The organism is Gramella sp. MAR_2010_147 (genome assembly GCF_900105135.1).
GTDB lineage: Bacteria > Bacteroidota > Bacteroidia > Flavobacteriales > Flavobacteriaceae > Christiangramia.
This window is the reverse complement of record NZ_LT629741.1, coordinates 2652885-2702500: the sequence shown is the minus strand read 5'-3', so window position 1 is coordinate 2702500 and position 49616 is coordinate 2652885. Positions and strand designations below refer to the sequence as shown.

At 38.0% G+C, this 49616-nt stretch carries 34 protein-coding genes, 2 tRNA genes and 2 rRNA genes (2 of these 38 cut by a window edge); 13 read left to right on the top strand and 25 right to left on the bottom strand.

Annotated elements, in window-relative coordinates:
• The 9 genes from BLT95_RS12180 to BLT95_RS12140 form a co-directional block, all read right to left on the bottom strand.
• Positions 1-1393, bottom strand: a 23S ribosomal RNA gene (locus BLT95_RS12180); it reaches 1441 nt to the left of the window's first position.
• 229 nt (positions 1394-1622) lie between these two features.
• Positions 1623-1696 (bottom strand) — tRNA-Ala (locus BLT95_RS12175).
• 129 nt (positions 1697-1825) lie between these two features.
• Positions 1826-1899: transfer RNA gene (locus BLT95_RS12170), tRNA-Ile, on the bottom strand.
• Between the two features lie 178 nt (positions 1900-2077).
• Positions 2078-3607: ribosomal RNA gene (locus BLT95_RS12165) — 16S ribosomal RNA — on the bottom strand.
• Together the 16S and 23S rRNA genes with 2 tRNA genes alongside form the textbook arrangement of a ribosomal RNA operon.
• 769 nt (positions 3608-4376) lie before the next feature.
• The gene (locus BLT95_RS12160; protein WP_089666440.1) at positions 4377-6275 is read right to left on the bottom strand and encodes a putative porin; all 1899 of its coding nucleotides are present in this window, start codon (positions 6273-6275) and stop codon (positions 4377-4379) included.
• 116 nt (positions 6276-6391) lie between these two features.
• Positions 6392-7822 carry a SusD/RagB family nutrient-binding outer membrane lipoprotein gene (locus BLT95_RS12155; protein ID WP_089666439.1) on the bottom strand — a complete coding sequence of 477 codons (1431 nt, stop codon included), beginning with the start codon at positions 7820-7822 and terminating at the stop codon, positions 6392-6394.
• Between the two features lie 9 nt (positions 7823-7831).
• Positions 7832-10999, bottom strand: coding sequence for a SusC/RagA family TonB-linked outer membrane protein (locus BLT95_RS12150; RefSeq protein WP_089666438.1), 3168 nt, complete (start codon positions 10997-10999; stop codon positions 7832-7834).
• Between the two features lie 298 nt (positions 11000-11297).
• Positions 11298-12713 (bottom strand): hypothetical protein, encoded by a 1416-nt coding sequence (locus BLT95_RS12145; RefSeq protein ID WP_089666437.1) that lies wholly within the window; start codon positions 12711-12713, stop codon positions 11298-11300.
• Between the two features lie 12 nt (positions 12714-12725).
• Entirely contained in the window at positions 12726-15536 is a 2811-nt protein-coding gene (locus BLT95_RS12140; protein WP_089666436.1) for a TonB-dependent receptor, read from the bottom strand.
• Positions 15537-15705: 169 nt separating this feature from the next.
• Here BLT95_RS12140 and BLT95_RS12135 point away from each other — a divergent pair, with 169 nt between their 5' ends.
• Together BLT95_RS12135 and BLT95_RS12130 are read left to right on the top strand one after the other, a co-directional pair.
• Positions 15706-16302, top strand: a complete 597-nt coding sequence (locus BLT95_RS12135) for a ribonuclease HII (RefSeq protein WP_089666435.1) — start codon at positions 15706-15708, stop codon at positions 16300-16302.
• 33 nt (positions 16303-16335) lie between these two features.
• Positions 16336-18768 (top strand): DUF3352 domain-containing protein, encoded by a 2433-nt coding sequence (locus tag BLT95_RS12130; RefSeq protein WP_089666434.1) that lies wholly within the window; start codon positions 16336-16338, stop codon positions 18766-18768.
• An 8-nt stretch (positions 18769-18776) separates the two neighbouring features.
• Here BLT95_RS12130 and lipB read toward each other — a convergent pair whose 3' ends face one another.
• Both lipB and BLT95_RS12120 read right to left on the bottom strand, forming a co-directional pair.
• The gene (gene lipB, locus BLT95_RS12125; protein ID WP_089666433.1) at positions 18777-19475 is read right to left on the bottom strand and encodes a lipoyl(octanoyl) transferase LipB; all 699 of its coding nucleotides are present in this window, start codon (positions 19473-19475) and stop codon (positions 18777-18779) included.
• 3 nt (positions 19476-19478) lie between these two features.
• The gene (locus tag BLT95_RS12120) at positions 19479-19637 is read right to left on the bottom strand and encodes a YqaE/Pmp3 family membrane protein (protein WP_089666432.1); all 159 of its coding nucleotides are present in this window, start codon (positions 19635-19637) and stop codon (positions 19479-19481) included.
• Positions 19638-19847: 210 nt separating this feature from the next.
• Here BLT95_RS12120 and lysS point away from each other — a divergent pair, with 210 nt between their 5' ends.
• The 3 genes from lysS (at position 19848) to BLT95_RS12105 (ending at position 24801) form a co-directional block, all read left to right on the top strand.
• Positions 19848-21539 carry a lysine--tRNA ligase gene (lysS, locus tag BLT95_RS12115; RefSeq protein WP_089666431.1) on the top strand — a complete coding sequence of 564 codons (1692 nt, stop codon included), beginning with the start codon at positions 19848-19850 and terminating at the stop codon, positions 21537-21539.
• Positions 21540-21743: 204 nt separating this feature from the next.
• On the top strand, positions 21744-24239 hold the full coding sequence (locus BLT95_RS12110; RefSeq protein WP_089666430.1) for a zinc-dependent metalloprotease: 2496 nt from the start codon (positions 21744-21746) through the stop codon (positions 24237-24239).
• A 157-nt stretch (positions 24240-24396) separates the two neighbouring features.
• Positions 24397-24801: a hypothetical protein gene (locus BLT95_RS12105; RefSeq protein WP_089666429.1), complete on the top strand. Its 405-nt coding sequence runs from the start codon at positions 24397-24399 to the stop codon at positions 24799-24801.
• A gap of 124 nt (positions 24802-24925) precedes the next feature.
• Here the strand turns inward: BLT95_RS12105 and BLT95_RS12100 are convergent, their stop codons facing one another.
• The 10 genes from BLT95_RS12100 to BLT95_RS12055 form a co-directional block, all read right to left on the bottom strand.
• Positions 24926-27424 carry a heavy metal translocating P-type ATPase gene (locus BLT95_RS12100; RefSeq protein ID WP_089666428.1) on the bottom strand — a complete coding sequence of 833 codons (2499 nt, stop codon included), beginning with the start codon at positions 27422-27424 and terminating at the stop codon, positions 24926-24928.
• 225 nt (positions 27425-27649) lie between these two features.
• On the bottom strand, positions 27650-27970 hold the full coding sequence (locus tag BLT95_RS12095) for a four-helix bundle copper-binding protein (RefSeq protein ID WP_089666427.1): 321 nt from the start codon (positions 27968-27970) through the stop codon (positions 27650-27652).
• 96 nt (positions 27971-28066) lie between these two features.
• Positions 28067-28633, bottom strand: a complete 567-nt coding sequence (locus tag BLT95_RS12090; protein WP_089666426.1) for an AraC family transcriptional regulator — start codon at positions 28631-28633, stop codon at positions 28067-28069.
• Positions 28634-28681: 48 nt separating this feature from the next.
• Complete coding sequence (locus BLT95_RS12085; protein WP_089666425.1) at positions 28682-29251, bottom strand: DUF3347 domain-containing protein; 570 nt, start codon at positions 29249-29251, stop codon at positions 28682-28684.
• A gap of 54 nt (positions 29252-29305) precedes the next feature.
• Complete coding sequence (locus BLT95_RS12080) at positions 29306-30025, bottom strand: PepSY domain-containing protein (protein ID WP_089666424.1); 720 nt, start codon at positions 30023-30025, stop codon at positions 29306-29308.
• Positions 30026-30027: 2 nt separating this feature from the next.
• On the bottom strand, positions 30028-30516 hold the full coding sequence (locus BLT95_RS12075; RefSeq protein ID WP_089666423.1) for a DUF305 domain-containing protein: 489 nt from the start codon (positions 30514-30516) through the stop codon (positions 30028-30030).
• 26 nt (positions 30517-30542) lie between these two features.
• Positions 30543-32240, bottom strand: coding sequence for an efflux RND transporter periplasmic adaptor subunit (locus BLT95_RS12070; RefSeq protein ID WP_089666422.1), 1698 nt, complete (start codon positions 32238-32240; stop codon positions 30543-30545).
• 4 nt (positions 32241-32244) lie between these two features.
• Complete coding sequence (locus tag BLT95_RS12065; RefSeq protein WP_089666421.1) at positions 32245-33459, bottom strand: TolC family protein; 1215 nt, start codon at positions 33457-33459, stop codon at positions 32245-32247.
• Positions 33460-33555: 96 nt separating this feature from the next.
• The gene (locus BLT95_RS12060) at positions 33556-37308 is read right to left on the bottom strand and encodes an efflux RND transporter permease subunit (RefSeq protein ID WP_089666420.1); all 3753 of its coding nucleotides are present in this window, start codon (positions 37306-37308) and stop codon (positions 33556-33558) included.
• Between the two features lie 85 nt (positions 37309-37393).
• Complete coding sequence (locus tag BLT95_RS12055) at positions 37394-37786, bottom strand: hypothetical protein (protein WP_089666419.1); 393 nt, start codon at positions 37784-37786, stop codon at positions 37394-37396.
• A 250-nt stretch (positions 37787-38036) separates the two neighbouring features.
• On the opposite strand from BLT95_RS12055, the gene BLT95_RS12050 reads away from it, so the two are divergent.
• The gene (locus tag BLT95_RS12050; RefSeq protein ID WP_089666418.1) at positions 38037-38984 is read left to right on the top strand and encodes an NmrA/HSCARG family protein; all 948 of its coding nucleotides are present in this window, start codon (positions 38037-38039) and stop codon (positions 38982-38984) included.
• 12 nt (positions 38985-38996) lie between these two features.
• On the opposite strand, the gene BLT95_RS12045 is transcribed toward BLT95_RS12050, so the two are convergent.
• Both BLT95_RS12045 and xrtF read right to left on the bottom strand, forming a co-directional pair.
• Entirely contained in the window at positions 38997-39449 is a 453-nt protein-coding gene (locus tag BLT95_RS12045; RefSeq protein WP_089666417.1) for an exosortase F system-associated protein, read from the bottom strand.
• Entirely contained in the window at positions 39434-40057 is a 624-nt protein-coding gene (gene xrtF / locus BLT95_RS12040; RefSeq protein ID WP_231896367.1) for an exosortase family protein XrtF, read from the bottom strand. Before xrtF ends, BLT95_RS12045 begins: the two co-directional genes overlap by 16 nt.
• A 14-nt stretch (positions 40058-40071) precedes the next feature.
• On the opposite strand from xrtF, the gene BLT95_RS12035 reads away from it, so the two are divergent.
• Positions 40072-40527, top strand: a complete 456-nt coding sequence (locus BLT95_RS12035; protein WP_089666416.1) for a GAF domain-containing protein — start codon at positions 40072-40074, stop codon at positions 40525-40527.
• Between the two features lie 318 nt (positions 40528-40845).
• Here the strand turns inward: BLT95_RS12035 and BLT95_RS12030 are convergent, their stop codons facing one another.
• Entirely contained in the window at positions 40846-42102 is a 1257-nt protein-coding gene (locus BLT95_RS12030) for an ABC transporter permease (protein WP_089666415.1), read from the bottom strand.
• 147 nt (positions 42103-42249) lie between these two features.
• Between BLT95_RS12030 and purH the strand changes: the two genes are divergently transcribed.
• Genes purH through rodA form a run of 6 tightly spaced genes read left to right on the top strand, consistent with a single transcriptional unit; the run spans position 42250 to position 49306 of the window.
• Positions 42250-43782, top strand: a complete 1533-nt coding sequence (gene purH, locus BLT95_RS12025; RefSeq protein WP_089666414.1) for a bifunctional phosphoribosylaminoimidazolecarboxamide formyltransferase/IMP cyclohydrolase — start codon at positions 42250-42252, stop codon at positions 43780-43782.
• Between the two features lie 41 nt (positions 43783-43823).
• The gene (locus tag BLT95_RS12020; protein ID WP_072553762.1) at positions 43824-44852 is read left to right on the top strand and encodes a rod shape-determining protein; all 1029 of its coding nucleotides are present in this window, start codon (positions 43824-43826) and stop codon (positions 44850-44852) included.
• A gap of 14 nt (positions 44853-44866) precedes the next feature.
• Positions 44867-45694, top strand: a complete 828-nt coding sequence (gene mreC / locus BLT95_RS12015; protein WP_089666413.1) for a rod shape-determining protein MreC — start codon at positions 44867-44869, stop codon at positions 45692-45694.
• Positions 45684-46190: a rod shape-determining protein MreD gene (locus tag BLT95_RS12010; protein ID WP_089666412.1), complete on the top strand. Its 507-nt coding sequence runs from the start codon at positions 45684-45686 to the stop codon at positions 46188-46190. Before mreC ends, BLT95_RS12010 begins: the two co-directional genes overlap by 11 nt.
• Complete coding sequence (gene mrdA / locus BLT95_RS12005) at positions 46187-48055, top strand: penicillin-binding protein 2 (RefSeq protein WP_089666411.1); 1869 nt, start codon at positions 46187-46189, stop codon at positions 48053-48055. Before BLT95_RS12010 ends, mrdA begins: the two co-directional genes overlap by 4 nt.
• Positions 48056-49306, top strand: coding sequence for a rod shape-determining protein RodA (gene rodA / locus BLT95_RS12000; protein ID WP_089666410.1), 1251 nt, complete (start codon positions 48056-48058; stop codon positions 49304-49306).
• 139 nt (positions 49307-49445) lie between these two features.
• Here rodA and BLT95_RS11995 read toward each other — a convergent pair whose 3' ends face one another.
• Positions 49446-49616: the 3' portion of a carboxy terminal-processing peptidase gene (locus tag BLT95_RS11995; RefSeq protein ID WP_172822592.1), read on the bottom strand. The gene runs 1983 nt beyond the window's last position; 171 of the gene's 2154 nt are visible here — the last part of the coding sequence; its start codon lies beyond the right edge, outside the window — the gene reads right to left on this strand; the stop codon is at positions 49446-49448.

Genomic DNA, 49616 nt, shown 5'->3' with positions numbered 1-49616 from the left:
CTTTCGGGTTCGCCTTAGGTCCCGACTAACCCTCAGCTGATTAGCATAGCTGAGGAAACCTTAGTCTTTCGGTGTGCGGGTTTCTCGCCCGCATTATCGTTACTTATGCCTACATTTTCTTTTGTAACCAATCCAGCAAGCCTCGCGACTCACCTTCATCTCTGTTACAATGCTCCCCTACCACTATAGTAAACTATAGTCCATAGCTTCGGTAATATGTTTATGCCCGATTATTATCCATGCCGAACCGCTCGACTAGTGAGCTGTTACGCACTCTTTAAATGAATGGCTGCTTCCAAGCCAACATCCTAGCTGTCTGGGCAGTTCAACCGCGTTTCTTCAACTTAACATATATTTTGGGACCTTAGCTGATGGTCTGGGTTCTTTCCCTCTCGGACATGGACCTTAGCACCCATGCCCTCACTGATATGAATCATTTTATAGCATTCGGAGTTTGTCAGGAATTGGTAGGCGGTGAAGCCCCCGCATCCAATCAGTAGCTCTACCTCTATAAAACTATCTATATCGCTGCACCTAAATGCATTTCGGGGAGTACGAGCTATTTCCGAGTTTGATTGGCCTTTCACCCCTACCCTCAGGTCATCCCAAGACTTTTCAACGTCAACGGGTTCGGTCCTCCACTATGTGTTACCACAGCTTCAACCTGCCCAAGGGTAGATCACACGGTTTCGCGTCTACCACTACCAACTAAAGCGCCCTATTCAGACTCGCTTTCGCTACGGCTCCACAGCTGAACTGCTTAACCTTGCTGGCAACGGTAACTCGTAGGCTCATTATGCAAAAGGCACGCCGTCACCCCACGAAGGGGCTCCGACCGCTTGTAAGCGTATGGTTTCAGGATCTATTTCACTCCCTTGTTCAGGGTTCTTTTCACCTTTCCCTCACGGTACTGGTTCACTATCGGTCTCTCAGGAGTATTTAGCCTTGGCGGATGGTCCCGCCGGATTCATACAGGGTTTCACGTGCCCCGCACTACTCAGGATACCACTATGTTTTATACGAAGTTTCCTATACCGGGCTGTCACCGTCTATGGCCAAGCTTTCCAACTTGTTCTAATTCCTTGTACAAACAATATTGTGGTCCTACAACCCCAATAAGTCCGTAAACTCATTGGTTTGGGCTACTGCGCGTTCGCTCGCCGCTACTAGCGCAATCACTATTGTTTTCTCTTCCTCCGGGTACTTAGATGTTTCAGTTCTCCGGGTTTGCCTCCTTGCGGATACTATACCTTCAGTATAGTGGGTTGCCCCATTCGGATATTCGCGGATCAATTTGTATGTGCCAATCCCCACGACTTTTCGCAGCTTATCACGTCCTTCTTCGCCTCTGAGAGCCTAGGCATTCCCCATACGCCCTTATCTAGCTTGTATGCGCTTTGCTTAATGCTCTAATCCATTCTGATTGCTCAGAACAGAAGTATTATAATGTATTACTTATATTAAATATTTCTATCTAATAGTGTTCTCGTATTCTTTGTTTCTCAATATGTCAATGAACTTTTTTCCTGTCTAACAATAAAACTTCGATGATCCTACAAACTAAAAAACTTATGTTTCCTGGTTGTTTGTAAAAACTATTCCCGTTTTATCTCTAGGAATCGTGGAGAATATCGGAGTCGAACCGATGACCTCCTGCGTGCAAGGCAGGCGCTCTAGCCAGCTGAGCTAATCCCCCATTATTTCAGTGATCAGTTAACAGTTATTAGTTAACAGTACTTATAACGGCTACTCAACCTCTAAAATTTCCTTTAGTTATTTCAAATGAACGTCTTTATAAACCTGATGGCTTACTTTAATTAAAAAGTAGTCTCAGGCAGACTCGAACTGCCGACCTCTACATTATCAGTGTAGCGCTCTAACCAGCTGAGCTATGAGACTGTCCATAAATAGACACTAGTCTTTAGACTCTAAACATTAGAAGTGTATCTTCTAATATCTCACATCTTAGATCTCATATCTATTTTTAATCGAATTGACGATAAGAATCAAGACCAAATTGGCCTTAGCTGAACTTCCCTTACTAATTGTCGCTTGTCACTAGGTGACAAAGCTCTAGAAAGGAGGTGTTCCAGCCGCACCTTCCGGTACGGCTACCTTGTTACGACTTAGCCCCAGTTACCAGTTTTACCCTAGGCCGCTCCTTACGGTGACGGACTTCAGGTACCCCCAGCTTCCATGGCTTGACGGGCGGTGTGTACAAGGCCCGGGAACGTATTCACCGCATCATGGCTGATATGCGATTACTAGCGATTCCAGCTTCACGCAGTCGAGTTGCAGACTGCGATCCGAACTGTGATAGGGTTTGAAGATTCGCATCCCCTCGCGGGGTAGCTGCCCTCTGTCCCTACCATTGTAGCACGTGTGTGGCCCAGGACGTAAGGGCCGTGATGATTTGACGTCATCCCCACCTTCCTCGCGGTTTGCACCGGCAGTCTGGCTAGAGTTCCCGACATGACTCGCTGGCAACTAACCACAGGGGTTGCGCTCGTTATAGGACTTAACCTGACACCTCACGGCACGAGCTGACGACAACCATGCAGCACCTTGCAATCTGTCCGAAGAAAAGTCTGTTTCCAGACCTGTCAGACTGCATTTAAGCCCTGGTAAGGTTCCTCGCGTATCATCGAATTAAACCACATGCTCCACCGCTTGTGCGGGCCCCCGTCAATTCCTTTGAGTTTCATTCTTGCGAACGTACTCCCCAGGTGGGTTACTTATCACTTTCGCTTAACCACCCAGCCCTCAATTAGGCCGGACAGCTAGTAACCATCGTTTACGGCGTAGACTACCAGGGTATCTAATCCTGTTCGCTACCTACGCTTTCGTCCCTCAGCGTCAATATATTATTAGTGATCTGCCTTCGCAATAGGTGTTCTGAGTAATATCTATGCATTTCACCGCTACACTACTCATTCCAACCACTTCATAATAATTCAAGAATAACAGTATCAATGGCAATTCTACAGTTAAGCTGCAGACTTTCACCACTGACTTATTACTCCGCCTACGGACCCTTTAAACCCAATGATTCCGGATAACGCTTGGACCCTCCGTATTACCGCGGCTGCTGGCACGGAGTTAGCCGGTCCTTATTCATACGGTACCGTCAAGCATCTACACGTAGATGTGGTTCTTCCCGTATAAAAGCAGTTTACAACCCATAGGGCCGTCTTCCTGCACGCGGCATGGCTGGATCAGAGTTGCCTCCATTGTCCAATATTCCTCACTGCTGCCTCCCGTAGGAGTCTGGTCCGTGTCTCAGTACCAGTGTGGGGGATCTCCCTCTCAGGACCCCTACCTATCGCCGTCTTGGTAAGCCGTTACCTTACCAACTAACTAATAGGACGCATACTCATCTTTAAGCCATAAATGTTTAATGTAATCCTCAGGTGAGGTCTACATACTATGAGGTATTAATCCACGTTTCCATGGGCTATTCCCCGCTTAAAGGCAGATTGTATACGCGTTACGCACCCGTGCGCCGGTCGTCATCAGAAAAGCAAGCTTTCCTATGTTACCCCTCGACTTGCATGTGTTAGGCCTGCCGCTAGCGTTCATCCTGAGCCAGGATCAAACTCTTCATCGTTAAATCTTATATATATTCAACAACTACTAAAGAAATTGCTCAGTATGACTTTTTCTAGTCTTAATTCTTATACACTTGATCATAAAGTATCGCTACTCTACAATCCTTGTCAATTCAATATATCAATGAACTTGTCAATTATCAATTAGCAGGTATCAATTAACAATCCTAAAATTGCCAGATGATCATTGCTTATTGTGTATTGATCATTGTCTTAGTTAAAACCCGAGGATTTGAACCCCTTTAAATTACGCCCCGTCCGGCGGTTTCTCTTAATATCATTCTGTAATTATGAACGTTTGCTCTCTCTCAAAGCGGGTGCAAATATACAACGCTTTTTATTTACCAACCAAAACTTTTTTGATAAAAATTTTAGTTTCTTTTTAAAGCTTTCAGCAGCACTTTAATAACTCCCTTTTCTTCTAATGAACATCGCTTCATCTCCAAAGCGGGTGCAAATATAAAACGACTTTTACTCTCCAACCAAATAAAAAATCATCTTTTTTTATTTAATCCGCAAGGCCGTTTCTTGCCGTATACCCCATTCTCATTACTGTCAGTGAACTTATCGCTCCATCGTTAAGCGGCTGCAAATATACAGTCGTTTTTTGATTGCACAAGAGGTTTTTCACTAATTAATCATTTTTATTCAATATTCACAAAAAAGACTATTAAAAGATGAAAAAATCAGTTTTAATCGATTCAAAAAGAATTATCCACTAATATCTCCCTAATAAAGGGAGAATTCAGCAATAAAACATCTGGAAATTTAGAGAAAAAGATTCCAGGTTAAACCAAATCTGACTAAAAAATCGGTGTATGGATAGCCAGGTGCCGTGAAGTTATTGTTTGAATCTATAAGATCATTAAGATTTTGAAGCTTAAAGAATATCCTTGCTTTATCAACTTTTGCATTGAAAAAATAATCTACCACAGGAAATCCACCGAGTTTTTGAGAATTCTGAACATAAAATTCAGCTAAAACCGGATCATACGCATCCATTTCATACTCTGAGAAATATTTAAATGTGAATCCTGTTTGGAGATATAAGGCCTTATCAAACCAGAAATCTTTATAATATATAGAGTTCCTGGTCACAAACTCAGGTAAATTCAACACATCCAGACCTTCGAGAACATTTTGATACATAACAGTATTATAGGAGCCAAATAATCCGAAGTCAAATTCTTTCTCAGCTTTTAATTTCAAATAACGCACTTGGGATTCTGCCTGAAAAGGTTTTATACTGCCAGCCTCATCTAAAGAGAAGTAACTATAATTCTCAATTTGAGACAAACTACCAGACACATCAAAAAACTTTTTAGACCTAAAATCAGCAAAAAGCCGTTGTGAAATTTCATTGTCTAAATCATTTTGCCAGTTGTAATCAACATAATCACTTTGATAGAGTATGAAATTAAAATTTGGGGCCGTACTATTCTGATTAATTCCAAAACGAATAGAATTTTCCCTATCAAACCTATAAGAAGCCGCTGCTGCAATATAGTTACCCGAGAATTCATCAGATAGATTCAACCTGGCATCTGCCTCAATCTCAAAACCACCAATTTTCTTTTTATAAGCACCAACCACATGTAACAAATTACCATTAATGCGATTCCCGATAGTATCATCAGGTTTTATAAAAACAGAATTGTACCCATAATCATAATTTGTATGGCCTGCGCCAAATGACAACTGCCCCAAAAGATTGTTGGCGTATTTTACTGAAACTTCATTGAATAGTTTTTCCATTCTGGTTTCATCTTTCAAATTACTGGATTCAAAAGACTCGCCAAATATTCCGTTTGCGGCTGCATCCTGATTAAACTCGTATTTCTTGTAACTGAAATCAAAGACGTGATTTACACTTAACATATTTGTTGAATCTGTGACCTTCGTCAATATATATTCATGGTCCAGAAAAAAGCGCTTACCATATAGAATATTTTCAGCATTCTCAAAGTTCACAGAAAGTACTGATCTATCATCAAATTCTGGCTCCTTCCTTATGTACTGAGCAATAGCCAGGCTATCTAAACCGCCGTTCTCCTCATTTAAAAGATCTTGAGAAGCAAAATGTGCCTTTGCACGATACTTCCTGTTATCTGAATCATAACTAAACCCTATCCGCAAATTGCCCGCACTCGTTAAAATATGTTGATATCGCCCAAGAGCTCTTGTTCCCTTATAAGCAATAAATAAGTTTAGATTTTCTGAAGTATTCACAGTAAAGAGGGCATCTAGCTGCTGGCCCTGCTCAGGAACCGTTTTAAAGTAAAGGTCTGTTAAGGGGGTAGGTACATGAAAATAATCAACATCTTCAACTTCCATAAAAGCAAAATGTTTCCCTCTTGCACCAAGCTCAGGAAAGGTTTTTTTATAATCCTTTCTCAGACTTAAACTATTATAGGTCTGACCGGTGTTAGAGAAAGGGAGCAATTCAAAATTATCCTTTCGCAGATAATTGAATTTATAATCTTTTATAATGGTTAATGTGGTATCCAGATATGTTGTATCATTTTTTACAGAAATGATCTTGTAATCTTCTATTGGCGGCATACTATCCTTTTTCTTCGAAGTTGCCATCCTATCTATTTCATCAGAATCCTGGCTCCACCCCTGAAAAGAACTTATTAAAATAAGGAAAAAAAGAATTTTTCTCATGTACATAAAGACTATACCAGCAAAAGTATAATAATTAACGAAAGATAACTGAAGTTTATTAAAACAAAAAAACCACCCGAAATGGGTGGTTTTTTGAAAACTTATAATTTCAAATTCTAGTTCTCAAACCACATTGGTGTAGCCAATGCTTCTGGGTTTGGTGCATTAGGATTCGAAGTTAGTTCACTAACAGGATATTGGTATCTTCTAATAATATCTGTTAAAACTGCATTCTCAGGAAGTACGAAATCTGGAGTTTTAGTTCTTCTCCAATGTGTCCATGCTTCAACTCCTCTAGTAAATAAAGCAACATATTGCTCAACATAAAGTTGCTCAAAAGCTTTATCTTCGCTTAGGCTACTAATATCACCTCTAGCTGAAAGATAAGCCTGCTTATCTTCTTCTGAAATTTCTCCTGGCTGACCATCATAAGAATCTAATGAAGCCTCAAGACCATCTCTATAGAATTCCTGGGCATCGCCTGAAATATATCCCTTTAAAGCTGCTTCTGCTAAAAAGAAATAAGTTTCAGCTGCAGTAGCATATCTGTCTTCAAGGTCTGGACGAAGAATATTCAAGCTAACTGCAGAAATATCATCAGAACTAACACGTCCAGGAGTTTCTCCAACATATCCACCAGCCTCTACTTCATCGAAGTAGGTCATTCTCCTAGGATCATTATTATTATTCATAATATCTATCAATGTGGTTGCCCCAAAGAAAAACACATTTGTTCCTCCAGCAAATAAATCAATAGTTCTCCATAATGGATTTTCATTACCAATATTCTCACTGTAATTAAGATATGCATTCTGAGCATTATCCATAATCAAAGGCTGGTTTGCAACCTCCTGAATCTGTGGAGCTACAGAAGGATCTACATTAGCAATTAACATCAAAGTCTTAAGCTTTAATGAATTCGCAAATCTAATCCAGTTATCTTTATTTCCATTATAAATAAGATCGCCACTGCTAATAATATCAGTGTCATCAGCCAAAAGACTTACTCCTTCGTCTAATCTATCTACAATTCCTCTCAAAACCATTTCCTGAGAATCAAAGTTAGGATTTGGGAATGCATCTACCTGAGTAGCTTCAGAAAATGGAATATCACCAAAAACCTGAGTCAAATTCAAGAAAACAAATGCCTCATAAATTTTTGCCTGTCCAATTATGTTAGACGCTTCAGGATTGTTTTTGTTTGTAAGTTCCCTCATTTGTTGAAGGTTTCTCAATGCAGTAGAATATTGTCCTACCCAAACGTTATTGGTAGTGTTAGGACTGATAATATATCTTTCAGGATTTAAAAACACACCGGCAGAACCACTACTGGCCCACTGTTGTGCCTGATTATTCACCGCATTAAGTTCTACTGTTCTATTCTGTGAAAGTCCTACCATTGCAGTAGGAAACAGCAAACTAGGATCAACCTCAGTAGCAGCCAATGGATCGCTATTGATATCCAAGTCATCGGTACAGCTGGTAGTGGCTAGCGTGAAACTAGCCAGTACAACCACTGCAATTTTATTTAAATTTATTCTTTTCATTGTCAAACTTTAAAAATTAATACTAACATTCATTCCTACACTTCTTGTAGAAGGTACTCCACCTCTTTCAATTCCCTGAAGATCACTTGATGCTCCACCAAGAGACGCTTCCGGATCAATATGAGGAACATCTGAGTTAAATATTGCAAGGTTTCTTGCCTGAGCACCTACTCTAACGCCTTTTACAAAAGTTCCTGTTAAGAATTCACTTGGAAATGTATAAGTTAAACTCAACTCTCTCCACTTAATAAAAGTAGCATCAAATACGTTCCCTTCTACAATACTTGCATTGGCGTAATTTGTCCAATAATCCTGAGCACTTGTTTCTATGGTATTAGGAACAACATTTCCGCTTTCATCCATCATAAATGCTTCTGAATCCACGATTGGAGCTCTTCCATTAGCCGCAGTCTCAGCCGCCAGACCATCTCTTCTCAGTTGCCCTACAGTATTAGAAAATAATTTACCACCTTCTCTATAATCAAAAGTCGTGGTTAAAGCGAATCCTTTATATCTCCATGTAGAAGTTAGTCCCATAATATAATCTGGGAAAATTTCACCTAAATTATCTGGAGCTCCCACTTGTCTATTTCCGTTCTCATTCACTAAAATTTGATCTTCAATAGGCTCTCCATCTTCATCTAAAGCTCTTTCAAATCTTGGACCATATAATTGAAGACTTTCTCCCTCAACAGCTCTAACTGCAATACCATTAAAACCTGTTGCAAGGTTAAGTGCTGGAAGATCTCCAAGATCATCCACATTAAATTGGTTGCTAGTAAAGTTATAGTTTAAATCCCAAGAGAAATCATCAGTTTGTAAAACTCTTGCTCCAACTTCTAATTCTACACCTTCATTACTTACTGCTCCAATATTTGTCAAGAAAGAGCTAAACCCTGAAGTTTGAGGAGTAGGTAAAAAGATAATCTGATCTGTTGTAGTATTCTTGTAATAAGTAGCATCTATAGTTACTCGATTTCTAAAGAATCCAAATTCAATACCAAATTCGTAGTTTTCCTGATTCTCTGGTTTCAGATTTTGATTTGTGATAGAACTATCTGAACCAAAAGCCAGGTTTCCGTTGAATGGATATGTTCCACCAGTTCCGAACTGTCCGAAGAAGCTCGTTAATGGATTAAATGTAAAATCTAAAAGATAAGGACTTGTATCTACACCTACGTTTGCCCAGCTACCTCTAACTTTTAAGTAGTTAAGTACGTTACTATCAAAATTAAGAGCATCACTAAGCACCACACTCGCTGATACAGATGGATAGAAGAAACTTCTGTTATTAGCAGGCAGTGTAGAAGACCAGTCGTTTCTACCAGTAGCATTTAAGAAAGCCCAACCTTTATAATCAAAAGTGATATCTCCAAACACCCCATGAATTCTTCTATCAGAAAAAGCCTTGAAAGGAGAATTATTATCAGCATTACCTGGATCAAGAAGACCAGGAACTGTTAATCCTGTAGCGACATTACCAGTTCTATTTAGAACTCTTTGGTTCCACTGAGTACCCGCGCGAGCTTGTATATTAAAATCGTCACTTATAATCCAGTCATAAGAAGCAATAAAATCTAAAGTAAGCTCTCTTTGTTGAATGAAATCATCACGATAGCTACCGTTAAATCTTCCCAAAGTACCAATACTGTTTTTAGTAAGTCTTTGATCTGTATATGAATCATATCCAGCTCTACCTAAGAAATTAAGTTTTTCAATTGGTTCAAATTCAATTTGAGCACTACCAAAGAATCTTTCTACCGTAGTTTCGGCTGCATTCCTTCTAGCAATAAAATAAGGGTTGTTTGTTTGTAACCCAACCGGGTTTAACTGATTACCCATTTCATCGATATCTGGATCAAACAATCCAATGTCTGTAGTTCTTGGAAGACCATTTACGATGTTGGTAAGTACATTAGGGTCGTTTGCACCCGCTGCTGCAGTACCTTGAGTATTTGTTCTAACGTAGTTAAAATTTAATCTTGACTTTAGAGTCTCTGATAATTGAGAACCTGCGTTCACCCCTAAATTCAACCTATTTAATGCTGAATTTGGAATAATACCTTCCTGAGTTGTTTGAGACAAACTCAATCTATAGTCATCCTCACCACCTTCAGAAGCACCAGAAACATTAAACGAGTTAATATTCGTTAAACCTGTCTCATAAAAACCTTCAACATTGTTAGGATATATTTCAAACGGCACAACCTCCCCGGCTACATTCGTATAAGTCTGCCCGGAAACATCATTAATGTTTGGCCCCCATCCTGGTAAACCAGCAGCAGCACCATCAGCATTAATCGGAATTTCAGGATCAACTGTTAACTCACCCTGATCACCAAAAACATAAGAGTTCTGGAAATCTGGTAATTTTAAAGGATCATCAAATCTTACCGAAGAACTCGCCTGGAAAGATGCAGCTCTTCCAGCCTTACCTTTCTTGGTAGTAATTACGATCACACCTCCAGATGCTCTAGAACCATAAAGTGCAGCGGCAGACGCTCCTTTTAGCACTGTAACACTTGCAATATCATCAGGGTTAATATCCTGAGCTCTGTTTCCAAAGTCAAAACCTCCTGTAATTCTAGATCCAGAGGCAATGTTAGAGTTTGAAATTGGCACACCATCTACTACGAATAAAGGCTGAACATCTCCACTTAAAGAAGATATACCTCTAATTGTAATCCTGGTAGAACCCCCAACGTTACCACTCTGATTCTGAATTAAAACACCCGAAGATTTCGCCTGTAAAGCATTTAGAACGTTAGTTTCCCTAACCTCATTCAACTCTTCAGACTTTACAGTAGAGACTCCATAACCGAGAGACTTTTCTGATCTTTCAATACCTAGAGCAGTCACAACAACTTCATCTAATTGAGCCGAGTCAACTGTCATTTCAACATTTACAGTATTACTTGCCCCTACGCGATACTCAGCCTGCATCATACCAACAAAAGAAAAAACTAAAGTTTCTCCTTCATCGACTTGTATAGAATAATTTCCATCGAAATCAGACTGTGTACCAGAACTAGTACCTTTAATAATAACATTAACACCAGGAAGAGGCAAACCTTGATCGTCTACCACCGTTCCTGTAACGGTCTTTTCCTGTGCAAAACCAATTTGCACCACTAACACCAGTAAAAGTGTTAGAAATCCATGTAATCTTTTTTTCATTATTTCGTTAAATTTGAATTAGCCTGCGCCAAAAATCATAATAAATTATTAATAATCCAAACCTTATTTGTTCTTACAACCATAAATTTTTAACACAATTGAATAAAACTCCTGAATCAAACCTTCTGCGAGTTCGGATTTTAACAGTAGTAAGGATAGAAAAAAATAATCGATCTTTATGTTAATAATTATCATATATATAAAAATTTCATCCAATATATTAAACTATTAAAACCTTGAATTGCTACAAAATAAAAAGCCTCCCAATTGGGAGGCTTTTTCATATAGGATTATCTGGCTAATTAAATGGCAAAACAAATTCTGAATCCTTATTTTCTACTAAAATTTCAGTAACATCAATCACAGTAGTTGCTGTACCAGCATCTGCATCATAAGTAATAGCATCAAGATCTGCAACAACAGAAGAAATGAATGGAGGAATTACTGCAACCGTTGCAGGATCACCTTCACTTACGTTTTCATTCTGAAGAATCTCATTCTCGTGAATTACAAGTTTAATACCCATATCTACGAATCTTAAACCTTCGGCAATGAAAACTTCCTGACGCGTACGATAGATAAGCTCTAAACCTTCATCTTCTGACGAAATAGAAGCTATTTCAGCTTCGGTAAGAGAGGTCCCTGAAATTGAAGGAACATCTACATTATCTGCCTGTCTATCCAAAACTAAACCAGAACGACCATTCACAACAACAGAAGCATTGTCTGGACGAGAACCTGGATTTACCTCAGTTCTCCCTTCTACAGAGTCATCGATGTTTCTAACTTCTCTACCGGCAACTACACCAAGAAGATCACGAAGATTATCCTGAGCCAATGCAGTAGCACCATCGGTAATATTAGCTTCAGCTAATATTAAATGAGCCTCTTCCGCTTTTAAATAGTATACAGAAGGATCTTGCTCATCTGTTAATCTTGAATATTTAGGATCTAAGAAATCAAGAGTTGGCAAAGGCTGAAGGTCATCAAAAGTAGACCTACCATATAAAGCATTTTCAAATGTATTTGTAGGACCATCATTAGCATCATACATAGCCTCTCTAGCAAAATCAGGATCTAAGCTTAATGCAGCGTTTGCAGCTGAAACAGCTTCAGACTTATTTCCAAGGAAATAATTTGCTCTTGCTTTAGCCAGATGATATTCTGGTTTTGCAGATAATGAGATCGCTGCATCAAAAGAAGCAATAGCAGATGAGTAATTATCATCTGAGCTCACTACCATTCCTAATTCTTCCTGCGGAAGTCCTGAGAAATACATTGCAGAAAGCAAGTATGACATCCCTTCAAAGAAATGATATTCTGCCTGAGTATCATCTGTATAATTAGGATCACCTGGTCCTACAGTTTCCAAACCAAACTGAGCAGATTCTCTTAATCTCGCGATTCTAAACTGAGTATCTCTCACATCAGGATCTGTGGTTCTAATATCCAAACCATCCAGGAATTGACTAAAGAATGTTTGTGTATTTACATAGTTGTCTGATCCTAGCTCAGCCAACACTAAAATTTCGTTGTATGAGAAAGAAAGCTCTCTTTCTAATCCAGTCAACCAGATGGCTGAAGAGTTAGGTTGTCCAACAACAGAGGACTCAGATAGATTAGGGTTTTCCACACTTGTGAAATCTACCACATCATCAAAACTCTCACAACTCACTGTTGCTGCGACGAGTAATATTAATAATAATTTTTTCATTTTATATTTTTTTTAGAATTGAAATTTAAGCGATGTCATGAAAATTCTTGGAGCTGATTCAGTTCCATATGCAAAACCACCACTTGCAAAACCATTTTGAGCTGAGATACCAGATCCAGTAATTTCAGGATCAAATTCTCCGGCTGTCCAGTTAAATGGATTTGTCACGGTAAATCCTAAAGTCACATCACTAAATGGCTTAAGTAAATCTCCAAATCTATAAGATGCTCCAATGTTTCTGATCTTAATAAAATCATTATCAAATGTAAAATAATTTACATAGTTGAAAGGAGAAGTAGTTCCAACTAAATCATCTGGAATACCTGTGTTATCCACACCTCTTAAGTGACGTAGCAGGAAACTAAGATCTACGATCTTACCTCCATACTGGTAATCACCAGTAGTAAAGAAGCTAAAGTCCTTGAAAGTATAATTTAAACTAAAAGATCCAAATTTTGGAGCAAAAGTTTTTCCAAGAGGAGTATTAGGATTGAAGGTATATGTACCATCACCGTTAGAAACAGCCTCTGTACCTCTAAGATAACCTAAACTCTGTCCTTCTTCAACCCAAGAACCAATTACTGTAAAACCTCCAACTACAAAAGGAGCACTTCCTCCCGTACTTGTTACAAGGTTGTCATTGGTATTGTAAGATGCTGAAACTTTTAGATTATGATTTTCATTTCTAATAAGATCTGCATTTAATGCAAATTCCCATCCTGTATTTTCAATCTCACCAATATTTTGTATTTGGTTAAATTGACCTGAAGTTGGTGGCGCACCAGGAGTAAACAATGCATCCACAGTAGTTGCATTATATCTCGTTGCACTTAGATTCAATCTGTTCCAGAAGAATCCTAATTCAGCACCAAATTCGTATGTTTTTACTGTTTCAGAAATCAAATCAGGGTTACCTGGATTCGCAAATCTAAATGCAGGACTTCCAAAGAAAGACTCTAAAGCAAAAGTTCTATCCTGAGAGAATGGCTGAGCAAAGTTAGTAGCCTCACCATAGTTAGCTCTTAATTTAATTCTGTTAAGAACATTTGCAAAATTACTTCTTGTGTAGAAGTCATGATCTGAGATATTATAAGTAATTCCAACTTTAGGTAAGAATAAAGCATCTGTATCTTCCCCAGCTGAAGTATTCTTATCTATTCTACCTCCAAATTCAAGGAAAGCCACATCATAGATACCAATGTTCTCTAAGAAATAAAGACCATAGTTAGCATTTTCTAAGGTGAAATCTGAACCGGTAATGGTAGAAAAGTTGTTTACAGATCTTGTTCCATCAACCCCTCCAGAAGCATCTAATCTATTTTGTCTATCGGCAGTTCTAAAGAACTGACCACCTAATATAGATACGAAAGAGAAGTTCCCCAAATCTGCATTATGAGTAAAGTTGATATCTCCAGTAGCTGTAAAAGAAGATCTTAAAACTCTTGTTAATGAAGCCTGATCTGTAGTTCCTTCTGGAATAGACCCAAGTGCGATTAATAACGCATTGCTATCAACCTCTTCAGATTTAGAGTTTCTATAATCCACCCCAAAAGTTACATTTGACTGAAAGTTATCAGTAATATCGTAAGTGAATTTATTTGATGCTGTAAGACGGTTTACCGTATTCTGAATATCTACTAGACTTCCAATATTCTGAGCACGTTCTTTCTCAACTAACCATTCTTCTTCTGTTAATTCGTCTAGATTTCCTCTACCTCCGCCTTCAAAAGCAGAAAATCGAGAGAAACTTGTATTTGCGTTGAAATCCAGGTTAGATTCAAATCCTACATAAGAAAATGACCCCTGATATTTTAATTTATCAGACACCTGAGCTCCTAAACCAAAAGTAAAACTTCTTTTTACCTGCTCATTTAAATCATTAAAAGAGTCATCCTGGTATAGACTACCACCAAAGTTATAAGTGAATTTCTCACTACCTCCATTGATTCCAAAATTATGCTCAATAGATAAACCTGGCTCAAAAATAGCTTCTCCAGTTCTATCGTACTTCAAATAATCATCTGTAGCCTTAATCACACCTACTCTATTCTCATAAGTGATTCTGGCTTTACCACCTTTACCTTTTTTGGTAATAATCTGAATTACACCATTCGCAGCATCTGCACCATAAAGAGTTGTAGCAGCTCCACCTTTGATATATTCAATTTTCTCAATAGACTCTACAGGAATATCTGCAAGAGCAGAAACGTTCGCTCCACCAGTTCCAATCCCTAAAGATGGGTTAGAGTTAAGGTTATCTACACGAATACCATCAACAATAACTACCGGAGTAGCAGAAGAAGCAGCACTAATAGGCCCCCTTGTTCTAATAATTGCTGCAGTTCCAGGCTGACCAGAACTTAATCTAATCTGTGCACTAGGTGCATTTGACTGAAGTATCTGATCAATTTGAGTTGCAGGCAATCTGTCAATTTCTTCTTCAGAAATTTGATCTACCGTGGTAGACAGTCTCTTCTTCTGAATACCAGAACCCTGACCAGTAATTACAACCTCATCAAGAGCTGCTGCATCTACAGCCATTGTAATGTCGTAAACATCACTAGCACCAATAGTAATTTCCTGGGGTTTAAACCCAACATAACTGAAAACAAGCAAATCACCCGGTTCTAAGTCCAATGAGTAATTTCCATCGAAATCGGTTTGGGTTCCATTACTTGTATTCTTCTCGAATACTGAAACACCAGGAAGCGGCAAGCCGTCTTCGTCAACAACCGTTCCTGTAACGGTCTTTTCCTGTGCAAAACCAATTTGCACCACTAACACGAGTAAAAGTGTTAGAAATCCATGTAATCTTTTTTTCATTATTTAGTTAATTTTGAATTAGCCTGCGCCAAAAATCATAATAAATTCTTAATTATCCTAAAAAAATTTTACTTTAACTTATGAATATTTTAACATTTATATCAAACTATAAAGAAATTCGGAAATTTATTTATTGATTTTTCCTTAATTAATTACCATAATTTTAAGAATGCTTAATTACTACAATCTCGAATTAACGGTTGCAGGTACAGATGAAGCCGGAAGGGGATGCCTCGCCGGACCCGTTACTGCTGCTGCAGTTATACTCCCAGATCACTTTAAAAACGACATTCTAAATGACTCGAAAATTTTGAGTTTAAAAAACAGAAAATTATTAAAATCACAAATTGAACAGGAATCCCTCGCCTTTGCAACCGCACATGTCTTCATGGAGGAAATTGATGAAATTAACATTCTTAACGCCTCTATACGGGCTATGCACAGAGCTCTGGAAAAGTTAAAATTGGATCCTGAGCATATTATTGTAGATGGAAATAGATTCAAAACCTTCAAAAAAACCCCTCATGAATGTATTATTAAAGGTGATGGAAAATATATGAGTATTGCTGCAGCTTCTATATTAGCTAAAACTTATCGCGATGAATACATGGAGAAAATTCATGAGGAGTTCCCAATGTATAACTGGAATAAGAATAAAGGCTACCCCACAAAAGAGCACCGGGCAGCGATCCAGAAGTACGGAATCACAAAATATCACAGAAAAACCTTCAAACTACTACCAGATCAATTGAAGATTGAATTCTAAGTTGCTATTTTTGTCCACATACGCTACCAACCTATGAAAAGATTCATCGTATTTATTACAATACTTTTTGTCTTCGCCTGTTCAGAAAATCAAGAACCTGAATTTAACTCAATTACCTTTATCCCTGAGGATGCCGAAGCTATAGCCCATACCGCCGATCTAAAACAATTTATTAGAGACCTGAGTAATAACGAATTCTATAAAGAGAGTGATTTTGGTTTTAAACAAAAACTCTCTAGTGAGTTAAAATTTACGAAGTATCTTAATTTTAGACATGAAACCGGAATAAACATTTCAAATATAGCTTCAGAAAAGCTGATCTATACTATAACGACAAAGATAGATTCCGCCTTCATACCTTTAGATTCTATTAAGAATAAAAGTGTGGAAACTCTAAGCCAGGATGGAGTCGATTTTCAAAGAATCATTCTCGAAGAGAACAGCTTCTATTTTTATGAGACCGGTAATTCAAGTATTCTAAGCAATTCTAAAAATAAAATCCTTGATATCGCAAATGGACGAAATCTATTAAAATCTGCTTCCTTAAAAAATGCATTTAATGCTTCTGATCCTAATAAGACATCTATCTTTTTAAAAAATTCCGCAATAAATAAATTGTCAGGATTTTTCGAGAATTTCAACTTTCCCGGATTCAAAAATTTCTCTGATTGGATCGTGTTAGACCTCGATATTGAAGAATCAGAAATCAAAGTAAATGGGATCGGTGTCTTCAATAAAAGTGATCACTTTTTGAATATTTTTTCAGATACAAACCCAAAAGAGATTGAGATAGGCAAGGTATGCCCTCAGGATTTTTTAAGCTTCTACTCTTTTAGTTTTTCCTCGTTTGAGAAGCTTGAGAATAATCTAAATAAAATCACTAAAGATAGTGTGAACAGAGAATTCCCAAGCATTTTAAATCATGTTCGTGAGATCGGCTCTATACAATTGAAAGAAGGAGATCTTTTTGTCCTGAATGCTGTTGAAATTGAAAGTGTTAAAACCAGTCTGGCCGGAATGGGTGAAGAAACCGAGACCTACAGGGATATTCCAATATATCAATTAGAAAATTCGGGGATATTTAAAAAAGTCTTACCTGAGCTTATGCTACTTAACGAAAATAGATTCTATACAATCATAGACCACTTTATCGTCTTTGCAGATAAACCTGATCTAATTAAAAAAGCGATCACCGATTTTCAAAATTCAAATACCATCGCTGGCAAAAGCTATTATTCTGAAATGCTTTCTTCTCTATCATCAGAATCGTCTATTTTAATTGCTGGCAGGTTACCAGAATTCTCTAAAAGTATCAAATCTTCGGATTCAGAAAAATTGAATTTCAGAAAGAACAGCCTTGCCGCGTTCCAGATTATTGGTGAAGATAATTTTGCTCATCTGCATGGAATATTTTCAGATTCTAAGGATCAAAATCCCAACGGAAATAGCGCTGCACAAATAGCATCCTTTAAACTCGATGCTCCTATGACGAGGACTCCCTATTTCTTTAAGAATCATGAAACAGATCAAATGGATATCGCCGTTCAGGATGAGAACAATATGCTATATCTTATTTCTAACAAGGGCAACGTATTCTGGAAGAAAAAACTGGATAGCCAGATTACCAGTGATATATATGAAGTAGATCTTTTTAAAAACGGGAACAAACAACTTGCCTTTTCTACAGGATATCACCTGGAAATTTTAGACAGAAATGGAAATAGTGTAAAACCATTTCCTATTAAATTTAATCAGGCCCTTACACAACCTTTATCAGTTTTTGATTATGACAATAACAGGACCTATCGCTTTGTTTTAACACAGGGCAAAAGAGTTTATATGCTTGGACCCAAAGGAAAGTCTATAAAAGGCTTTGATTTTGAAAATGCTAAAACTGAAATTGTAAAACAGCCTAAACATATAAGGCTTGGAACGAAGGATTATATTCTTGTTTCAGAAGAATCTGGTAGATTAAATATTCTTAGTAGACAAGGCAGCATTCGTGTACCGGTAAATGAAAATTTCAACTATTCTGAAAATGAATGGTATGGAAATGAAGGGAATTTTATTTCTTCAGGGGTAGACTCTAACCTGATTTCGGTAACACAAAGTGGAACCGTTTCAAGAAAAAACCTGGAATTCGCAGACAACCACAGATTAGTAGCAAATGACGATTTTCTGGTTTATTTAAATGAAAATGAATTAACTATTAATGAGACAAGGGTCACTTTAGATTTCGGGCTCTATACAGATCCTCAATTATTTGAGATTGGAAAGAGATCATTGATAGCTATCACAGATCTGCAGGCTCAAAAGGTGTTTGTTTTTGATCAAAATGCCGAATTACTCCCTGGTTTTCCTGTATACGGAACTTCAGAAGTCGATATTTCAAATGCTGATATTGACTCGAGACTAGAACTACTCGTAAAAGGGGATGAAAATGAAATTCTACTTTATAAACTTTAGACAAATAATCATATCAGTTCTGCCTCAAAAAGAACTTTAAAATGCTGGAGTAATTTTGTCTGAACCTCATGAAGATCTATCTCCTTTTTGCCGAGTTCCACATTCAAAGAGGTCACTGCTTTTCCTTTTATTCCGCAGGGTATTATATGATCAAAATACCCTAGATCTGAATTTACATTTAAAGCAAAGCCGTGCATAGTGACCCATCTGCTTGCTCTTACTCCCATCGCACAGATTTTACGGGCAAAAGGTGTTCCCACATCCAGCCATACGCCGGTTTCTCCTGGACTACGTTCCGCCTTCAGACCGTATTCAGCTAAAGTTAAAATGACAGTTTCTTCTAACAAGCGTAAATATTTATGAATATCGGTAAAGAAATTATCAAGGTCTAAAATAGGGTATCCAACAAGCTGCCCAGGGCCGTGATAGGTAATATCCCCTCCCCTGTTAATTTTATAGAAAGTTGCATTCCTGGCTTTTAGTTGCTCTTTTGAAATTAGTAGATTTTCAGCATCCCCACTTTTCCCAAGAGTATACACATGAGGATGCTCCACAAAAAGTAAATAATTTTTTGTTGGAATTTCAGTTTCTTCCCTCCGGTTTTTTATCTTAAGATCCAGGGTCTTTTTAAATAGCTCTTCCTGATAATCCCATGTTTCCTTATAATCCTTTACTCCCAAATTATATACTTCTACCTTCTTATTCATAGCTTAGGATTTTGGGTTATTAAGAATGATCAAAGCTGCAATAACTCCAGGGATCCAGCCAAGAATAGTTAGAATCAAAACGATTAAAATAGAACCACAACCTTTATCATATACGGCCAGTGGCGGAAAAAGTACTGATAGAATAACTCTCCAAACACTCATTAATAAGCAAATTTTGAAGCAAAGATAGAAATAAAAAATTCCCGGTTTCTTCATTCATACTATTCAGAATTTTTAAAATATATTTCTCCCCTCCAGAAAAACCTGTGGAATTAAATCGATTGAAATTCGGGTTCTAATGCCGTTGTGCGGCAGCCTGATAGTCACTATATTTGCATCCGCATTTTTAAACAATGCAATAAAATTTTGAATATGCAGCAGTTATCAGAACAGGAACAGATTAGAAGAGAAAAATTGACGGCTATTAGAAAAGCCGGGATTAATCCATATCCTGCCGATCTATACCCGGTAGATAATACTACCGCGGGGATCAAAGCGAATTTTGAAGAGGGTAAAAAAGTAGTGATCGCTGGCCGGCTTATGTCCAGAAGGATTCAGGGGAAAGCTTCTTTTGCAGAACTTCAGGACTCTAAAGGTAAGATCCAGGTCTATTTCAACAGAGATGAGATCTGTACCGGCGAGGATAAATCTAAGTACAATGATCTTTATAAAAAATTGCTGGATATAGGTGATTTTATTGGAATTGAAGGTGAACTTTTTAAAACTCAGGTAGGAGAAATGACCGTAATGGTAAAAGATTTTCACCTTTTGAGTAAATCTTTGAGACCCCTACCACTGCCAAAAACGGATAAGGAGGGAAATACCCATGACGGTTTTAATGACCCTGAGCAAAGATATCGTCAGCGTTACGCCGATCTTGCCGTAAACCCTAAAGTGAAAGAGATTTTTGTTAAGCGTACCAAGCTTTTCAATGCCATGAGAAATTTCTTTAATGAAAGAGAATATTTTGAGGTGGAGACTCCAATTCTACAGTCTATTCCAGGTGGAGCAGCTGCACGACCTTTTGTAACCCATCACAATGCCTTAGACATCCCTTTATATCTAAGGATTGCCAATGAACTTTACCTGAAAAGACTGATCGTTGGTGGTTTTGATGGAGTTTATGAATTCTCTAAAAACTTCAGAAATGAAGGAATGGACAGAACTCACAATCCGGAATTTACGGCCATGGAGATCTATGTGGCCTATAAAGATTACAACTGGATGATGGAATTCACTGAGCAGTTACTCGAACATTGTGCGGTAGCTGTAAACGGAACTACCGATGCAACCTTTGGTGAGCACAAAATCAATTTTAAAGCGCCATACAAGCGTCTTAGCATGACAGATGCCATTATTGAGTTTACTGGTTTTGACATTACCGGAAAATCTGAAAAGGAACTCTATGAAGCTGCTAAAGCCATGGATATAGAGGTTGATGAAACTATGGGGAAAGGAAAACTCATTGATGAGATCTTTGGTGAAAAATGTGAAGGCAATTTTATACAGCCAACTTTTATTACAGATTACCCAAAAGAAATGAGCCCTCTTTGTAAAGAACACCGCGATAACCCTGAACTTACAGAACGTTTTGAACTGATGGTCTGTGGGAAAGAGATCGCTAATGCATACTCTGAGCTTAATGATCCGTTAGATCAAAGAGAACGTTTTGAAGAACAATTAAAACTTTCAGAAAAAGGAGATGATGAGGCAATGTTCATTGATAATGATTTTCTACGCTCTCTTGAATACGGGATGCCTCCAACTTCTGGTTTAGGAATAGGAATGGACAGACTCATCATGTTCTTAACCAATAAACAGTCTATCCAGGAGGTATTGTTCTTCCCACAGATGAAACCGGAGAAAAAAGCGGTGGAATTAAGTGAGGAAGAAAAAGCGGTCTTCAAATTACTTAAAGGAGATGATGTTCACGAGTTGGATACAATTAAAGAGCAATCTGGTTTAAGCAATAAAAAATGGGATAAGGCGGTAAAAGGTCTTAGAAAACATAAAATGATAGATGTTTTTAAAGAGGGAGAGACTTTAAATATGAAAATATCTTAAAACATAAATTTGATCCTTTCTAAATTTGAAAAGCCCTGTAATATTACAGGGCTTTTTTTATGGTTATATGTATAAAAAAATCTCACGAATTAAACCATTTAGTTTATTAGGAGTCAAACCGATACCAAATTAGTGGTATTTTTATTTTCTGATAGAAATATCGTCTCAAAACAATTCACCTATTAACCAAATAATTATTTTTTTATGATTAAAAAACAAGGTCTCAGGCTAGTGCTGGTAGCACTTTCCCTGTCCGTTTCTGGTTGTGCGGTATTCCAGCCAAACAGCAAAGCTTCAGATTCTGCCAAGAAAGAAGAGAACGGAGAAAAAAAAGATGGAGATTTAAAACCTTATGCAAAAGTCATCACGAAAGATGCAAGATCAGATGAAGGTCTATTTACCGTTCACAAAGTAGATGAAAATTATTTCTACGAAATTCCAGATAGTTTATTCAACCGTGAAATGCTTACCGTAACCCGTATTGCAAAAACTGCAAGTGGTATTGGTTTTGGTGGTGGAAAACAAAACACCCAGGTTCACCGCTGGCAAAGAAAGGGAAACAAAGTACTCTTAAGAGTAGTTTCATATGATATCTATGCAAATGATTCCCTACCTGTACATGAAGCGGTGGTCAATTCTAATTTTGAACCAATTATTCAATCATTTGATATAAAAGCAATTGGAAAGGATTCGATTAGTAAATCAACCGTTATCGATGTAACAGACCTTTACACAAAAGATGTTCAGGCACTTGGTTTACAGGATAGACCAAGAAAAGAATATAAAGTATCCCGACTGGATGAGAGTCGTTCTTATATAGATACGATTAGAAGTTATCCAGAAAATATAGAAATAAGACATGTGAAAACTTACAACGCCGGGGAACCGCCATCTAATGAAAGTACGGGTTCTATCTCTATGGAATTTAGTAATTCAATGATCCTTCTTCCGGAAGTGCCAATGGAAAGAAGATATTTTGATGAGCGCGTAGGCTGGTTCACTACAGAGCAAACCGACTATGGCCTGGAGGCTCAAAAAAGTAAAACTATCAAGTATCTGGATAGATGGAGACTGGAAGTGAAAGAGGAAGACATGGAGAAGTTTAAAAATGGTGAGCTTGTAGAACCAAAAGAGCAAATCGTTTATTACATAGACCGTGCAACTCCAGATAAGTGGGTACCATTCATCAAGCAGGGAATTGAAGACTGGCAGGTGGCTTTTGAAGCAGCAGGTTTCAAAAACGCCATTATTGCCAAAGACGCTCCTACTGTAGAAGAGGATCCAGACTGGAGTCCTGAAGATGTACGATATTCTGTGGTAAGATACCTTGCTTCCCCAATTCCAAATGCAAACGGACCCCATGTAAGTGATCCACGTTCAGGAGAGATCCTGGAATCTGACATTAACTGGTATCACAACGTGATGACACTACTTAGAAACTGGTTCTTTGTACAAACTGCTTCTATCAACGAAGATGCTCAGGGCGTTGCTTTTAAAGATGAAGTAATGGGAAGATTAATTCGTTTTGTATCTTCTCATGAAGTAGGACATACATTGGGACTACCTCATAATATGGGAAGTAGTGTTGCTTACCCTGTAGAAAAACTAAGAGATCCTGAATTCACCAAAGAATTTGGTACTGCTCCCTCTATCATGGATTATGCTCGTTTCAATTATATTGCACAGCCAGAAGATGGCGATGTGGCATTAATGCCTGAAATTGGACCTTATGATAAATATGCTATTGAGTGGGGTTATCGCCCAATTCCGGAGAAAGATGGAAAACAGGAAAAGGAAATCCTTGATGACTGGATCCTGGCCCATGCCGGTGACCCGATTTACAGATTTGGAAAGCAACAGGGAGGTGGAGTTATAGATCCAAGTTCACAAACCGAAGATCTTGGAGACGATGCCATGCTTGCCAGTGAATACGGTATTAAAAATCTTAAACGTATTGTTCCAAAACTAATAGAATGGACTGCTGAAGATGGTAAAGATTATGAAGACCTGGATGATCTTTATAATCAGGTGCTTTCACAGTACAATAGATATATGGGGCATGTCGCTGCCAACATTGGAGGTGTTTACGAATATTCTAAAACTTACGACCAGGAAGGTGCTGTTTACACCCATGTAGATAAGGAAACACAGGAAAGAGCGATGGATTTCTTACAGAAACAATTATTTGAAACTCCAGAATGGATGATCAATCAGGAGATTTTCAATAAAATTGAATTTGATGGAAATATTGAGCGTATTAGAAATATGCAGCAAAGATCCCTTAACAATATCCTTGACTTCGGAAGAATGGCCAGGTTGATGGAAAATGAAGAGATCAATGGAAATGAAGCATACTCTCTTTTAGATATGATGACCGGGTTGAGAAAAGGAATCTGGAGTGAAGTTTATTCCGCTAAGAATATAGACCGATACCGCAGAAACCTTCAGCGTGCATATGTTGAAAGAATGGAATACCTAATGAATGAAGAGCAGGATGAGATCCCTGCAAGATGGAGAAGCTGGGTAACCAGAAGTAATGTAAATGTTTCTCAAAGTGATATTCGTCCGGTTGTTCGTGGAGAATTGAACAGCCTGCAAAGACAGTTGCGAAATAGTGCAAATTCTGGTAACACATTAACAAGATACCATAAGCAGGATATCCTTAAAAGAATAGATCTTATCCTGAATCCTATTAATTAGGATAAAAAACCTTACATTTTTAAAAGCTGTCGTTGTTAAAACGATGGCTTTTTTTTACGTGGGATTTTGATTATCTCCGGAAAAAGTAAATTTCAAATCGCTATCTTTAGGATCATTCCTAACCTAGAAAGTATTAAAAATTAATAAATCTCACATCATGAAAAAATTAATCACAGTCATGTTCCTTTTTTTGAGTATTACTGCATTTGCTCAGGAACGCAACTCCCAGAAAGGAGATCTGTCCAATGAAGAAATGGCAACACTGGGAGCTAAAAGATTGGCTATGCAACTGGATCTTAACGCTGAACAGGAAGCAAAACTAAAAATTCTGTACATAAAGCAAATTGAAGTAAGAAAAGAGCGCATGGAACAGCGTAAGGAAAATATGGAGCAACTTAAGGAAGAAAGAGACGAAATGAGAAAGGAGCGTATGGAGATGAACGAGGAGCAAAAAGCTGAATTACGTGAAATCCTTACTGAAGAACAGTATTTAAAATGGGAGCAACTTCAGGAAAAAAGACGAAAGGGCAGGAAAGCTCCTATGAGAGATCGAAAAAATTAGATTTTTATAAATGACTAACGAAAAAGGACCTTTTAAGGTCCTTTTTTTATTTGATTTTATTTAGATGATCTGATGCTGAAAATATGAAAACAGAGATCTCAATATGATCAAGGTGACTTTTTGTTTAAGCCAGCTTTGCGCCTTTCAGCCGAAGCGCATTCCCAATTACCGAAACCGAACTAAAACTCATGGCCAGAGCAGCAATCATTGGTGAAAGCAGCAATCCAAAAAACGGATACAAAACTCCGGCCGCAATAGGCACCCCAATACTATTATAAACCAAGGCAAAAAACAGGTTCTCTTTAATATTTCTCATTACTTTTTCACTCAGCCTGATCGCTTTTAAAACCCCTTTTAGATCGCCTTTTACCAGAGTAACCTCAGCACTCTCAATAGCCACATCGGTTCCGGTTCCCATGGCGATCCCAATATCAGCCTTAGCCAGTGCGGGCGCATCATTGATTCCATCTCCGGCCATAGCTACTTTTTTCCCTTCAGCCTGCAGTTTTTTAACTTCTTCCATCTTATTTTCGGGGATCATTCCTGCTTTAAAATCGGCGAGATCCAGTTCTTTCGCCACTGCAGCGGCAGTTTTTTCATTATCCCCGGTAAGCATGATTACCTTTACTCCATGCTTCTGAAGTTCATTCAAGGCTTCCCTGCTGGTTTTTTTAATCTTATCTGAAATGGTTATAAAACCTACAATTTTACCATCCACTGCCAGATATGAAACTGTTTTTCCCTGTTCCTGTTCGGCAGTTACCTTCTTACTTATTTCTTCAGAAATTTCAGCATTTTCAGCCTGCATTAATTTATCATTTCCAAGAGCCAGCCGCTTTTCTTCAAATTTCGCGGTCACCCCTTTTCCTGTAACCGAATTAAAATCTGAAGCTTCTCCATAGTCCACATTTTCAGCATTAGCATGTTTCACGGTTGCCGTTGCCAGGGGATGCTCACTTTGAGCATTTACAGAGGCGATCAACCGCAAAATTTCATTTTCTCTATATTCTTCAGCAACAGAAACAACTTTTTCTACGGAAGGTTTTCCCTCAGTGATCGTACCGGTTTTATCAATGATCAACGTGTCTATCTCATTCATCTCTTCCAGTGCACGGGCATTCTTGATCAAAACTCCATTTTTCGCCCCTTTTCCCACACCAACCATGACAGACATGGGTGTAGCAAGCCCCAAAGCGCATGGACATGCGATAATTAAGACCGCAATGGCATTCACGAGTGCATATACATAAGAAGGTTCAGGACCATACATCGCCCAGATAATAAAGGTAATCACTGAAATAGCGACGACTATCGGCACAAAATAACCCGAGATCTTATCTGCTAATTTTTGAATGGGTGCCTGGGAACGACTGGCTTCATTCACCATTTTTATGATCTGTGACAAAAGAGTTTCATTGCCAACTTTTTCAGCAGTCATGGTAAAACTCTGATTCCCATTGATGGTTCCTGAACTTACCTTATCTCCTTCTTTTTTATCTACCGGAATAGGCTCGCCGGTGATCATGGCCTCATCAATACTGGATTGTCCTTTTTCAATGATCCCATCAACGGGAATTTTACCTCCCGGTTTTACCCTTAAAATATCGCCCTGCTGAATTTTATCTACTGAAATTGTTTCTTCTTTTCCATCGACCACCTTGATGGCGGTATTTGGCGTAAGCTTTAATAATTCCTTGATGGCTGAATTCGTTTTACTGTGGGCTCTTGCCTCCAACACCTGTCCCATCAAAACCAGAGTAAGAATTACCGTGGCCGCTTCAAAATAGACATGCACCGTTCCCATTTCGGTCTTGAACTGAGATGGAAAAAAATCTGGAAACAACAATCCGAAAACACTAAAAATCCAGGCCACCCCTGCGCCAATTCCAATAAGGGTAAACATATTAAGATTCCAGGTTTTTATAGACCTGTAGGCGCGCTCAAAGAACATCCAGGTGGCGTAAAAAACCACGGGAAGGGAGAGCATCAATTGAACCCAGTTCCAAATTTTCATGTCGGCTACCTCATATAAGGGATTATTCGGGATCATTTCAGACATGGCGATTATGAAAATAGGAAGTGTAAAACCTACAGCGATCCAGAATTTCCGAAGTAATTTTTTATAACTCTTTTCTTCTGCTGAAGCCTCCGGCTCCATAGGCACCAGGTCCATCCCGCAAACAGGACAATCGCCCGGTTCTTCTTTCACAATTTCTGGATGCATCGGGCAGGTATACTGAGTAGATTGTGGAGCAGCACTTACTTCTTCTACCAGATCCATTCCACATACAGGACAATCGCCGGGTTTATCATAAGTTTTATCGCCTTCGCAATGCATGGGACAATACCAGGTTCCCGTACCACTGCCTTTGGATTCCTGCTTTGCCATTTTTGATCGTTCCAGCTTTTCACCAGGCTTCATAATATGGTAATTTCCACCGTCCTCTTGTAAAGCTTCTTCAAATCTTTTTAATTTAATATGCTTTCGCATACTAATTTCGGCTTCCTCCTTTTCAAGGTTGACCGTAACATCTAATACATCCTTCACTTCACTCAAAGTCTTTTCAACGTGAGTACGACAACCATTACAGGTCATCCCGGTTATTTTATAGGTATGTTTCATTTTGATCTCTCTTAATACTATAAAGCGAAGATAGTCATTGGTCTACTGGCAGAATTTCGATATTAGGGTAAATCCTTTCAGGTAAAAAAAAAGAAGCTGTCTCAAAAATTACTTTTTCGTCAAGCTGACCTTGTTTCAGCTTCTAAATTATATTTTTATCAAATTGTGGAAATCCTGAAATAAATTCAGAATTAGGTTTACTATTTTTGAGACAGCTTTTATAGTTTATGCAAGATATGCTTCACAGGCTTCTGCGCATTCTCTACATGCTTTTGCGCAATCCTGGCAGTGCTGATGGTCGTGTTTTCCACATTCATCTGCACAAGCCTGGCAAACTTTCATGCAGTATTCTACTAGTCCCTGCACGTCCTTATAATTCGTTGCCAGCACCTGGTTTAGTGTAGAACAAACCTCAGCACAAACCCGGTCGGTTCTTATACAATCTTTCATCATTTTTACATTGTCTTCATCCAGACAGGCATCTGCACAATAATTACAATGGTTAATGCAATTTCCAAGCGTTTTAATTAACTTCTCATTTCTCATAACTAATTGATTTTTTACTGGTTATGATCAAAAATAAAAAGTAATACTAAAAGTCACTACTAAAATTATGTGGAGTTCTTTCAGTTTTAAGATATCTTAAACAGAATCAAGATTAATCCTATCCTTGATTTGCATATTCTTATATTCTGATGGAGTAAAACCCGTCGCCTTTTTAAAGGAAGTAGAAAGGTACGCGGGTGTAGAATATCCAAGCGTATCTGCAATCATCGCAATGCTGTTTTCATCATAATTCAAAAGTTCCTTAACCCTTTCTATACGAATGGCATTATAAAATTTCTGAATGCTCTGCCCCTCACTTTCGCTAAAAATATGAGTTATATGACTGTAGTCATAATTCAACTCCCTGGTTAAAATACTGGAAAGTTTCTCATTGGAAGGATCGTTGGAATACACCTCTTCAATAAGAAAAGATTTAATAGTATTAATAAGTCTTTCATTACGATCCTGGATGATCTCAAAACCTACTTTTTCAAATTCTTTTCCCAGCTTATTTTTTTCTGAAATACTTAGGTCTCGTTTCAGGATCGCTTCTCCAAGATTTATTTCGGTATAAGGAATAGCAAGGTTATCAAGTATATCTCCAACGGTTATGATACACCTCTGGCATACCACATTTTTTATATGAATTTTATGTTCTTCCATTAAGAAATAAACCTGCAAGGTGTTTTTAACCTTGCAGGATATTTTTATTTACATAATCGTCTCATCTACTCTACCACATTTCAGCATCTTATCTCCAAAATACGGATTTCTGATCTCTTCTGACGAAGAATACCAGTAATCCCCTTTTCCTTCAAATGCCATTGGGCAGAATTGCTTATAAATTTTACCGGAAGAAATCGCTTCTTTTAGTATCGGTTCCATCGCAGCAGTTAATTCTGAAAACAATTCTCTTTGCTTATTTACATCCTCCGTCGCTACAATTTTACTTGCAATCTCCGCAACTTCAGGTTGCGTTTGCTTTAGCGTATTTTGTAAATTTTGTGCCGATTTTCTGCTTGCCGAAGCATCTGTTCTAACCAGCGCATCCTTTACAGCCAGATATTCATCAAATGCCTGTTGCACCGCTTCGTCACTGAACTTAGCTGTTTCTGCTTCCATAGTTTCTTCAGCATGCATCCCTTTAGAATGATCATTCATTTCATGCTCTTCATGAGAAACTTCTTCATTCTTTTCTTTTTTCTCATCTCCACAGGAAACCATCATTAAACTACCTGCAACCAGACTCATCGTTATTAAACTTCTTACTTTCATTTTCATTTTTTGTTTATTTACTATTGATATTTGACGTATTAAGAACTTGATTATAACATATTATTTTTTACTCTTTTTTTTCGGCTGGACAATTTTTCTAATGGTGGGTGAAGATATATACCAAAGAAGAAAACCACTTAAGACGGTAATTAGCCCCATCAGTGAAAAACTTCTAAGCAGCAAATTGTTAAAATCATCTCTTCCTTCATAATCCATGGTATGCGTCATCCATAAAAAATCAAACCAGCGCCAATCCCTATGCCGAACACTTTTAAAATTTCCGGTTAAGGCTCCTACGTAAGCCTTAAGATTTTCATCTGTATTATATGAAATTACATAGGCTGGCAACAAATTCCCACGATATTCGTGATGCTTACCGGTTTCAGTAACCTTTTTAATTCCGGAAATCTCAAGGTCTGCTCTCATATATCTTGAGGCTATATCTAGTGCCTGCTGCTCATTGATTTCCGCTATCTTTTCTCCGGAGCGCGCATCCATCAGGATCTCATCATTTATATAATAAAAAGGGGTCCCTGAAATCTCCTGAAGTTTCACAGAGCTTACTTCCAGCGTAGGATCTAGCACTGTGGGACTTTTAAGGTTTGAAAAAGATGAATGAACTGGCATCTCTTTTTTAAAATGGTCGCCATGAATTTCATCGAGATCTGTCCAGCTAAAATAGAGTCCGCTTACCGTCCACATTATAAATTGTAAACCGATAAATATCCCCAGATAGCGATGAGCTTTCCTTATATTAAGAGCTGTTTTTCGTTTGATCATTTCTATTTTTCCTGCAGTCGTTTAATCATTCTTTTCATTTCAGCAATCTCTTTTTCCTGCGCTTTTATAATATCATCAGCAAGCTTTCGAACTTCGGGGTCGTCTATATCTGCTCTCTTACTTGTTAAAATCGCGATGGAATGATGTGGTATCATAGCTTCCATATAAAGCACATCATCAACCACCGGTTTTTGAGATCGTACGAGACCCAGAGCACCCAGGAACAAAATAAGACTTCCTGTATAAATAGCTATATTTTTCTTTCTGCTTTTATACATATTCAGCATAAGAGAAAGCATTATGATCGCCATTGCAGCAATCCCCAAACAAGTCATGTAGAACCTGGTTAAACTGAAATATACATGATCAATTTCATAAGTATTCAGATACATAGTGATATACATCGCTATAAAAGATAATCCCAACATGGCGAAGAATCTACTATAATTATTACCATTCATTTGCTCGTTGTTTTCAGAACTTTGATTCATAATATTAATTTTTTTGGTTAAAAATTTTATTTAATTTCTAAAGTTACTTCCCCGCAGGATAACATTGCCTCCCCATAATATGGATTTCTAACCTCAGAAGACTGGCTCAACCAGTCAGCTCCTTTATTACTATTGGCCATTGGGCAGTGCTGTACGTAGATTGTTTTATCCAGATTTTGCAAATTTTGAGCGATCATGATCATTTGCTGAGAAAGTATTCTGAAATGCGCCCTCTGATTTTCCAGATCATCATTTTGTGAAATGGCCTCCAACATTTCTGTGACCTTTCCCCAGTGCCCGGCAAGCATTTGTGAAGATCCCTCAATCTTGATCTTACTCACCTTTTGAAGCAATTCTGAAGCTTTTTCTGAAGTTTTATCGGCCTTAGAAGCTACCAGTGCATCCTTTAATTCAAAATAAGCATTCAGAATTTCATTAAATTCAGCCTGAAATTCTTCGGAAAGTTTCATCTCCATTCCTTTTTCAGATTTTAATGCTACTTTTTGATTCATCATACTGGATTTCCCCTGAAGTTGGGCTGCGGCATCCACGGTAAATGTTCCGTTGGTTACTATCTCTTCTCCCTCACTTAAACCTTCAAGCACCTGATAGGTTTCGCCACTGGAATTACCCAGCTTCACTTCTCTCATTTCAAAAACTGGTTCTGTGGCACTCGTTTTTACATAGACCAAAGAGCGTTCGCCCGTCCACATTACCGAACTTTTTGGAACTTCCAGGCTTTTGCCTTTAGAACTAGCAGCAGCTTCCGTTTCTGCCTGCACAAACATTCCGGGTTTTAGCTGATTATTGCGGTTATTCAAAACCACCCGAATCTCAACAGTTCTGGAATCATTATTCAGAATAGGATCTATAAAAGATATTTTTCCGCTGAAATTTTCATTGGGGATTGCGTTTACAGAGATATCCAGGTTCTGTCCTTCCTTTAAATTCGAGATCTGCGATTCATACGCATCGAAAACCGCCCAAACAGAATTAAGATTTGAAACTTTGAAAATGGGCATTCCATCTATAACATGTGCTCCTTCTTCCACCATTATTTCAGTTACTGTTCCGGTTACATGAGAATGGATAGGCCATGAAGTACGAACCTCTCCTGAGCTCTCGATCTCATCCAGCATAGATTCGCTAATTTTCCAGTTTTTAAATTTATTACGTACCGCTTTATATAATTGTGGTTGAGAATTTTTCAGTTTTACAGCGGTAATCAACTCTTGCTGTGCTGCTACCAGTTCCGGGGAATAAATACTGGCAATGGTTTGCCCCATGCCCACTTTATCTCCAACGGTATTCACATATAATTTTTCAACTCTCCCGTCAAAATGAGCAGGCATGGCTGCATTTTGATCATCATTCACTTCGATCTTTCCTGAAAGAGTTACCTCTCCATCGGTTCCCTTTAACTGGCCAACAACGGTAGTTTGAATATTGGCCAGTTTCATGGCATTTTCGGTCATGCTGAATTGGTCAGCACTTAGACCGTCTGCACTAACATCGGCCGGAATTAGATCCATCCCACAAATAGGGCAATCACCAGGTTCATTCTGCATAATTTGGGGATGCATGGAACATGTCCACATAGTTTCAGTTTCTCCCTGTTCGTGCTCGTGTTCTGTATTTTTTTCTTCTGAAGAATTAGCAAAGAAAAGATAGCCCAGCACAAGGCCTGCGATCAGAATTCCAGTATATATGAGTATTTTTTTCATCTTATTAATTATTAATAGTAAAATAATCTACCATGGCATCACTTTTAAACCAGGTGCTTACCGCTTCTACTAAATTTAGTTGTATTTGTAATTGTATTTCCTGAATATCCAGAACGTCATCAAAATCTATCGTCCCGGTTTCATATTGTTTCAGTAATAATTCCTCAGCATCTTGAGCCTGGGAAAGATTATCTGCCTGTACCTCAAATTTTATCCTGGCCGCAGCACGTTCATTCAAAGCCAATCTCAATTTGCTTTCGAGTTCGTTCAGGGTTGAATTTCTATCAGAAAAAATTTGATCCTGCCGTAGTTCATTTTGCCTGGTAACCGAACGATATTTTTTATTAAAGATCGGCAGGGAAACAGAAAGCATCGGCATAATGATATCCTTTCCATTATCAGGAATATTCATATCTGTTCGTTCCTGAACACTTATATAATCAAGACCTAAACCCAATTTTGGAGCCGCCTCCTGCTGATTTACCAGTTCAGAATTTCGAACACTTTCAGCAAATTTGTCGTAACGCTGTAACTCGGGATGTAATTCCAGTTTCATATTTTCAGACTCTTTCAATGGAATTATTAAAGTATCCTGAACTACGATCTCTGGATTGCTTTCAGCATTCAATAAATTATTGAACTGCGTTTGTAAAGCTTCTTTCTGTAGTTGAAAATTCTCTTTTTTCTCAAGCAGGTCATTTTGCCTCATTTTGAGTCTGAGTACTTCTACAGCTGAAGCTTTTCCTGTTTCAACAGAATTTAACGCCATTGTTCTATATACTTCTAGAAGATCTATATTTTGCTGCAACACTTCTATTTTCTCCTCAATTTCATAAATATCAAAATACAGCTGGGAAACCTCTAATTTTAACTGTCTTCTTGCTATTTCCAGCTCTACTTCTTCTACGCTTACCAAAGAACCTGCATAATCCATTCTGGACTGGATGGTTCCAAACCAGGGAATCATTTGCCTTACGGAAACCCTTATTCTTTGCGCTCCCGTTCTGGTTTCAGGCTCACTTACAAAATACCCTGCACCAAATTCGGTATCGGGAATTGAATTCATTTCATTGATCCTCTCTTCTGCGATCGCCACATTTTGTTGTAAAGATTGAAGCTGAGGATTGTTTTCTAACGCCAGATTCTGGTAGCTTTCCAGTTGCTGAGCCTTTACTCCTCCCACTCCCAGAAAAAGTATTATTACAATTAGTTTCTCCATAATTATTAATTAAAAATCGTTACGAGATTTACAAAGCCGACTCAATTTCATCCTTCAAAAGTTTACATCGTTGTACCTTCTCGCAAAGTCATTTTTTCAACTATTCACTTTTTGTTTATCACTCTTCACTCTCAACTTACTTTCTTTCCGCCAACTAAACAACACCGGTACAACAAATAAGGTAATCAATGCGATAAGCATTCCGCCAAAAGCAGGGATTGCCATAGGGATCATAATATCGCTCCCTCTTCCTGTAGAGGTTAATATTGGCAATAATGCAAGAATGGTTGTAGCAGTGGTCATTAAACAAGGACGAATTCGCTTTTCTCCGGCTTCGATCACCGATTGCCTGATCTGCATTTTATTATCGGGGTCATTTTCCCTAAAAGTTTGCGAGAGATAAGTAGCCATTACTACACCATCATCACTTGCGATACCAAAAAGGGCTATAAATCCTACCCATACCGCAACGCTTAGATTGATCGCTTTAATCTGAAATAACTGCCTTATGTTTTCTCCAAAAAGACTGAAATTCATGAACCAATCCTGGCCATAGAACCAGATCATTATAAATCCGCCTCCAAAAGCCACGGCAATTCCTGCAAATACCATCAAAGAGGTGGAAACAGATTTGAACTGGAAATAGAGGATCAGGAAAATGATCAATAAGGATAATGGGACTACCAGAGAAAGTGTTTTTTCAGCACGAAGCTGATTTTCATAATTTCCGGTAAACCGATATTTGATTCCTGCCGGAACTTTTAATTCTCCTGACTCAATTTTATCCTGAATTAATGCCTGTGCATTTTCCACCACATTCACTTCCGCAAAACCATCCAGTTTATCAAAAAGTACATATCCGGTTAAAAAGGTGTTTTCACTTTTAATTACTTGCGGGCCTTTTTCATATTTAATTTCTACCAATTCTCCCAGGGGAACAGGCGTACCTCCTTCAACAGGCACATAAATATCTTTGATATCTTCGGGACTTGTACGAAGTTCCCTGGGGTAACGAACACGAATTCCGTAGCGTTCACGACCTTCCACGGTTTCACTTAACTGCATTCCACCAATAGCCACCTGTAAGACCTGTTGCACATCGTCTATGGAAATCCCATAACGCACAAGCTTTTCCCGTTTGATATCAATTAGTAAATATGGTTTTCCAACAATCCTGTCGGCAAATACCGCTTCATCCTTAACTCCTTCAGCCTGTTTTAGAAGATCTTCAAGCTTCATCCCGAATTCCTGGATTTGTTTTAGATCCTGCCCCTGTACTTTAATACCCATAGGTGCCCGCATCCCGGTTTGCAGCATGATCAACCGTGTTTCTATAGGCTGCAATTTTGGAGCTGAGGTCACTCCCGGCAATTTGGTTACTCTGGATATCTCATTCCAGATATCATCAGGTGTTTTTATCTCCCGGCGCCAATTTCTGAAATATTCACCATCGTCATCCGGGATTAGCTGATTTGAATTTAATTTCAGCGGATTGCTCACTAAAGAATTTTTATAGTCTTCAATATTTTCAGCTTCAGAATTTGGATTTGCTGCCAGTTTTCCATTTTTCAGGATAAACAAACCATCCTTATTGACACGATATTGTTGTTTTTCGCCATGCTCGTTTTCCATGTATTCAGTTTTATACTGAATGATATTCTCATACATAGACAATGGTGCCGGATCTAAAGCAGACTCGGTGCGACCAGCTTTACCCACCACTGTTTCGATTTCGGGTAAACTCGCCACCGCCATATCCAGTTGCTGCAAGACTCTTTTATTCTCTTCAACTCCAGAATGCGGTAAAGAAGTTGGCATCAATAAAAATGAACCCTCGTTTAGCGACGGCATAAATTCCTTTCCGGTATTCTTCATGATAAAAAGCCCGAGAATTATGATCGCCGTTGGAATTGCAAGAAATAGCAATTTATTTTCCAGCGTCCAGGTTAAGATCCTTGCATAATACTTCTGGAATAGATAGAATATTGCTAAAAGTCCGAAACTTATTCCTGCAACAAAAATGAGATTCAGTAATATACTGTTTTGAAGTCCCAGCGGTCTCCAGTACACCGACAGTAAAAGCACTATAGTAAAAACAACAACCCCGATTTTAAATAATTTGCTTTGACCTTCATCTATCTTATCAAATTTCAAAAGCAGATCGATCACTCCAAAAGCGATCAAAGCAAGACCAAGCCAGTAACCAAGAACAATAGCTGTTATCCCGATAATGATCAAAATTCCGGGAAAAATATAACCGACTTCTTTTCTAAAATTTCGCTTTTTGAAAAGAATGGCAGCGATTGGTGGTATGAGGAATAGCGCTACTAAAATAGAAGATACCAGGGCCATGGTTTTTGTAAATGCCAGCGGTCTGAACAATTTACCTTCAGCTCCCACCATCGTGAAAACGGGAATAAAACTAATGATGGTAGTAAGCACTGCTGTTAAGATTGCTCCGGAAACTTCTGCCGTGGCTTCATACACCAATTGATTAATAGGCCGGTCATCTTTCATATCCAGGTGCCTGATGATATTTTCAGAAAGAATAATTCCCATATCCACCATCGTACCAATAGCAATCGCTATTCCCGATAGCGCCACAATATTCGCGGCGACCCCAAAAATTTTCATGGAAATAAACACCATAAGCACTGCTATCGGTAATAATCCTGAAATTAATATGGATGCCCTTAAGTTGAAAACCATAATGATTATCACCAAAATAGTGATTAGGATCTCCATGGTCAAAGCTTCATTTAGCGTGCCCAGTGTTTCCTCAATAAGCTCTGTACGATCATAAAAAGGAACAATTGTTAATTGAGATTCTGTTCTGTCTTTTAATGTTTTGGAGGGTAATCCTGAAGCTATTTCATTGATCTCTGCTTTCACATTATTGATCACTTCCATAGGGTTGGCGCCATAACGGGCCACCACTACTCCACCAACAACCTCAGCTCCTTCCTTGTCCAAAATTCCTCTTCGCGATGCAGGCCCCATAGAAACATTTGCGATATCTTTAATTCTTATAGAGGTATAATCTTCAGAAGTGACCACAGCATTTTCAATATCTTCGATAGATTTTACATAGCCGAGTCCGCGTACCAGGTATTCTGCTTTATTGATTTCCAGAGTTTGCGCACCAATCTCACGATTGCTTTCTTTCACCGCCATCACGATCTCATTGAGACCAATCCCATATTGTCTCATCATTTCCGGGTTAACATCGATCTGGTATTCCTGAACATAACCACCGATACTCGCAACTTCTGAAACACCGCTAGCTCCGGAAAGGGCATATTTCACATAATAATCCTGAATACTTCGCAATTCCTGAAGATCCCAACCGCCGGTTAAATTTCCCTCTTTATCCCGACCTTCCAGTGTATACCAGAAGATTTGCCCTAGTCCTGTAGCATCTGGTCCCAGGGTTGGACTTACACCATCAGGTAACAAATTTTCAGGTAAGGAATTTAGCTTTTCCAGAATTCGGCTACGGCTCCAGTAGAATTCTACATCTTCTTCAAAAATGATATAGATACTGGAGAACCCAAACATGGAAGAACTACGAATGGTTTTCAATCCGGGAATACCCAACAAACTGGTGGTAAGCGGATAGGTGATCTGGTCTTCGATATCCTGAGGGGAACGGCCTGCCCACTCCGTAAAAATGATCTGTTGATTTTCACCAATATCGGGGATGGCATCCACGGCCACTGGATCACTGGGCAACAAACCTGTATCCCAATTGAAAGGCGAATTTATGATTCCCCAGCCAACCAATACTGCAAGAAGTATAAAGGTGATGAGTTTGTTCTCTATTAAATATTTGATGCTTTTATTCAGCATTATCGTCTAGTTAAAAATTAGAAAATCGTCGCGTAAAGCGTGAAGCCACTAAAAAGAAGAGTGGTTTAAATCTAAAATTTAACTATCAAATAAGGAATACCTGGTCTTCCAACTGAATATCGGAAACAAGTAAAGGAGGAGTATAATCTTTAAAAGGAATGATCTGTTTTGGTAAACTCTCAAACAGATTTAAATAGGAATATGAAAATGTGGTAAGGAATAATTGCTGCTGAAAATCTAAAGAATCAAAAGAGATCTTTAATTCATCCTGACCTTCTACCTCAACTTTTTCATTGGTACAGCAGTGATCTTCAGCATCAGCACTCATTTGCATTCCGCAGGTTTTCGCTTTTGAAAAAACCGCTTTATCAACAAGATCGTTTCCGCAGAAATGTTTATCTACTGTAAAAGACATAGTAGAGAGCATCACCAAAAAGGCCATGCTTAAAGAAATGATATGTTGAAATACTTTTTTCACTCTTTACAAAAGTACATTTTTTTTAATTATCAGCACTTTAGGTAGCAAAATTAAGGAATTTAGGATTTCTAAAATTTCATTATTTGGGAATAATCTTTCAAATAATTACACAGCGGGATCAAGCATCAATATTTCTGACTTTTAATCGATTGCCTTGATTAATGACCAAATATTAAAGAAGATATCATCTGGTAAATCATTAATTTTATAATATTAAAATACTGATTATTAACACATTAAACATATCGCCATGGATGATAAAAAAATTATAGCGGTGGTTGGTGCAACCGGCGCTCAGGGTAACGGACTAGCTCATGCAATTTTGAATGATCCCGAAGGAAATTTTAAAGTAAGAGCTTTAACCAGAGACAGTAATTCAAAAAATGCATTGGCCCTCAAAAAATTGGGTGCTAAAGTCGTTGAGGCCGATGTGGGTAGTAAGGAAAAACTGGTGAATGTATTTAAAGGAGCTTACGGCGCCTATTGTGTGACCTTCTTTTGGGAACATTTTTCACCGGAAAGTGAAAAACAGCATGCAAAAAATATGGCTGAAGCCGCTAAAGAGGCCGGTGTGCATCATGTAATATGGTCTACTCTGGAAGATACCCGAAAGTGGATCTCTTTAGATGACGACCGTATGCCAACCTTAATGGATGACTATAAAGTTCCTCATTTTGATGCTAAAGGAGAAGCCAACGCTTATTTTGAAGAATCGGGGGTGCCTTACACATTATTACTTACCTCCTTTTACTGGGATAATTTTATCAATTTTGGAATGGGACCTCAGAAAGGAGAAGATGGAGAACTAGCCATCACATTTCCTTTAAAGGATAAAAAACTACCGGGAATTGCAGCCGAAGATATTGGCAAGACCGCCTATGCCATTTTTAAGAATTCAGAAGAGTTTATAGGAAAAACTGTGGGAATAGCCAGTGAACATCTTACCGGGCAGCAAATGGCCGACATATTTTCAGAAGTCTACGGAAAAAAAGTAAAATACAATGCCGTGGAACCTAAGATCTATAGAAGTTTCGATTTTCCCGGAGCAGATGATCTTGGAAATATGTTTCAGTTTAAAGCAGATTTTGAAGATTATTTTTGTGGAATAAGGGATATTGAGAGAACAAAGGCACTTAATCCTGAGCTACAAACTTTTAAAGAATGGCTGCAGATTAACAAAAGTAAGATGGAGGTTTAAAACCTTTATCATTCAATTTTTTCTGTACTCCCTAAGTCTGTAATAATAGAATGCGGGTAATAATATTAAAAGGAATATAGGATGTATTAAAAAACGTCTTACATAAAATAATGCGAGATAATGTTCTCTTTCAATATTCAGTACAAGAAAAATAAAAATTATCGTGGCAACTACATATAACACCCCATATAACACAGCTGAAAATTTTAAAATATTGATATCTCTAAAACTTACATAGATAATTGTAAGAGAAATTATGGTATTTAAACAAAATCGCAGACTAAGGTTAAACATGAGTTTTGCCATATCCATTGGAGGGATAATCCCTAGTAAATAATCTGATTTGAAAAACAGGATGAGGGGATCATAAAAGAGGTCCTGTTCAAACAGGCGAATTACAGCTAAAAGGAATATCAATATTCCAATTTGCATAATGCGATATCTCTTTTTTACTTTCTGTTCCATCTGGAGTAAATTCTAACCCATATTAGCCATAAAATAAAAACAGTTCCGTAGATCGCAAGCGGAAAAAATATGGAATGCATAAAACCTGAGTACTGCGGATACTCATAAATACCAACAGCTAAGATTACAATTCTTAAAATATTGATCACGTAAATGATAACCGACCCGACAAAAAGATACAGCAATGTGGTAACCGTCTTTCCAAAGAATGCAAGTATAAAAGATGAAAATAAGATAATGATACTGGCAGAATTACAACCTTCCACGATCCCGGCTAAAAAATAGTCGTCAACCATCAGTTTCATTGATAAACCCGTATAATGCATTACCACCTCTACATTATCGTATCCAAATTCCTGCATTAAAGTACCACTTTGCCTCGCAACTAATTGTGTAATGGGATCGGGAACCGGATTTTCTGTATCATAAAGGATCAGGAACCCGTTGTAAAGACTTGAAAAAAGAAAATAACTTCCAAGAAAAATGAAAATAAATCTTAGGACAAGTCGGTATTTTCTAATTAGACTGCGCAAATTCCAGTAGTGGTTTTTAACAAATTTATAGAAATCAAGTGCTCTCTTTACATTAGAAATTGAATACTTTTGCACTAAAGATTGTTAATATGCCATTTCAAAAATTAAAACCGAAGGTTGAAGATATACTTCAAAATAAAGAAGCAAGCGTAGATAAAAGACTTACTGAAGTTTGCGAATTGCTTGAAACATCCATTCCTTACTACGACTGGGTAGGATTTTACTTTAAGAATGGAGATAAGGAAGAACTTAAATTAAGGTCATTTGCAGGTGAACCAACAGATCATGAAATTATCCCTTTTGGAAGAGGAATCTGCGGTCAGGTAGCTGTTTCAAACAAAAACTTTGTGGTACCTGATGTAAAAGCTCAAAATAACTATATCGCATGTAGCATTCATGTGAAAGCTGAAATTGTGATTCCGCTTTTTTTAAATGGGGAAAACATTGGGCAGATAGATATTGATAGTCACTCGGAAGATCCATTTTCTCATGAGGACGAGCTTTTTCTGGAATGGGTAAATAAAAAAGTTGCAGAAATTTTATAGACTTTATAAAAACAAAAAGAAAAGCCTCCATTTAATGGAGGCTTTTCTTTTCTATAGCGTAGGTAAGTTTGAACTTTGTAGTTCAATGTTTTTTAAATTTGAAATGCGATAATAACGAATAAGATCACAAAAAAAGCTATTAATTGCATTACAGATGACAGATAATCTTTTTCAATTTCATTTCCCATTTTGTCTGACTATTTGATTTAAAGATAATCAAGCCATTCCCTGTAAATTAGGTATTTAACTAACTTTAATGCTTTTTAAAATAATTTAAGGAAATATATGTGGGAACAGTTTAAAATATTAACGAGAATTTTACATTCCGGTCCTAATTGCTTCAACAGGATCTAGTTTTGATGCAGAGATTGCAGGAATAATTCCTGAAATTAATCCTATTATCGCTGAAACTGCCGTTCCTATAAAAATATTGAAAGGTGAAAGTACAAATTCAAAGTCTCCGGTAAACTGCGATGCAATAATGGATACGAGCCATACCACAAAAAGTCCCACGAGACCTCCAATCACAGATAAAATAATAGCTTCAAACAGAAATTGTGAAAGTATGAACTTGTTCTTAGCTCCAAGCGATTTTTGAATTCCGATAAGGTTGGTCCTTTCTTTTACGCTTACAAACATGATATTAGCAATACCAAAACCTCCTACCAGAAGAGAAAATCCACTAATTACCAATCCTATGATATTTAACTGACCGGTAATATTGTCTATAAAATCTGCAAATCCCTGTAACTGATTTACGAAAAAATTATTGATCTCGCCAGGTTTTATACCTCGCATATTTCGTAGCTGTTGCTCCAGAATCGCAATGAATTCATCACTATCTACTCCTTCTTCAGGTTTTAAAACTATTTGAGGAAATACAGTACCTTTGGTAGTTCCGAAAACACGACGAGCAAAATTTGCTGGCACAAATGCCTGGCCATCCCGGGAATTTCCAAACAGGGATTGCCCCTGCTTTTTCATAACTCCAATAACCGTAGCTTTTCTTCCAAATACCCTAATTTCCTTCCCCATAGGATCCAACTCTCCGAACAAATTACTAGCTACTTCATGGCCTAAAATAATTACCGGAGCTCCGCTTACCCCTTCGGGTTCATTAAAAAAACGTCCATCCTCAAGTTCAAATGCTTCAATATCATAATATTCATGCGTTACAGCTCCAACATCAACTCCGGCACTGGTCACGTCCCGGTATTTCAATGAAGCTCCCCCAGGAATCCCAAGCGCAAAGCTTATAGCTTCCAGATCTGGCATGCTTTTCTTTAAATTCTGGTATTCTTCGTAAGAAACATCTGGAAATTGCTCTCTTTTCCATCGTGGAATGTCAGAAGGTCCAAAGTTAAATCTCATCACAATGATGGTACTATTATCAAGAGCGCTAAGACTTCCCTTAATATCCTTTTTTAATGAATCTACCGCAGCCAGAACGGCAATTATTGAAAATATTCCAATGGTAACGCCCAGTAAAGAGAGAAACGTACGAAGACGGTTATTTTTAAGAGCGCTTATTGCAAAATTAAAGCTCTCTTTGAGTACGCGTAAATAAATTAGCATGGTATAAAAATCAGCTGTTTTTGGACGATTTAAAGATAGGACGCACAAAGGAAATTTTCGTTACAAAATTTATTGAGAATTCATCCATACTACTTTCTAATTTTTAGCTTAATTAGTTACTTTTGCTGCTTTAACAAACACAACACAATGAGCGAATTAAAACAAGCAAAATCTGCTTTAATTTCAGTTTTTAACAAAGACGGACTAGAACCCATCGTAAGGAAACTTGACGATTTGGATATTACAATCTATTCTACCGGAGGTACTGAGAAATTTATCAGGGAACTTGGGGTTAATGTGATTCCTGTAGAAGATATAACTTCCTATCCTTCAATTCTAGGCGGAAGAGTAAAAACACTTCATCCAAAAGTTTTTGGTGGAATCTTGAATAGACAGGATAATGACGGGGATGTAAAAGAGCTGGAGCAGTATGAAATTCCGCAACTGGACATTGTGATTGTAGACCTTTATCCTTTTGAAAAAACAGTTGCTTCAGGCGCTGCTGAACAGGATATTATTGAAAAAATTGATATTGGTGGAATTTCACTGATAAGAGCTGCTGCTAAAAACTTCAAGGATGTTACCTGTGTTTCTTCTGTAGACGATTATCATGAATTCCTGGAACTTCTGAATGAAAAGAACGGAGAAACGAGCAGAGCAGACAGAAAAAGATTTGCCACAAAAGCCTTCAATATTTCTTCTCATTATGACTCGGCAATCTTCAATTATTTTAATGAAGAAAACGAGGTAAATTCATTCAAACAAAGTGAGTTAAAGGGAAAAGAATTGAGATACGGAGAGAATCCTCATCAAAAAGGAACTTTCTATGGAGATTTTGATAATATCTTTGATAAACTTCATGGAAAAGAACTTTCCTATAACAACCTTTTAGATGTTGATGCTGCCGTAAACCTGATGAACGAATTCAAAGGAGAAGCACCTACATTTGCCATTTTAAAACACAACAATGCCTGTGGACTGGCTCAACGTGCTAGCATACATAAAGCTTATGTAGATGCATTGGCTGGAGATCCGGTTTCAGCTTTCGGAGGAATTCTTATTAGTAATGTGGAAATAGACGCCGAAACTGCTGAAGAAATCCACAAACTTTTCTGTGAAGTCGTGATCGCTCCATCATTCTCAGAAAAAGCGCTGGAAATTCTAAAAGGAAAAAAGAACAGAATCCTTCTCGTTTTAAAAGATGTTGAGCTTCCAAAAAACCAGGTAAGAACCTGTCTCAATGGTGTTTTGGTTCAGGATAAAGATCTAAAGACAGATGCACTGGAAGATTTAAATCAGGCCACAGAGAACAAACCAACAGATGAAGAGTTATCTGACATGATATTTGCTTCAAAGATCTGCAAGCATACAAAATCGAACACCATCGTTTTAGCAAAAAACAAACAGTTGTGTGCAAGTGGTACCGGTCAAACCTCAAGAGTAGATGCCCTTACCCAAAGCATAGAAAAAGCAAGATCATTTGATTTTAATCTGAATGGAGCAGTGATGGCGAGTGATGCTTTTTTCCCGTTTCCTGACTGTGTGGAAATTGCAGGAAATTCTGGAATAACCGCGGTAATTCAGCCTGGAGGATCTATAAAAGATCAATTGAGCATAGATTATTGCAACAAGAATAATATCGCAATGGTGATGACAGGAACGCGCCATTTTAAACATTAATTTTAGTACATTTACCCAAACCTCAATACTTATAATACACTATGGGATTTTTTGACTTTCTCATTGAAGAAATTGCAATCGACTTAGGTACTGCAAACACCTTAATTATTCATAATGATAAGGTGGTTGTAGATAGCCCCTCTATAGTTGCCAGGGATAGAACTTCGGGCAAAATCACAGCAGTTGGTAAAGAAGCTGCTATGATGCAGGGAAAGACTCATGAGAATATTAAAACTATTCGCCCATTAAAGGATGGTGTAATTGCCGATTTTGATGCCAGTGAAAAGATGCTCACGATGTTCATCAAAGAGATCCCAGCGCTAAAAAAGAAATTATTCACGCCTGCATTAAGAATGGTTATTTGTATCCCTTCTGGTATTACCGAAGTGGAAATGCGAGCTGTAAAGGAAAGTGCTGAAAGAGTGAACGGTAAAGAGGTGTATCTAATTCATGAACCTATGGCTGCTGCAATTGGTATTGGGGTAGATATTATGCAGCCAAAAGGAAATATGATCGTAGATATTGGAGGTGGTACGACAGAAATCGCCGTGATCGCCCTTGGCGGGATCGTTTGTGATAAATCGGTTAAGATTGCCGGGGATGTATTTACCAATGATATTGTTTATTACATGCGTACACAACACAACCTTTATGTTGGTGAACGTACTGCTGAAAAGATAAAGATCCAGATTGGTGCAGCTACAGAAGATCTTGAGGTTCCACCAGAAGAAATGAGCGTTCAGGGTAGAGATCTTTTAACAGGAAAACCTAAGCAGGTTAATATTTCTTACCGTGAGATCGCAAAAGCGCTTGACAAATCTATTCTAAGAATTGAAGACGCTGTAATGGAAACCCTTTCGCAAACACCCCCAGAACTTGCTGCCGATATATATAATACCGGTATTTATCTAGCCGGTGGTGGTTCTATGCTAAGAGGCCTGGATAAACGTCTATCCCAAAAAACCGATCTTCCAGTTTATATCGCAGAAGATCCATTAAGAGCGGTAGTTCGTGGAACAGGGATTACCTTGAAAACATTGAATAGATATAAAGGAATTTTGATCAAGTAGGAGAAGCTTAATTTATGCAGCAGATTTTCAATTTTCTTATTAGGAATAAGAATTCTATATTATTCTTAATCCTGCTTGCTGTATCTATTTTCCTAACCATTCAGAATCATGCTTTTCAAAAAAGCCGGTTTATAAGTTCTGCAAATTTCGTGACCGGAGGGATCTATTCATGGTCTAACAATATCAATACTTACCTCCACCTTGACGAATACAATGAAAGGCTTCTGGAAGAGAATAATAAGCTAAGAAATATTATCTCTAATATCAACGATAGCATTTCTGTTGAAAAACAATTAGACAGTACCTCATTTGAAGGAGATTATTTGTTTAGAACCGCGAGGGTAATCAACAATAACTTTGCAAAGATCGATAATTATCTCACTCTTAACCGGGGAGAAAATTCCGGGATCCAACAGGAATATGGTGTTATCACAAGTCAGGGAATCGTTGGAATCGTAGACAGAGTAAATAATGAATATTCCAGAGTGATCTCTATTTTAAACAGCAGGTCAAGGATTAATGCACAGTTAAGCCAGACCAATCACTTTGGTAGCCTTGTATGGGATGGAAAAGACCCTAATATCGTACAATTAATAGATGTCCCCAGGCAGGCACCGTTAAAAAAGGGAGATACAATAATCACTGGCGGCCGTTCGTTGATCTTCCCAAAAGGTCTTCCCATTGGAAGTATTGAAGATTTCAAGCTGGATCAAACTCAAAGTTATTATACCATCAACATAAAGCTGTTTAACGATATGACCAATATCGGGTATGTTTATGTAATTGAAAATATAAATAGAGATGCGGTAGAGGCATTAGAGGAACCGAGCAATGGACAGTAAGCTATTTTCAAATATCACCCGTTTTATAATTCTTGTATTTCTACAAGTACTGGTATTGAATAATATCAATTTTTCGGGATATATCAATCCATATTTATATGTGCTGTTTATACTTCTGTATCCGTTTACCGGAAATCAAAGTTTATTTCTTTTTCTCTCCTTTCTTTTGGGAATTAGCATAGATGTTTTTGAAGACAGCGGGGGAATTAATGCTGCAGCCTGTCTCGTAGCCGCATTTGTAAGACCCAATTTACTGAGATTTTCTTTCGGGATAAGCTATGATCATCAAAATATCAGGCTGGCAAACACCCCATTTGGATCCAAACTAAGTTATATTTTCCTGATGGTTCTTATACATCATTTCGTATTATTTTCCTTGGAAATGTTCAGTCTAAATCATATACTTCTAATACTGAAAAAAACATTATTTTCCAGTATATTCACAGTGATCCTAACACTTTTAAGCCTTAGTCTTTTCAGCAAGAAATATCGATGAGAAAAGTTCTGCTATACATAACGATTTTAACTACAGGTATTATCTTTATTGGAAGATTATTTTACCTGCAGATAGTAGACACTTCATTGGCTATTCGTTCACAGGATAACGCCATTAAAGTGATCTATGATTATCCTCAACGAGGTTATATTTATGATAGAGATGGCGAGTTGATGGTTTCTAACCAACCATCTTATGATGTGATGGTAATTCCCCGAAACTTAAAGCCTTTTGATACTACTGAATTTTGCAATATTCTTAATCTTTCCAGGGAAGATTTAGAAAAAAAACTTGATAAAGCCCGTATTTATTCTCCAATGTTACCTTCGGTAGTGATTCCGCAGCTCACAAAAAGTGAGTACGCCATTCTCCAGGAGAAAATGAGAAATTATGAAGGCTTTTATATTCAGAAAAGATCTTTGAGGGATTACCAGGTGGATCATAGTGCCAATGTTCTTGGTTACATCGCAGAAGTGAACCAGAAAAAGGTAAATGAAAATCCATATTATATATCTGGTGATCTTATAGGCCGTGCGGGAGTTGAAAGTTATTATGAAGAATTGCTCCGTGGAGTAAAGGGTGTGAAATACATTCAAAAAGACAGGTTCAACCGGGATATTGGAGCTTATAAAGAAGGGATTTATGACACACTTCCTGAAAAGGGAAAAGATATAACCATTACTATTGACGCTGCATTACAGGATTATGGCAAAAGATTAATGAAAGATAAAAGAGGTGGTATCGTAGCCCTGGAACCTGGTAGTGGTGAAATTCTTGCTCTTATTACTGCTCCTACTTACGATCCTGCCAAACTAGTAGGTCGTCAACGTTCTCCTAATTTCACCGAATTATATTACGATACTATCGCAAGACCATTATATGACAGGGGCCTTCTTGCTGAATATCCTCCTGGTTCTCCTTTTAAAACTTTAAATGCCTTAATTGGTCTTCAGGAAGGCGTGGTAGACACTAATGACAAGTTCTCCTGTAATCATGGTTACACCTACGGAAGAGGAAGAAAACTAGGTTGCCATGCCCATAGGAGTCCGCTTGATATGATTCCGGGAATTGCACAATCCTGCAATGCTTATTTTGCCAATGTATATCGCCGGATTATTGAAAAATATCCTACACCTCAGGAAGGTATGGACACCTGGAACGCTCACCTGGAGAGTTTTGGATTAGGAAACTTTTTAGGATCTGATCTTGAGACAGGCAGGCCCGGAAAGATACCGGACGCTAAATACTATAATCAAATCTATGATTATCCTACCTATAAATGGTACGCAACAGCTACTATTTCTAATGCGATTGGTCAGGGAGAAGTTCTAATGACGCCAATTCAATTAGCGAATATGGCTGCAACCATAGGGAATAAAGGCTGGTACTATACCCCGCACATCCTTAAGGAAGTGAACGGACAGCCCATCAAAGAAGAAAAATTCACTAAAAAGAATTTCACCTCTATTGAAACCAGGCACTTTGATCCCGTGGTAGAAGGCATGCACGAGGTTTATAAAAGTGGAACTGCATCTGCGTTACGAATCCCTGATATTGAAATTGCCGGAAAAACCGGTACCGCTGAAAATTTCACTAAAATTGGAGGAAAAAGAGTACAGTTAACAGATCATTCTATATTCGTAGCCTTCGCTCCCGTAGAAAATCCCAAGATCGCCATTGCTGTTTTTGTTGAAAATGGATACTGGGGAGGACGTTATGCCGGTAGAATTGCCAGTTTAATGATCGAAAAATACATAAAAGGCACCATCACCAGAACAGACATGGAAGACTGGATACTTAGCCATAGCCTTCAGGATGAGTACGCGAAACCCCTTAGTGGAGAACCTTTCAGAATTAATCAATAAATGAGTAAAAGCAGCGCAGCAGGATTTGACTGGATAAGCATTTTTATCTACTTAATTTTAATCTGTTTTGGCTGGACAAATATTTATTCTGCTTCTTTAGGAAGTACTTCGGGATCTTTCTTTGATTTAGATCAGCCATACGGGAAACAGGCACTTTTTATAGGTCTTAGCATCTTTCTTATTATTATCGTTCTTTCCGTAGAAGCTAAATTTTACCAGCGTTTTTCCAGTATCATCTATATAGTATCATTACTGTCCCTCGCAGGATTATTTGTTTTCGGGAAAACAATTTCAGGCGCTACCTCCTGGTATTCTTTTGGAAGTTTTGGATTACAACCCTCTGAATTTGCCAAATTTGCCACAGCACTGGCCCTTTCGAAATACCTAAGTGATATTCAAACCAATATCAGGCAACTTAGCCATCAGGTAAAAGCTTTTATAATTATAGCAATTCCGGCTTTATTGATAGTTCCACAACCCGATCCCGGCAGTGCATTGGTATACGCGGCTTTCTTTTTTCCTCTATACAGAGAAGGGCTATCAGGCTTTTATTTAGTCACGGGATTGTCTGCGGTAGCAGTATTCATTCTTACCCTTATTATTGGACCTGTTTGGGTTAGCATAACTGTTCTTGCCTTAGGCTTGCTTATGTTTTTCAGGAAACGAAAAAAACGCCCTGGAAGAATTCTAGTCACGCTGTTTGCTGCTATTTCTATAGGATTAAGCTTCTCTGTAAATTACATTTTTGAAAATGTTTTTGAACAACGGCACAGAGACAGGTTTAATATTGTTCTTGGAAAAGAAGTAGATTCCAGAGGTATTGGCTATAACACCAACCAAAGTGAAATTGCAATTGGTAGTGGTGGTTGGTTGGGAAAAGGCTGGACCGAAGGCACGCAAACTAAAGGTCATTTTGTCCCTGAACAGCATACCGATTATATTTTTAGTACCGTGGGTGAAGAATGGGGTTTCTTAGGAAGCGCCATGGTTGTAATCCTGTTCGTTTTACTATTGCTAAGACTTCTAATTCTTGCTGAAAGGCAACGAAACCAGTTTTACAGAATTTATGGATATTCTGTTATAGGAATTCTCTTTATACATTTCCTGGTAAACATTGGGATGGTAATTGGAGTGTTTCCAACCGTAGGGATTCCACTACCGTTTTTCAGCTATGGAGGTTCCGGGCTTTGGGGATTCACCATCTTGCTATTCATCTTTATTAAATTAGATTCTGACAGGCTTTCTTATTAGGCTAAGAACACTTGTCTACCATCAATAAAATAGCTGCTACTATTAAAATTAGTACCGGATAGATATATTTTCTTTTCATATTTTAAAGCATAAAAAAACCCGGAAACAACTTCCGGGTTTTTGTTCTATAAGATCATTCTTAATTCTTCACTTTCTTTTTCCCATTAACATCGGCAAGTTTATTTCTTGTAATGTTATTCATTTTCATATCTGAAAGTACATTAATGGCCTCTTCAATATACACATCTTTACTAAGACTCTCATGCCATCTTTGTCTCTTTTCCTTTAGAATAGTATCTGTTGTAAACAA

What these genes read in the sequence shown, in the direction of transcription:
- BLT95_RS12065 (WP_089666421.1), bottom strand. Translation starts at nt 33,459, where the DNA reads ATGGAGAAACTAATTGTAATAATACTTTTTCTGGGAGTGGGAGGAGTA.
- BLT95_RS12030 (WP_089666415.1), bottom strand. Translation starts at nt 42,102, where the DNA reads ATGCTAATTTATTTACGCGTACTCAAAGAGAGCTTTAATTTTGCAATA.
- rodA (WP_089666410.1), top strand. Translation starts at nt 48,056, where the DNA reads ATGAGTAAAAGCAGCGCAGCAGGATTTGACTGGATAAGCATTTTTATC.
- mrdA (WP_089666411.1), top strand. Translation starts at nt 46,187, where the DNA reads ATGAGAAAAGTTCTGCTATACATAACGATTTTAACTACAGGTATTATC.
- BLT95_RS12105 (WP_089666429.1), top strand. Translation starts at nt 24,397, where the DNA reads ATGAAAAAATTAATCACAGTCATGTTCCTTTTTTTGAGTATTACTGCA.
- BLT95_RS12080 (WP_089666424.1), bottom strand. Translation starts at nt 30,025, where the DNA reads ATGATCAAACGAAAAACAGCTCTTAATATAAGGAAAGCTCATCGCTAT.
- BLT95_RS12050 (WP_089666418.1), top strand. Translation starts at nt 38,037, where the DNA reads ATGGATGATAAAAAAATTATAGCGGTGGTTGGTGCAACCGGCGCTCAG.
- BLT95_RS12120 (WP_089666432.1), bottom strand. Translation starts at nt 19,637, where the DNA reads ATGAGTGTTTGGAGAGTTATTCTATCAGTACTTTTTCCGCCACTGGCC.
- purH (WP_089666414.1), top strand. Translation starts at nt 42,250, where the DNA reads ATGAGCGAATTAAAACAAGCAAAATCTGCTTTAATTTCAGTTTTTAAC.
- BLT95_RS12045 (WP_089666417.1), bottom strand. Translation starts at nt 39,449, where the DNA reads ATGGAACAGAAAGTAAAAAAGAGATATCGCATTATGCAAATTGGAATA.
- BLT95_RS12160 (WP_089666440.1), bottom strand. Translation starts at nt 6,275, where the DNA reads ATGAGAAAAATTCTTTTTTTCCTTATTTTAATAAGTTCTTTTCAGGGG.
- BLT95_RS12155 (WP_089666439.1), bottom strand. Translation starts at nt 7,822, where the DNA reads ATGAAAAGAATAAATTTAAATAAAATTGCAGTGGTTGTACTGGCTAGT.
- BLT95_RS12010 (WP_089666412.1), top strand. Translation starts at nt 45,684, where the DNA reads ATGGACAGTAAGCTATTTTCAAATATCACCCGTTTTATAATTCTTGTA.
- BLT95_RS12090 (WP_089666426.1), bottom strand. Translation starts at nt 28,633, where the DNA reads ATGGAAGAACATAAAATTCATATAAAAAATGTGGTATGCCAGAGGTGT.
- BLT95_RS12130 (WP_089666434.1), top strand. Translation starts at nt 16,336, where the DNA reads ATGAAAAGATTCATCGTATTTATTACAATACTTTTTGTCTTCGCCTGT.
- BLT95_RS12095 (WP_089666427.1), bottom strand. Translation starts at nt 27,970, where the DNA reads ATGAGAAATGAGAAGTTAATTAAAACGCTTGGAAATTGCATTAACCAT.
- BLT95_RS12150 (WP_089666438.1), bottom strand. Translation starts at nt 10,999, where the DNA reads ATGAAAAAAAGATTACATGGATTTCTAACACTTTTACTGGTGTTAGTG.
- BLT95_RS12100 (WP_089666428.1), bottom strand. Translation starts at nt 27,424, where the DNA reads ATGAAACATACCTATAAAATAACCGGGATGACCTGTAATGGTTGTCGT.
- BLT95_RS12075 (WP_089666423.1), bottom strand. Translation starts at nt 30,516, where the DNA reads ATGAATCAAAGTTCTGAAAACAACGAGCAAATGAATGGTAATAATTAT.
- BLT95_RS12085 (WP_089666425.1), bottom strand. Translation starts at nt 29,251, where the DNA reads ATGAAAATGAAAGTAAGAAGTTTAATAACGATGAGTCTGGTTGCAGGT.
- BLT95_RS12035 (WP_089666416.1), top strand. Translation starts at nt 40,072, where the DNA reads ATGCCATTTCAAAAATTAAAACCGAAGGTTGAAGATATACTTCAAAAT.
- lysS (WP_089666431.1), top strand. Translation starts at nt 19,848, where the DNA reads ATGCAGCAGTTATCAGAACAGGAACAGATTAGAAGAGAAAAATTGACG.
- BLT95_RS12070 (WP_089666422.1), bottom strand. Translation starts at nt 32,240, where the DNA reads ATGAAAAAAATACTCATATATACTGGAATTCTGATCGCAGGCCTTGTG.
- BLT95_RS12060 (WP_089666420.1), bottom strand. Translation starts at nt 37,308, where the DNA reads ATGCTGAATAAAAGCATCAAATATTTAATAGAGAACAAACTCATCACC.
- lipB (WP_089666433.1), bottom strand. Translation starts at nt 19,475, where the DNA reads ATGAATAAGAAGGTAGAAGTATATAATTTGGGAGTAAAGGATTATAAG.
- mreC (WP_089666413.1), top strand. Translation starts at nt 44,867, where the DNA reads ATGCAGCAGATTTTCAATTTTCTTATTAGGAATAAGAATTCTATATTA.
- BLT95_RS12110 (WP_089666430.1), top strand. Translation starts at nt 21,744, where the DNA reads ATGATTAAAAAACAAGGTCTCAGGCTAGTGCTGGTAGCACTTTCCCTG.
- BLT95_RS12145 (WP_089666437.1), bottom strand. Translation starts at nt 12,713, where the DNA reads ATGAAAAAATTATTATTAATATTACTCGTCGCAGCAACAGTGAGTTGT.
- BLT95_RS12020 (WP_072553762.1), top strand. Translation starts at nt 43,824, where the DNA reads ATGGGATTTTTTGACTTTCTCATTGAAGAAATTGCAATCGACTTAGGT.
- BLT95_RS12135 (WP_089666435.1), top strand. Translation starts at nt 15,706, where the DNA reads ATGCTTAATTACTACAATCTCGAATTAACGGTTGCAGGTACAGATGAA.
- BLT95_RS12140 (WP_089666436.1), bottom strand. Translation starts at nt 15,536, where the DNA reads ATGAAAAAAAGATTACATGGATTTCTAACACTTTTACTCGTGTTAGTG.